The sequence below is a fragment of the Amycolatopsis sacchari genome, assembly GCF_900114035.1.
In the GTDB taxonomy this organism is placed as follows: domain Bacteria; phylum Actinomycetota; class Actinomycetes; order Mycobacteriales; family Pseudonocardiaceae; genus Amycolatopsis_E; species Amycolatopsis_E sacchari.
On sequence record NZ_FORP01000019.1, the window covers coordinates 1 to 57,093 of the forward strand.

The window sequence follows — 57,093 nt, forward strand, 5'->3', positions numbered from 1 at the left end:
AAAAGCCGCCATCCGCGCCCTCAAACGCCACCTCTCCGACGTCCTCTACCACGCACTCCACACCGACCACCACCACTTGACATAGAAGCTTCCTGACGGCGTCGCTTCGCGATGGCTTCGCCACCCTTGACCCGCCACGGTGACCGCCAAGACGGCTGGGGATCGGGGCGGGGGAGGGCGGGCGGTGGCGCCACCCCTGTTGCGTTGCCCGGTTCCGGTCGGGACGTGGTCCTCAAACCGGCCGCACCGGGGCGACGACGAGGTCGCCCCGGGTGGCGGTCAGGACGTCCGCCGTGGCGCCGTAGTGGCGCTGGAGTGCTTGCGGCGTCAGGACTTCCGCAGGTGTTCCCGACGCCACTACCGCGCCGTCCGACAGCAGGAGCACGTGGTCGGCGTACTGCGCCGCGAACGTCAGATCGTGCAATGTGGACACCACCGTGGTGCCGTCCTCGCGGCGCAGCCGGTCGATCAGCTCCAGCAGCGCCTGCGCGTGCCCGAGGTCGAGCCCGGTCGTCGGCTCGTCGAGCAGCAACAAACCCGCCCGCTGCGCCAGCACGCGCGCGAGCACGGCGCGTTGCCGTTCACCGCCGGACAGCTTGCCGAGGCGGCGTCCCGCCAGCGCGGACAGGTCGAGCCTGGCGAGCACTTCGTCCACAACGGACAGATCGGCCGCGCCCTCGCGCGCGAGCGGGCGCAGGTGCGGGGTGCGGCCGAGCAGGGCGTAGTCGGTCACCGTCAGCCCGTCCGGCAGCACCGGGTCCTGCGGCGCGTAACCGAGCTGCCGCGCCTTTTCCTTGCGGGACAACGAGTGCACCGGCCGCCCGTCGACGAGGATCCGGCCGGCGCCGGGCAGCAGCCCCGCCATCGCCTTGAGCAGGGTCGACTTCCCGGCGCCGTTCGGCCCGACGACGGCCAGCCAGCCGCCACCGCGCACCGACACGGACACGTCGCGCACGACCGGGTCCCGTTCGTACCCCGCGGACACCTTTTCCAGCCGTAGCGCGGTCATGACACCTTCCCCCGCGAAGAACGCAGCACCGCCACGAAGAACGGCGCCCCGGCGAACGCGGTCACCACGCCCAGCGGCAGCTCGCCCGGCATGATCGTGCGCGCCACCTGGTCCGCCGCGATCAGGAACACCGCTCCGCCCAGCAGCGAAAGCGGGACCACCACGCGGTAACTGGCCCCGGCGAGCAGCCGCACCACGTGGGGCACCACGATGCCGACGAACCCGATCAGCCCGCTCACCGACACCGCCGCCGCCGTCGCCAGCGAGGCCGCCGCGAGCAGCAGCAGCCGGACGCGCGCGGGGTGGACGCCGAGCGACTCGGCTTCGGCGTCGCCGAGGGACAGCACGTCGAGCAGGCGCGCCGAAACGCACAGGATCACCGCCGCCACCGCGATGTAGGGCAGCGCGATGAGCACCTCCCGCCAGCCACTGACGTTCAGCCCGCCCAGCAGCCACGTGTACACCTGCCGGATCGTCTCCGTGTTGAGCTGCTGCGCGAACGTCTGCACCGCGGACAGGAACGACCCCACCGCGACCCCGGCGAGCAGCAGCGTCCCCGTGCCACGCCCGGCCGAACGGCCGAGCAGCCACGACAGCCCCACACCGCCGAGCGCGCCCGCGAAGGCGGCGGGCGGCACCCAGCCGCCGGGATCCGGCGTGACGACGACCACGATCGTCGCCGCCATCCCCGCCCCCGCCGCCGCGCCCAGCAGGTACGGGTCGGCCAGCGGGTTGCGGAACACGCCCTGGAACGTCGCGCCCGACATGGCGAGCGCGGCGCCGACGAGCCCCGCGAGCAGCACCCTGGGCACGCGCAGCTGCCAGACGATCGCCGCTTCCCTTGCCGTCAACGGAGAACGGCCGCCCGTGACCTCCGCCACGAGCTCGCCCAGCACCCTTCGCCAGCCCAGGTCCGCGGCTCCGATGAGGACCGCGAGCGCGAGCACCACCAGCAGGACGAGGACCGCGACGACCACGACCCACGGGCGCAGCCGGGTGACGTGCGTCCTACTTGCCCGCATCGGTCACGGCGGCCGAGACCGCCCGGACGAGTTCGACGACCCGCGGGCTCCACCGGGACGCGATGTCGTCGTCGAGCGGGAACACGTGCCCCTCCTTCACGGCGGTCAGCGTGTTCCACCCCGGGCGCGCGCCGACGGTCTGCGCGTTCTGCCCGCAGCACCTCGTGTCGGCGAGGAAAACGAGATCCGGGTCGGCCTGCAAAATGCGTTCTGCAGAAAGCTGGGGATAGCCGCCGGAAATCGACGGGTCGTTCCCGTCCGCGATGTTCGTCAGCCCGAAGCGCGCGAGCACCTGGCCGATGAAGGTCTTCGACGTCGCGCTGTAGTAGGTCTGGTCCAGCTCGTAGTAGAAGCTCAAGGGCCGCACCGGTTTCGGCGTGTCGGCCACGATCCGGTCGACGTCGGCGCGGGTCTGCCTGGCCAGGCTCTCGCCCTCGGCCTGGTGCCCGGTCGCGCGCCCGAGCTGCACGAACTCGTCGTACGCCTCGTCGAGGGTCTTCGCGTCGGGCATGACCAGCGTCTTCGTGCCGGTCTTGGCCAGCGCCGCGGCGAGGCCCGTCGTGTCGGCGGACGCGACGACCAGGTCGGGCCGGTAGCTCGCGATCGCCTCCGGATCGGGGCTGAGCGCGGAAAGCGACGTGTGCGGCGCCTGTGCCGGGTAGTCGGACTGCGAGTCGACGGCGACCACCTGCGGGCCCGCACCCAGCGCGAACAGGGTTTCGGTCGCGGACGGGGACAGCGACACGATCCGGGTGGGCCGGGCCGGGATGGTCACCTGGCCGATCGTCACCGGGAAGCTCGCCTCGGTGTCGGGTGCGGCGTTCGACGCCTCGTCCTGCGGGTGCGAAGCGCAAGCGGAGAGTACGAGCAACAGCACGAGCAGTAGCGGGAACCTGCGCGTCATGAGACCTCTGTCAAGCGGGGGTTGGTGCGCGGCAGGCGGACCCGGCCGGACCGGACACAGCGTGTCGAAGTGATCACCCCGCGCGTTGTCGCCTTCCGCGCGTCCCTGGTCGGCAAGCCGCTGACCAGCGTGAGGAACGCTACCACCGCGAGAACTGGCCGGTTCCGGCAATGCTCACGTAATCTTGACGGGATCCGCGTGACCTACCCTGGAGCCGTTCCTCCCCGGAACGAGCGCATCAAGAACGAAGTCGTTCGCCGCAGCCAGATCGTTACCTCTCCGAGAAGAAAATCTCCTCTGCGAGAGGGTGCTGTCGTGTTTCCTGGGTGTTAAGGTCGCGCTAATCAGCGGGCCATCGTCGTCCCGAGCACAGCAGGACCGGGGGAACTTTCCGAACTGAGCACGACGACGACGAAGGAGGTCCCCGCATGATCTTCTCCGCCAACCCGGGCAAGCAGGGTCTGTACGACCCGGCCATGGAACAGGACTCCTGCGGTGTCGCCATGGTGGCCGACATCCGCGGGCGGAGTTCGCACAGCATCGTCACCGACGGCTTGACGGCGTTGATGAACCTCGACCACCGCGGCGCCGCGGGGGCAGAGCCGACCTCGGGTGACGGTGCCGGGATCCTGGTGCAGCTGCCGGACGGGCTGCTGCGCGAGGTGACCGGTTTCGCCTTGCCCGAGCCGGATGCCCAGGGGCGGCACCGGTACGCGGCGGGGATCGCGTTCCTGCCCGCGGAGGTGGAGCAGCGGGCCAAGGCCGTGTCGCTGATCGAGCGGCTGGCCGAGGAGGAGGGCCTGGACGTGCTCGGCTGGCGCGAGGTGCCCGCCGACGCGGACGCCGCGGACATCGGGCCGACCGCGCGCTCGGTGATGCCGCACTTCTCGATGCTCTTCGTGGCGGGCAAGGCGGACGCCGACGGTGTCCGTCCCGCCGGGATCGACCTGGACCGGCTCGCGTTCTGCCTGCGCAAGCGCGTGGAGCACGAGAGCGTCGTCGCGGAGTGCGGCACGTACTTCCCGTCGCTGTCGGCGCGAACGCTGGTGTACAAGGGAATGGTGACGCCGGAGCAGCTGCCGGCGTTCTTCGCCGACCTGCGTGACGAGCGGCTCACGTCCGCGATCGCCTTGGTGCACAGCCGGTTCTCCACCAACACCTTCCCGTCGTGGCCGCTGGCGCACCCCTTCCGCTACGTCGCGCACAACGGCGAGATCAACACCGTCCGCGGCAACCGCAACCGCATGCGGGCCCGCGAGGCGCTGCTGGAGTCCGACCTGATCCCCGGCGACCTTTCGCGCCTGTACCCGATCTGCTCGCCGGAGGCCTCGGACTCCGCCTCCTTCGACGAGGTGCTGGAGCTGCTGCACCTGGGCGGCCGCAGCCTGCCGCACGCGGTGCTGATGATGATCCCGGAGGCGTGGGAGAACCACGCGACGATGGATCCGGAGCGCCGCGCGTTCTACCAGTTCCACTCGAACCTGATGGAGCCGTGGGACGGCCCGGCGTGCGTCACCTTCACCGACGGCACGCTCGTCGGCGCGGTGCTCGACCGCAACGGGCTGCGTCCCGCGCGCTGGTGGCGCACCGCCGACGACCGCGTGGTGCTGGCCAGCGAGGCCGGTGTCCTGGACGTACCGCCGGACAAGGTGGTCGCGAAGGGACGGCTCAAGCCGGGCCGGATGTTCCTCGTGGACACCGGCGAGGGCAAGCTCGTCGCCGACGACGAGATCAAGTCGGCGCTCGCCCGGCAGCAGCCGTACGGCGAGTGGGTGCACGCGGGCCTGCTGCAGCTGGCGGACCTGCCCGACCGCGATCACGTGACGCAGAGCCATGATTCGGTGCTGCGGCGCCAGCTTTCCTTCGGCTACAGCGAGGAGGAGCTGAAGATCCTGCTCGCGCCGATGGCGCAGAAGGGCGCGGAGCCGATCGGCTCGATGGGCACCGACACCCCGCCCGCGGTGCTGTCCAAGCGGTCCCGCCAGCTCTACGACTACTTCAAGCAGAACTTCGCGCAGGTGACCAACCCGCCGCTGGACGCGATCCGCGAGGAGCTGGTCACCTCCATGAGCCGGATCATGGGCCCCGAGCGCAACCTGCTCGACCCGGGACCGGCGTCGTGCCGGCACATCGAGCTGCCGTACCCGGTCATCGACAACGACGAGCTCGCCAAGCTCATCCACATCAACGACGACGGCGACCTGCCGGGCTTCGCCTGCACCGTCCTGTCCGGACTGTTCGAAGTGGACGGTGGCGGCAAGGCGCTGGCGGAGGCGGTCGAGCGCGTGCGCCGCGAGGCGTCCGAGGCGATCGCGGCCGGTGCGCGCACGCTCGTGCTGTCCGACCGCGACTCCGACCACCGGATGGCGCCGATCCCGTCGCTGCTGCTGGTCTCCGCCGTGCACCACCACCTGGTGCGCACCAAGGAGCGGCTGCGCGTCGCGCTCGTCGTGGAGTCCGGTGACGCCCGCGAGGTGCACCACATCGCGCTGCTGCTCGGTTACGGCGCGGCGGCGGTGAACCCGTACCTGGCGTTCGAGACCATCGAGGACCTGATCAACCAGGGCATGCTCACCGGCATCGAGCCGCGGCAGGCCGTGCGCAACTACGTCAAGGCGCTCGTCAAGGGCGTGCAGAAGATCATGTCCAAGATGGGCATCTCGACGGTGTCCGCCTACACGGCGGCGCAGGTGTTCGAGTGCCTCGGGCTGTCGCAGGACGTGCTGGACGAGTACTTCACCGGCACCGTGTCGAAGCTCGGCGGCGTCGGGCTGGACGTGCTGGCCGAAGAGGTCGCGATGCGGCACCGCCGCGCGTACCCGGACAACCCGACCGACCGCGTGCACCGCAGGCTGGACACCGGCGGCGAGTACGCCTACCGCCGCGAGGGCGAGCTGCACCTGTTCACGCCGGAGACGGTGTTCCTGCTGCAGCACGCCTCCAAGACCCGGCGAGACGAGGCGTACCGCGCGTACACCGAGGAGGTGCACCGCCTCGCCCGCGAAGGCGGCGCGCTGCGCGGGATGTTCAAGTTCAAGCAGGGCGACCGTGAACCGGTCCCCATCGACGAGGTCGAGTCCATCGAGTCGATCTGCAAGCGCTTCAACACCGGTGCCATGTCGTACGGCTCGATCTCGGCCGAGGCGCACCAGACGCTCGCGATCGCGATGAACCGCATCGGCGGCCGGTCCAACACCGGTGAGGGTGGCGAGGACCCCGAGCGCCTGTACGACCCGGAGCGCCGCAGCGCGATCAAGCAGGTCGCGAGTGGACGGTTCGGTGTGACGAGCGAGTACCTGGTCAACGCCGACGACATCCAGATCAAGATGGCGCAGGGCGCGAAGCCCGGCGAGGGCGGCCAGCTGCCGCCGAACAAGGTGTACCCGTGGATCGCGCGCACCCGGCATTCGACGCCGGGCGTCGGCCTCATCTCGCCGCCGCCGCACCACGACATCTACTCCATCGAGGACCTGGCGCAGCTGATCCACGACCTGAAGAACGCCAACGAGAAGGCCCGCATCCACGTGAAGCTGGTGTCCTCGCTCGGCGTCGGCACGGTCGCGGCCGGTGTGTCCAAGGCGCACGCGGACGTCGTGCTGATCTCCGGGCACGACGGCGGCACCGGTGCCTCCCCGATGAACTCGCTCAAGCACGCGGGCACGCCGTGGGAGATCGGCCTGGCCGAGACGCAGCAGACGCTGATGCTCAACGGCCTGCGTGACCGCATCACCGTGCAGGTGGACGGCGCGATGAAGACCGGGCGCGACGTGGTGGTCGCGGCGCTGCTCGGGGCCGAGGAGTACGGCTTCGCGACCGCGCCGCTCATCGTCGCGGGCTGCATCATGATGCGCGTGTGCCACCTGGACACCTGCCCGGTCGGCGTCGCGACGCAGAACCCGGACCTGCGCAAGCGGTACACCGGGCAGGCCGAGCACGTCGTGAACTACTTCCGGTTCGTGGCGCAGGAAGTGCGGGAAACCCTTGCCGCACTGGGCTTCCGCACGCTCGACGAGGCGATCGGCCGGGCCGACGTGCTCGACGTCGACGAGGCCGTGGAGCACTGGAAGGCCAAGGGCCTCGACCTGAAGCCGATCTTCGAGGTCCCGACCGAGACCCCGTACGGCGGAGCGCGGCGCAAGGTCCGCGAGCAGGACCACGGCCTGGAGCACGCGCTGGACCGCACGCTCATCCAGCTCGCCGAGGCGGCGCTGGAGGACGCGCACCCGGTGCGCCTGGAACTGCCGGTGCGCAACGTGAACCGGACGGTCGGCACACTGCTCGGGTCGGAGATCACGCGCCGCTACGGCGGCGAGGGCCTGCCCGACGGCACGATCCACGTGCGGCTCCTGGGGTCGGCCGGGCAGTCGCTCGGCGCGTTCCTGCCGCGTGGCGTGACGCTGGAAATGGTGGGCGACGCCAACGACTACGTCGGCAAGGGACTGTCGGGCGGGCGGATCATCGTGCGCCCGCACCCGGACGCGACCTTCGCCGCGGAGCGGCAGGTGATCGCGGGCAACACGCTCGCCTACGGCGCGACCGGCGGCGAGATGTTCCTGCGCGGCCAGGTCGGCGAGCGGTTCTGCGTCCGCAACTCCGGTGCCACGGTCGTCGCCGAGGGCGTGGGCGACCACGCGTTCGAGTACATGACCGGCGGCCGGGCCGTGGTGCTCGGGCCGACGGGGCGGAACGTGGCGGCCGGTATGTCGGGCGGGATCGCCTACGTGCTGGACCTCGACCACGCGCGGGTCAACGACGAGATGGTCGACCTGCTCCCGCTGGAGCCGGAGGACCTGAGCTGGCTCAAGGAAATCGTGACGCGGCACCACGAGCTGACCCGCTCGACCGTCGCCGCGTCGCTGCTCGGCGACTGGCCACGGCGGTCGGCGTCGTTCACGAAGGTCATGCCGCGCGACTACGCGCGCGTGCTGCAGGCGATGAAGACGGCGAAGGCAACGGGGCGCGACGTCGACGAGGCAGTGATGGAGGCTGCTAATGGCTGACCCCCGCGGTTTTCTCAAGTTCGAGCGCGAGGAGCCGAAGAAGCGCCCGCGTGACGAGCGCGTGCACGACTGGCGCGAGGTCTACGCGTACACCTCCTCGGAGGAGCGCAACAAGAAGGTGCGCACGCAGGCCACGCGCTGCATGGACTGCGGCATCCCGTTCTGCCACTCCGGTAGTTCCGGCTGCCCGCTGGGCAACCTGATCCCGGAGTGGAACGACCTCGTGCGCCAGGGCCACTGGGCCGCGGCGAGCGACCGGCTGCACGCGACCAACAACTTCCCCGAGTTCACCGGGAAGCTGTGCCCCGCGCCGTGCGAGGCGGGCTGCACGCTGTCGATCTCGCCGCTGTCGGGCGGGCCCGTCGCGATCAAGCAGGTCGAGGCGACGATCGCCGACCAGTCCTGGGAAATGGGCATCGTGGAGCCGCAGGTCGCCGAGGTGTCCTCGGGGCAGCGGGTCGCGGTCGTCGGTTCCGGGCCGGCGGGTCTCGCGGCGGCGCAGCAGCTGACGCGCGCCGGGCACGAGGTGACCGTGTACGAGCGGGACGACCGGCTCGGCGGGCTGCTGCGTTACGGCATCCCCGAGTTCAAGATGGAGAAGAAGCACCTCGACCGCCGTCTGGCGCAGTTGCGCAAGGAGGGCACGAAGTTCGTCACCGGCTGCGAGGTCGGCGTGGACCTGACGGTCGAGGAGCTGCAGGCCCGGCACGACGCGGTGGTGCTGGCGGTCGGCGCGCTGCGAGGCCGTGACGACACGACGACGCCGGGGCGCGAGCTCAAGGGTGTCCACCTCGCGATGGAGCACCTCGTGCAGGCGAACAAGCAGTGCGAGGGCGACGGGCCGCCGGAGATCGACGCGAAGGGCAAGCACGTCATCGTGATCGGCGGCGGTGACACCGGCGCCGACTGCTACGGCACCGCGACCCGGCAGGGCGCGCTGTCGGTGACGCAGCTGGACCAGTACCCGATGCCGCCCACCACGCGTGACGACGAGCGTTCGCCGTGGCCGACGTGGCCGTACATCCTGCGCACCTACCCGGCGCACGAGGAGGGTGGCGAGCGCCTGTTCGGGGTCGCCGTGAAGCGGTTCGTGGGCGACGAGAACGGGCACGTGCGGGCGATCGAGCTGCAGAAGGTGCGCGTCTCGCGCGACGAGTCGGGGCGGCGGCAGGTCCTCCCGGTGAGCGACGAGGTCGAGGAGATCCCGGCGGACCTGGTGCTGCTGGCGATCGGGTTCGAGGGCGTCGAGGAGATGCGCCTGCTGGACGACCTGGGCATCGAGCTGAACCGGCAGGGCCGCATCACGTGTGGCGCGGACTGGCAGACCGACGCCCCCGGCGTCTTCGTCTGCGGTGACGCCCACCGCGGCGCTTCCCTCGTCGTGTGGGCGATCGCGGAGGGCCGCTCGGTGGCGAACGCCGTCGACGCGTACCTGACGGGCGCCTCGGACCTCCCCGCACCCGTGCACCCCACGGCGCTGCCGCTCGCGGTGGTCTAGCGCCAACCCCCGATCCGACGGGCACCCGGCAATGGCGCCGGGTGCCCGTTTTTCGTGTCTCAGCGAACTCTCAGCAGTGAGCGCGCACACGTGGCGGCGCGTCATGAACGCCGGTTCACTGGCGTCGTTCACAGGGGCGTTCTTCTCAGGGGTGAAAATGGACAAAGGGGTGTTCGCGAGACTCGGGCGGCTGGTCGTGCACCGGCCGTGGTGGGTGATCGGCGCGTGGGTGCTGCTGGCGGTCGTCGTGATCGCGACGGCGCCGGCGTTGCCGAAGAGCACCGACGAGAGCGACGCGCTGCCACGGGACTACGAGTCGATCCAGGCGGCGACCCTGGGGCAGCAGGCTTTTCCGAGCGCCTTCACCCCGTCCATGATCATTGTGTTCGAGCGCTCCGACGGCGCCGCACTGACCACACAGGACTCGGCGAAGGTCAACCAGGTCGTCACCGATCTCGGCAACAAGCACCTGCCCGACGTCGAGGCCGTGCTGCCCGCGCAGCCTTCGCCCAACAACCTCGTGCAGCTGTCCGCGGTGAAGATGCCGCAGCTGTCGGGCCCCAACGCGCAGGAGCTGACGAAGTCGGCGAAGACGTTGCGCACCGAGCTGCAGACGCTCGTCGCGGGCAGCGACCTCAAGGCGGGCACGACGGGAACCGTTGCGCAGCAACTGGATTCGCAGGAGTCGTCGAGCGACTCGGACGCCATCGTCGGTATCGCGACCGTGTTGCTGATCCTCGTGCTGCTGCTGGTGATCTTCCGCAGCCCGATCATCGCGTTGCTGCCGATCGTGCTCATCGGCGTCGTCTCGCAGGTCGCGAACGGGCTCATCAGCTGGATCGTGAAGCTGTTCGGGATGCAGGCCGACAGCTCCATCTCGTCGATCCTCATCGTCGTGTTGTTCGGCGTCGGCACCGACTACATCCTGTTCCTGATGTTCCGCTACCGCGAACGGCTGCGGGCCGGGGACGAACCGAAGCAGGCGATGGTGACGGCGGTCAGCCGCGTCGGCGAGGCGATCACGTCGGCGGCCGCGGTGGTGGTCATCGCGTTCCTCACGATGGCGCTGTCGTCGTTCGGGTTCTTCCGCTCGATGGGTCCCTCGCTCGCGATCGCCGTCGCCGTGACACTGCTGGCCGGGCTCACCCTGGTGCCCGCCGTGGTTTCGCTGCTGGGCACGAAGGTGTTCTGGCCGTCCAAGGCGTGGCGCCGTGAACCGGAAGCCGCGCGGTTCGCCGCGGTCGGCCGTGCGGTGGGGCGCCGGCCCGCGTTGTTCGCGGGCGTGTCCGGCGTGGTCATGGTGGCGCTGGCGATCGGGCTGGTGAACTTCAACCCGACGTTCGACCTCGCGTCCGGCTCGATGCCCGACACCGCCGAGTCTCAGGTCGCGATGAAGTCGCTGGAGAAGGGCCTGCCGCCGGGCGCCACGTCGCCGACCAACGTGTACGTGCACAGCGAGAACGGCGCCCCGCTGAACCGGGCTTCGCTCGCCGGGTTCGGTAACGACCTCAAGGGCGTGCCCGGTGTGGGGCAGGTCGGGCAGCCGCAGCTGAGCAAGGACGGCCTGACGGCGAACTACTCGGTCACCCTCACGGCGGACCCGGCCTCCGACGCCGCGATCGGCACCGTGTCGGGCCCGCTGCGGGACACCGCGCACGCGTCCGCGCCGCCCGGTACCAAGGCGCTCGTCGGCGGCGTCACGGCCGTGTACGTGGACATCCAGGCCACGATGAACCGCGACTACCGGGTGGTGTTCCCGGTGGCGGCGGTGCTGATCATGCTCGTGCTGGGGCTGATGCTGCGCAGCGTCGTGTCGCCGTGGTACGTGATGGCCTCGGTCGGGCTGGGCTTCGCGGCCACGCTGGGCGCGACGACGTGGCTGTTCCAGGGGATCGTCGGCGAGTCCGGGCTGATCTTCATGATCCCGCTGATCATCTACATGTTCGTGGTGGCGCTCGGCACGGACTACAACATCCTGATGATGGCGCGGCTGCGTGAGGAGGCGAAGGACGGCAAGTCGCCCCGGGAGGCGGCGGCGCTGGCCATCCGGCACACCGGGCCCACGATCGCGGCGGCCGGCGTCATCCTGGCCGGCTCGCTGGGCGCGCTGATGCTCGCGGGCAACGCCCTGCTCGCCGAGATGGGCTTCGCGCTGGCGTTCGGCATCCTCGTGGCCGCGTTCGTGATGGCGATGTTCTTCGTGCCGAGCCTCACGGCGCTCGTCGGCAGGGCCGCCTGGTGGCCCGGCCACGGCGACCGCGCGGAGGCACCGGCCGAGCCGCGTGAGCCGGTCCACAGCGGACTGGGCTGATCCGCCCAGCCGCCTCCCCGGTGACCCGGACCAGATCACGGCCCACGCGACGACGTGGCAGAACATCGCGACCGGACTCGGCGGCGGATCTCGCTGCCGCGATGCCGGCCGACGTCCGGTGGTGGACCGATCCCGGGGCGGACGCCCACCCCCAGTTCGTGAACGACCCGGCCGGCTGCCGGTCGCCGTGCCCGATCCGCCGGGCGCGGAGGCACCGGCCGAGCCGCGTGAGCCGGTGTACACCGGACGCGGCTGACCGGGGCGGGAGCGGGCGAATATCCTGGGTGTCGTGAACTGGACCGTGGACGTCCCCGTCGACACCCTTCCCGAACTGCCCCCGCTCCCGCCCGAGCTGCGCGAACGCCTCGACGACGCGCTGTCCCGCCCGGCCGCGCAGCAGCCGGAGTGGCCCGACCCGGACGCCACGCGGCGGGTGCGTGCCGTGCTGGAGAGCGTGCCGCCGATCACGGTGCCGGTCGAGATCGACCGGCTGCGGGAGCGCCTCGCGATGGTCGCGCGCGGCGAGGCGTTCCTGCTCCAGGGCGGCGACTGCGCGGAGACGTTCGAGTCCAACACCGAGCCGCACATCCGGGCGAACCTGCGCACGCTGCTGCAGATGGCCGTCGTGCTCACCTACGGCGCCAGCCTGCCCGTCGTGAAGGTCGGCCGCATCGCCGGGCAGTACGCCAAGCCGCGGTCCAACGCCACGGACGCGCTGGGCCTGCCGGTCTACCGCGGCGACATCGTGAACTCGCTGGTCGCCAAGCCCGAGCTGCGGGTGCCGGACCCGGGCCGGATGATCCGCGCGTACGCCAACGCGGGCGCGGCGATGAACCTGGTGCGCGCGCTGACCGCGTCCGGGCTCGCCGACCTGACCAAGGTCCACGACTGGAACAAGGACTTCGTCCGCACCTCGCCCGCCGGTGAGCGGTACGAGGCGCTGGCCGGGGAGATCGACCGCGGCCTGCGGTTCATGTCGGCGTGCGGGGTGACCGACACCTCCCTGCACTCCACGGAGATCTTCGCCAGCCACGAGGCGCTGCTGCTCGACTACGAGCGCGCCCTGCTGCGGCTGGACAACGCCGACGCCGCGAACCCGAAGCTGTACAACCTGTCCTCGCACTTCCTGTGGATCGGGGAGCGCACGCGCCAGCTCGACGGGGCGCACATCGCGTTCGCGGAGCTGCTGGCCAACCCGATCGGCGTCAAGATCGGCCCGACGACCACCCCCGAGCAGGCGGTCGAGTACGTCGAGCGGCTCGACCCGCGCAACGAGGCAGGCCGCCTGACGCTCATCGCGCGCATGGGCAACGGCAAGGTGCGGGAGGTGCTGCCCGCGATCGTGGAGAAGGTCGAGGCCACCGGGCACAAGGTCATCTGGCAGTGCGACCCGATGCACGGCAACACGCACGAGTCGTCCACCGGGTACAAGACGCGGCATTTCGACCGCATCATCGACGAGGTGCAGGGCTTCTTCGAGGTGCACCACAAGCTGGGCAGCTACCCCGGCGGCATCCACGTCGAGCTGACCGGCGAGGACGTCACCGAGTGCCTCGGCGGTGCGCAGGAGATCTCCGACACCGACCTCGCCGGCCGCTACGAGACGGCCTGCGACCCGCGGCTGAACACCCAGCAGTCGCTCGAGCTGGCGTTCCTGGTCGCGGAGATGCTCCGCGGCTGAGGCGTCAGCGGCTGGTGTCGATGACGCAGAACAGGTTGCCCTCGGTGTCGGCGAGCACGATGAAGTCCGGGTCCTCGGGGTAGCTGTCCCAGTCGACGCGCCGCGCCCCGAGCGACACCAGCCGCTCGACCTCGGCGGCCTGTTCGGCCGCGTTCCCGGCGTAGAGGTCCAGGTGTACGCGCGGGTGGTCCTGCACGGGTGACTCGCTCACGCCCAGCGCGAGCCCCGGGCCGCCCTCGGGCGGCACCAGCACGGCGAACCGGGCGCCGGGCTCCGGTTCGCCGTCACGCGGGACGAAGCCCAGCGCCTGCCGCCAGAAGGCGAGCGCGCGCGGCAGGTCGTCGACGCCGAGGACGGTGGTGCCCAGTCGCAGCATCGTCGGATGCTCTCACACCCGTCCGGACAGGCGGAACTCCGTGATCGTGCGCCACGGGCCGTGCTCGTCCTCGCCCGCGACGAGGCGGACGCGGTCGATGCGGGCGTGCACCGGCAGGTCCGCGACGATGTCCGTGGCGATGCGGCGCTTGCCCGCGGTGTCGCCGCTGCGGCCGTCGGCCACCGTCAGGTGCGGCACCGTGTCCGGGTGCTCGCCCGCGTAGGGCAGGTGCGCCGGAAAGCGCTTGCAGACCGCCGCGGTGAGCGCGCGGAAGTGCTCGTCCGGCTTGGGCTGCAACCACACCACGTCGTCGTCGAACCAGCGGACCTCGGTGAACGCGCAGTCGAACGCGGTCATCGCGCCCAGCGTCGCCGCCAGCACGTCGAGCGTCGCCGCGTCGATGCGGCTCGGGTGGACGAAGGGGTAGAGCACGGTCACGTGGGCGGGCACCGACGACGGGTGCGCGTCGGCCAGCCTGCGGCGGTGCGTGCTGACGAGCCGCTCGGTCTCGGGCACCGGGACGATGAGCGCGCTCCTCGTGGCGCGCGCAAGCCAAGCGGCAGTGGGGACCGGCATGCCTGCAGATTCTGCCCCACCAAGGTCACGAAAACGTCAGAGCGACCTCTCGCACAACTCCGCGGCCGACTTCAGCACCGCGTCCCGCAGGGACCCGGTGTCCGCCACGGCGGCTCCGTTCGCCTGGAGTCCGATGTGGACGGACTCGCCGAACAACGCCGCCGCGATGCCCACCGCGTGCCGCGACGCGAGCGGCACCAGCGGGTACACCTCGCGCAGCGGCGCGCCGTCGAGCGTGAGGTCGAGCTTGGGCAGCGGCACGTTCGTCACCACCGTGTCGAACAGCAACCCCGCGGCCTGCCCGGCGAACCGCGTGGCCAGGCGGTGCACGGGTGCCGGGAGGCGGCCGGCCAGCACGGGCACCGCGCCCGCACCCGCCAGCGGGCCCGCGGCCTTGTTCCGGTTCATCGACCGGCGGACCGCGTGCAGCCGCTCCACCGGGTCCTCCAGGTGCACCGGCAGCTCGCACAGGTAACCGGACAGCTGGTTCCCCGCCGTGCCACCGTCCCGGCCGCGGGTGCTGACCGGGACGAGCGCACGCAGCGGGCGGACGGTCGGACGGCGCCCCTGGTCGGCCAGCCACCGGCGCAGCGCACCCGCGAGCACCGCGAGCAGCACGTCGTTGGCCGTGCCGCCGTGCGCCGCGCGGATGGTGCGGAAGTCGGCAAGGTCCAGCCGCACGAGGCCCAGCCGCCGAGTGGCCGACTCGGGCGCGGCCAGCGGCGACACCGGGTACGGCCGCGCCGCCCGCAGGACGGCCGACGCGATGCCCAGGTTCTCACCCGCCTCGCCGATCGTGTCCTTCAGCAGCGTCAACGGTGACCTCGGCGGCGCCGGGCGCCCGGTGGCGGCGAGCAGGGTGGCGGTCACGGGCAGCTCGTCCAGCAGCCCGGCGGCGACGGCGAACGCGCCCGCCCCGTCGGTGAACGCGTGGTGCAGCTTCACCAGCAGCGCGAACCGGCCGTCGGGCAGGCCGGTGACGAGCCGCAGCTGCCACGGCGGGCGGCGCAGGTCGAGGGGTTCCTCCAGCCAGTGCGCCGCGTGCTCGGCCAGCGCGTCCTCGGTGCACCGGCCGTCCAGTTCGCGCACCTGCACGTGGCGCCTCGCGTCGAACCGCGGGTCCTCGCTCCAGTACGCGCTTCCGGGTGGCAGCAGCGACGGTGTCACCCGTTCGCGCAGCCGCGGGAGCTTCGCCGCCCGGTCCGCGAGCAGTGCCGCCAGCCGGTCCGGTGCGATCGTGCGGGCGGGGGCGAACACCGCCACCGCTCCCATGTGCATCGGGGACTTTTCCCCGTCTAGGCAGAGAAAGGCGACATCGAGCCCGCTGAGCTGACGGCCGGCCATAGGCGACCCTTCTGTGGGATTGCTCCGGATGTGGGGCCACCACTGCAGCCCACGGACATGACGAGAGGGTGGTCGTCGTGTTTCCGTGGCGCTAACACCAACATCCTTCACTCGAAAGGAGGATGCACCGTCCACAGTGGATCTTCGTGGCGCCGGAAAAGGTTCGCCGGCAGAACCGATCGAGTTACGGGAACGTGCGCAGTTCCACCTTGCTGCCCTGCTTCACCAGGTCACCGGCGTCCGGGTGCTGCTGCACCACGAAACCGAAGCCGCGGTTGCGGCCCCCACCCTTGAGGTCGGCCTGGAGACCGGCCTGCTGCAGAGCCTCCACCGCGTCCTGGATCGGCCTGCCCACCACCGACGGCACCTCGACCGCGTTGTTGGTGAACACACCCACCCGCTTGTTGTCGGTGAGCTGGCTGTTCGCCGCGGGGCTGGTCCTCGTCACCGCGCCGGCCGGCACGTCGTCGGAGGCCTCCTGGCCCGCGTCGAACGGCTCGAACCCGGCCGCCTGCAGCCGCTGGAACGCCTGGTCGCGCGACAGCCCCACGACGTTGGGCACCGGCTGCGGCGGCGGGCCCTTCGACACGATGATCGTCACCGGCGCGTTCACGTCGAGCTGCGTGCCGGGCTGCGGGTTCACGCTGATGACGTTCCCGCTGACGACCGTGGTGCTGAACTGGTCGGCGTTCGCGTCGTGCTGGGGCACCAGCTCGGCGGCGATGATGGCGGCTTCGGCCTGCGTGAGGGACGTGTTCGTGCTGATGTCGGGCACGGTCGGGCGGCCGGAGGACAGCACGACGGTGACTTCGCTGCCCTTCGCGGCGCCGGAGCCCGCGGCCGGGTCGGTGCGCACGACGAGCCCGGCGGCGATCGTGTTGTTGCGCTGCTGGGTGAACTTCGGGGTGAACCCGGCGTCGGTCAGCGTCTTCTCGGCGCTCGCCCGGTCCAGCCCGGCGACCTGCGGGATGGCCGTGCTGCTCTTGCCCGTCGGCCCCTGCGCGACGAACCAGAGCCCGGCCACGATCAACAGCAGCGCGGCCGCGGCGATGGACCAGATCAGCGCGGTCCGCCGATTTCCGCCGGATTCCGTTGCTCCGGACGGCGGAACGGGCGGCGGCGTGTGGTGGACGGGTGCCGCGGCGCGGGGCATCGCACGCGTGCCCTGCGGTCCGGTGATCGGCGAAGTTCTCCCCACGGGGGCGAAGGCGGGGACGGTGCGTTCCGCATCCGGCAACGGAGCGGGCTGGTCACCGGGCACCGGGATGGCGACCGGGCCGATGCCGAGCGAGGCCCTGATCCGGCGCAGCTCGTGCAGGAAGGCCCCGGCGTCGGCGGGCCGGGCCTCGGGGTCGCGGCGGGTGGCGCGCAGCACGAGGTCGTCCAGCGCGGGCGGCAGGCCCGGCACGACCGTGCTGGGCGCGGGCACGTCGTCGTTCACGTGCCGGTAAGCCACCGAAATCGCGGTGTCGCCGCTGTAGGGCGCCTGGCCGGTGAGCATCTCGTACAGCACGATGCCCGCCGAGTACACGTCGCCGCGCTCCCCGGCGAGGCCCGTGGTGACCTGCTCCGGCGCGAGGTAGGCGACGGTGCCGAGGATGACGCTGGAGCTGGTCGTCCCGGCGCTCGCGACGGCGCGGACGAGACCGAAGTCGGCGACCTTCACAACCCCGGTCGGCGGGGTGCCGGTGCGGCCGATCAGGACGTTCTCGGGCTTGACGTCCCGGTGCACCAGCCCCGCCTGGTGCGCGGCGGCGAGCGCGGCGAGCATCTGCTCGGCGACGGCGATCGCCAGCGGCACCTCCAGCCGGCCGCGCTCGTCCAGCAGGTCGCGCAGCGTGCCGCCGTCGACGAGCTCCATCACGAGGAACACGTGGTCCCCGTCGAAGCCCTGGTCGTGCACGGTGACCACGTTGGGGTGGTGCAGGCGGGCGGCGGAGCGGGCTTCGCGTTCGAACCGCTCGACGAAGGACCGGTCGTCGGCGAACCGGGGGTCCATGACCTTGATCGCCACCGGCCGATCGAGCCGGGTGTCGGCACCCCGGTACACCGACGACATCCCGCCCCTGGCGATCGGGGAGTCGACCCGGTAACGCCGTTCGAGGAGCGTCCCGGCCAGGCCGGTGTCGGTGGTTGTCACGCACGCGATCGTACGGACTCCCCAGGCCGGGGCGAGGGGAGGATTGAGGTTTCGTCACGCCCGGGATGCGATATTGCGCTGGGTGATACCCGATATGGCACAGTGTCAGCTGTGAGTGCGATTCCAGTCGCTGATGACGTGCTCGGACCGGACGTCGCCGTGCTCTCGCTGGCGCAGGTCAGTGAAGCGCTGGGACTGTCCGTGAACAAGGTGCGGCAGCTGCTGCGGGACGGGCAGCTGCTCGCCGTGCGCAGGGACGGCGAACTGCGCGTGCCCGCCGACTGCATCGCCGGGAACGCGCCGGTCAAGGGGCTGAGCGGGCTGCTGACGGTGCTCGCGGACGCCGGGTTCAGCCGCACGGAGATGCTGCGGTGGCTGTACTCGGAGGACGAGTCGCTGCCCGGCACCACGCCGATCAACGCCCTGCGCACCAACCACGGGACCGAGGTCAAGCGCCGCGCACAGGCGATGGCGTTCTGACGGCCGCGTAGGCCGCCGCCGCGGCCAGCTGCACCGCGGCGACCGCGAGCAGGCAGGTGGTCGGTGAGCCCGCCAGCGCGCCGCCGAGTGCCGTGCCCGCGGCGAACCCGGTGATCTTCACGCTCGCCCCGATCGTGAAGACCTGTGCCCGCAGGTGTTCCGGTGCTTCCCGGTGCCGCACGGCGAACAACGCGGTCAGCTGCGGTCCTTCGGCGAGACCGGCGAGCACGGCGGACAGGACGAGCAGGACGGGCCCGCCCAGCGCGGTCCCCACGGCGCTCGTGGCCAGGACGACCGTGCTGGCGAACACGAGCGTGTCCGGCCGCCCGCGCCACGGCCGCCGGGCGAGCACGGCGTCGGTCAGCAGCGCGGCGCCCGCGACGACGGCGAGCAGCAGAGCGCCCCGGCTCGCCCCGCCGAGACGGCTCGCGCCGACCAGCGGGTAGCAGACCACCACCATGCCCAGGCCGCCGTAGGAGATCGTCGAGGTGACGGTGGCGCGCAGGAGTGCCCGGCGCCGGACGAGCACGGTCAGCCCGGCTGTCCAGTGCGCCCTCCCGCGACTGGTGCGCCGCGCGGGCAGCGACCACGCGGCGGGCATGGCCAGTGCCATCATCGCGGCGGCGACCGCGACCGCCGTCGCCGCACCGAACCGGTCCGCGACGACGGCCGCCAGCGCGGGCCCGGCCAGGCTCGCGACGTTGAACGTCGCCGCGTCCAGCGCGGTCGCGCGGGGCAGGTCGCCCGGCGCGGCGGGCAGCTGGGAGGTCCAGCCGCCGGAGACCGCGGGGTTGCCGAGCCCGGTGACCACCGCGAGCGTGACGACGGCGGGCAGCGGCAGGTGGCCGAGCGCGAGCAGCACCAGCGCCAGCCCCAGCGCGTACCAGGCGAGCGTCGCGGCCAGCAGCAGGCCCGGCCGTGCCACGCGGTCGAGGAACGCGCCGAACACCGGCCCGCCGAGCGCCGAGGAGGCGGTGAGCCCGGTCAACAGCGCGGACGCGGCCCCCGGCGTGCCCGTGACGGAGATCCCCAGCAGCAGGACCGCCGGTCCGGACAGCTCGTCACCCGTCCGCGCGAGCGCGGCCCCTGCCAAGTAACGGCCTAGCACGCAAAGCACGTTACACTGCGGTGGTGGAACTGCAGCGAGCCGCGGATCTGGTGAACCTGCTGGTGCCGGGGGAGCCGTCACCGGCCGAGGTCGCCGACGTCCTGCGTGCGCACGGTGAACCGGAGCCGATCGAACTGACCGAGGCTGACGTGCGTGAACTGCGTGAAGCGGCGTTCGTGCTGCGGGAGATCTTCGCGGCGGAGGACGTGGACCAGGCCGCGGCACGGCTGAACGCGGCGCTGGCCCGGCACGCCCGCCCGCCGCGGCTGACCACGCACGGCGGCACCTCGGGCTGGCACCTGCACGTCGATTCGAGCGACGACGCGCCGTGGGGGGAGTGGCTGCTGACGTCGTCGTGCCTGGCGCTGGCCGTGGCACTGGCGCAGCGCCAGGCGCCGCCGGGCGGGGTGTGCGCCGCGGCGGGGTGCGGGAGGTCCTTTGTGGACAGCGGGCGCGGCGGCCCGCGCCGCTACTGCTCGGCGCGGTGCGCGACCAGGGAGCGGGTCGCCGCGCACCGGGTCAGGAGTTCTGGGCGTCCCGCCACTTGAGCCACCTTTCCAGCAGCGTCAGGTCGTAGTCTGGGCCGTTCGCCTCGGCGATGAACAACGAGACGCCACGCTCGCGCAGCCGCGGGCCCACCTCGTCCGGTTCGGCCGTGACACCGGTCGAGATCTCGATCTCCGCCGGGTCGCGGCCCACGTCCGCGCAGTGCTGCCGGAGGATCCCGACCTTGCGCTCGATCACGTCGGCGTCGCCGAAGCCGTGCCAGATGTCCGCGTGCCGCGCGACCAGCTTCAGCGTCTTCTTCTCCCCGCCGCCGCCGATGAGCACCGGGATGTCCCGCGTGGGCGCGGGGTTCAGCTTCCCGAGGCGGTTTTCGATGCGGGGCAACGCTTCCGCGAGGTCCGCCAGCCGCGAGCCCGCGGTGCCGAACTCGTAGCCGTACTCGGTGTAGTCCTTTTCGAACCAGCCGGCGCCGAGACCGAGGACGAGCCTGCCGCCGCTGATGTGGTCCACGGTCCGCGCCATGTCGGCCAGCAGCTCGGGGTTGCGGTAGCTGTTGCACGTCACCAGCGCGCCGATTTCGACGCGTGACGTCTGTTCCGCCCAGGCGGCGAGCATCGTCCAGCACTCGAAGTGCTGCCCGTCGGGATCGCCGTGCAGAGGGAAGAAGTGGTCCCAGTTGAAGAGCACGTCGACCCCGAGGTCCTCCGCCCTCGCGGCGGTCTCGCGGATCGTGCGGTAGTCGGCGTGCTCGGGCTGCAGTTGCAGGCCCACGCGCACGGGCCTGGTCGAAGCGGAACTCATACCGCCAACCCTAAGCGGCGCCGGTGATCCTCGCCGCCGCGAGGCGGCCCGAGATCAACACCGGCGGGATGCCGACGCCCGGTGTCGTCCCGCAGCCGGCCAGCACGACGTTTTCCAGGCCCCGCACCAGGTTTCCCGGCCGGAACGGACCCGTCTGGGCGAACGTGTGCGCGAGCGAAAACGGGGTGCCCGCCGCCAGGCCGCGCTCCGCCCACGTCTGGGGCGTGACGACCTCCGCGACCCGGTACTCGTCCTCGAAACCCGTGAGCCCGCGATGCGTCAGCACACGCAGCAGCTCCTGCCGGTACGCCGGACCGACGCGGGGCCAGTCGATCCGGCCGGTCCGCAGGTTCGGCGCCGGGGCGAGCACCGACACGACCTGACCGTCTGCCGCGAGCGTGGGATCGGTCGCGGTCGGGCGGGTCACCAGCAGCGACGGGTCCGACATCAGCCGTCCCTCGCGGATGATCTCCGCGAACGTCCGCGACCACGCGCCGCCGAAGAAGATGGTGTGGTGGTCCAGTTCCGGCCAGCTGCGGCGGGTGCTGCCGTGCAGCACGACGGCGGAGGGCGAGTACCGCAACGGCAGCGGGCGCTTCGGGCGCGTGCCCAGCAGGCGGTACGCGGTCGTCAGCTCGGTCGCCAGTACCACGGCGTCACAAGGAATCCGCTCGCCCGCGCGCGTGCGCACCGCCCGCACCCGCGAGGAAACCCTTTCCAGCCAAGCGGCTTCGGTCTTGAACCGCACGTCCGCCCCGGCGCGCTCCGCCGCGTCCGCGAGCACCTGCCCGACGCGGCCCATCCCGCCGAGCGGGTAGTACACCCCGGCGATCGTGTCCATGTACGGGATGACGCCGTACGCGGCGAGCGCGGTGCGCGGGTCGAGCCCGGCGTAGAGCGACTGGAACGAGAACACCCGGCGCAGCCGGTCGTCGGCCAGGAAACGGCCGATGCGGGGGCCGAGCCGCCCGAAACCGCCCAGCGCCAGCAGTTTCAGCATCTCCGGGCGCGCGAGGTCCAGCGGGGAATCGAAGTTCGCGCCGATGAACCGGTCCTTTTCGACCTCGTACAGCTCGCTGAACCACCGGCGCAGCCTGCGGTAGCCGTCAGCCTCCCGCGGTCCTGCGAACTCCCGGATCTCCGCCTCCATCGCGTCACCATCGGTGCACACGGCCAGCGAGCTGCCGTCGGCGAACCTCGCCCGGTAGGCGGGATCGAGCCGCACCAGGCGCAGCGGGTTCGGTTGGCCCGCGGCCGCGAGGGCTTCGTCAAGCAGCTCCGGCATGGTCAGCACCGTGGCGCCCGTGTCGGCCTTGTACCCGTCGTACTCCTGGCCGCTCACGCGCCCGCCCGGCCGGTCGTCCCGCTCCAGCAGCGTGACGCGCCGGCCCGTGCCGAGCAGGTGCAGCGCCGCGGACAGCCCGGCCAGCCCGGCTCCGATCACGACCACGTGGTCCCCGCGCATCTAGAACGTCCTCTGCGTCGCCCTGGCCGCCAGGTCCGCGAGCGCGGCCGCGGCGGGTTCGGTCAGGCCGGCCTCGTCGAGCGCGTGGAGCGCCGCGCCGGTCAGGTGCTCGATCCGCTCCTCCACCGCGGGCACCGCACCCACCTCGCGCAGCACCGCGCGCACGTCGTCGATGTCCTTTTCGGACAGCAGCGGGTTGCCCAGCGCGTGGGTGATCACGTCGGCCCTCGGCGGGTCCGCCCGCCGCAGGCCGAGCGCGATGAGCAGGGTCCGCTTGCCCTCGCGGAGGTCGTCCCCCGCCGGTTTGCCCGTGACCGACGGGTCGCCGAACACGCCGAGCAGGTCGTCACGCAGCTGGAAGGCGATGCCGAGGTCGCGGCCGAACCGCCGCAGCGCGGCGACCTGCGCATCCCCCGCGCCCGCCAGCGCGGCACCGAGGTGCAGCGGCCGTTCCACTGTGTACGCCGCGGTCTTGAGGCGGCTGACGCGCAACGCGGCCTCGGGCGAGGCGTCACCGGTGACCTGCGTGTGCACGTCGAGGTACTGCCCCGCCAGCACTTCCGTGCGCATCGCGCGCCACACCGGGCGCGCGGCGTCGAGCGTCGCGGGCGGGAGCGGGGACGCGCCGAACATGTCATCGGCCCACGCCAGCGCCAGGTCGCCGACCAGCACCGCGGCGGCGAGCCCGAACCCGGCCGCGGTGCCCGCCCACTGCTGGGAGGTGTGCAGGTCCGCGAACGCCACGTGCACGGTGGGCCTGCCGCGCCGGGAGTCGGAGGAGTCGATGAGGTCGTCGTGGATCAGTGCGCACGCCTGCACGAGTTCCAGGCTCGCGACGGCCTGCAGCACGCCGTCGGCGTCCGCCGTACCGCCGCCGGTACCGCGCCAGGCCCACCACGCGAACGTCGGACGGAGACGCTTCCCGCCGCGCAGCACGAACTCCGTGAGCGCGTCGACGCCGGAGGCGAACACCGGCTCCGCCCCCACGATGTCCGCGCCGGCTTCGCGGAGGAACCGGGTCAGCACGCGCTCCACGTTGCCCGGAAGGTCGGCGTCGTAGTCCATGCCCCTATGGTCGTGCCTGGGGGGCACTTTCGCCGCGCGGGGTGGTCACGGTGTGAGCATTTCCGTAATCTCGCCTGGTGGCGACCTTCGTGACCTTCCATGCCCATCCCGACGACGAGTGCATCTCCTGCGGCGGGGTGATGCGCAAGGCCCACGAGGACGGCCACCGCGTCGTCCTCGTCGTGGCGACCCGCGGCGAGCAGGGCGAGATCCCGCCCGGTCTGCTGTCCGACGGCGAGTCGCTGGCCGAGCGCCGCGCGGCCGAAACCCTTGCCGCGGCCGAGATCCTGGGCGTGTCCAGGGTGGAGTTCCTCGGCTACGCGGACTCCGGGATGATGGGCGAGCCGACCAACGACGAGCCCGGCACGTTCTGGACCGCGCCGGTCGAGGAGGCCGCGGCGAAGCTCGCGGCGATCCTGCGCGAGGAGAACGCCGAGGTCCTGACGTGCTACGACGACAACGGCGGCTACGGCCACCCCGACCACATCCAGGTGCACCGCGTCGGCATGCGGGCCGCGGAGCTCGCCGGCACCCCGCGGGTCTTCCAGTCGACCGTGAACCGCGACCACATGCGCCGGGGCGTCGCCGAGATGGCCGACGCGGGTCTGCCGCTGCCCTCGCTCGAGGAGATCGAGGGGATCGGCAAGCCGGAGAGCGAAATCACGACGGTGGTGGACGTCACGCCGTGGCTGGAGTACAAGCGCCAGGCGATGCGTGCGCACCCGAGCCAGATCAGCGAGGACTCGTTCTTCCTCGGCACGCCCGACGACGTGTTCCGCTACACCTTCGGCACGGAATGCTTCATCCGCGTCGGCGCCGAGCCGGGCGAGCTCACCGACGACCTGTTCAAGTGAGGCTGCGCCTGCCGAAGACGACGTCGGCGACGTCGCCCGAACGCAGGTAGGCGCCCGGGGTCTGGAACTCCCACATGCCCGCGGCGATCGACAGGTCCTCGTCGACGCCCTTGAACTCCCGGGAGATGCCGCGCACGGGGACCGCGACGATGTCGTCGAGGTCCGCGATGTTCACCCACCGCCGCACGAGCGGCGGCCGGGTGCGGTTCTCCGGCGGCCGCAGCCGGTCGAGCACGACCGGCTGCGCGAGCGGGCTGCCCAGCGTCACGAGCAGGTCGACGTCGTGTTCCTGGTGCGCCCACAGCGCTTCGTAGGCCACGACGCTGCCGAGCGAGTGGGCCACCACGACCTGGGGCCGCTGTTCGTCGATCGCCTCGGCGACGGACCGCGTGGCGGCCTGCCTCGCCTCTTCGGCGTCGAGGTAGGCGTGCAGCTCCCGGCAGAACGTCAGCGCGAACAGGCGGGTGCCGGGGCCGTGCGCGCGGAGGAGCCAGTCGTTCGCGAGCGCGAGGCGGTCCTCCGGTGGTGCCGCGGTCATGCCGGGGCGCAGGAGCGCGATCCACTCGGTCAGCAGGTGCTGTTCGGTCGGGGAGAGCGAATCCGGGTCCTCGTCGAGGCTGTGCCCGGACTCGGGGTGCAGGTGGTGGGCGTAGTAGGCGACCTCGAGGTCCACGGAGGAGTTCGACGGCATCGCCGTGCCCAGGTGCTGGAACCAGTCCGCGGCAAGCGCTTTCGCCGCCTCCGGGGCGGAGCCCTTCCGGCGGTGGTAACGATGGGTACCGATTCCGTGCACGCCGAGTACCCGGAGCATCCGCATCCCTTCGCCGCCATCCGGACAGGGGAGAAGTCGTCCTGCCGCTGTCCGCCGTTACCTGCCGCGGCCATACTCGCACTCGTGTCCACCTATCGAGCGAGGCCCGGGTCCGGAGTCGTGCGCTGCTGGTGGGAGCAGCGGGCCGGTGCGGACGGGCGGGTGCAGCGGGTCGTGCCGGACGGCTGTTCGGACCTCGTCGTGTTCGACGACGGGGAGGCGATTTTCGTCGGGCCGGCGCTGGACGTGGCGCTCGTCCCGCTCCCGCCGGGCGCGCACCTGCGGGGGCTGAGGTTGCGCACGGAAGCGCTCGGACCCGTGCTGCGGCTGCCCGCGCACGAGCTGGCGGGAGCGACCGTGCCGGTGTCGGAGGTCCTGCCGGAGCGGCTGGCGCGCCTCGCCGTCGAGCAGGTGTGGGAGGGCGTGCTGCCCGAGCCGCTGCGGAAGTCCTCGGCGGACCCCCGCGTGACCCACGCCGTGCGGAGGCTGTGGTCCGGTGGCACCACGGTCGCGGCGGTCGCCGACGAACTGGGTGTGGCGGACCGCCACCTCCGGCGGCTGTTCCTCGACCACACGGGGATGACGCCGAAGGCGGTGCACCGGGTGGGACGGTTCCAGCGGTTCCTGCACGCGGCGGACACCACGCGGGTTTCACTGGCGGACCTGGCAGCGGACGCGGGCTTCGCCGACCAGGCACACCTGGCCCGCGAAGTCCGCGCCCTGGCCGGGCTCCCGCCCCGCGACCTGCTGAGGGAACGGCGGGGGGACTAACCCGGCGCCACCGCCCGGCCGGTCTGCGGCGAGATCATCCCGGCGCACAGCCCCTTGCTCGCCAGCGTCTGCGCGATGCGCGGGATCGCGGCGACGGTGTTCGCCGGCCAGTCGTGCATGAGGATGATCTGCCCGTTCGTCAGCCGCGCGTTGGCCTGGACGATCGCGTCGGTGCTCGCGCCGTTCCAGTCCTGCGAGTCGACGTCCCAGATGATCTGCGTGAGGCCGTAGCGTGCCGCGACCGACTGCACCGTCGAGTTCGTTTCCCCGTAGGGCGGGCGGAACAACCTCGGCGTGCCGCCGCCCGCGTTCGCGATCGCCTGCTGCGTACGGGAAATCTCCGAATCGACCTGTGCCTGGCTCAGCTGCGTCAGGTGCGGGTGCGTGTAGGTGTGGTTGCCCACCCACATCCCCGCACTGACCTGCGCGGCGACCTGAGCGGGGTAGGCGGCCGCGTACTGGCCCTCGTTGAACATCGTGGCCCGCAAACCGTTCTGCCGCAGTGCGTTGAGCAGCGCCGGGGTGTTGCCGGAAGGACCGTCGTCGAACGTGAGCCCGACGTAGCCGCTGCACGAAGCGGCCTGTGCGGGAGCGGCGGCGACGGTCAGGGCGGTGGCTCCCGCCGCTGCCACCGCGGCGGCCGCGAGCCCACGGCGGAAACGCGATTTCCTGGACATGACAATTCCTTTTTTATTGTGCGCGCGTCGGGGAGCGGTCTCCCGCGACTGGGCTGCGCGGGAGACCGCTGATCGGAGTGTTTTTTCAGCCCACCGTGATGTTCGAGTTACCGCTGCTCTGGTATCCCTCGGTCGCCAGGATCATGTAGTAATTGAAACTGCCGAGCGGCATACCGGCCCGCGCCCACGCGTCGAAATGGTTTCCGGTCGTGATCGTGCCACCGGTCCGCTTCGACTGCCGGACGCTCCAGTACTGGTTGAACGTCTTGGTGCCTTCGACGGACGGCGCGTTGTACCGCGTCGTCTGGTAGATGTCGTACGTGCCGCCGTCGGACGTGACCGTGCCCTTGTACGTGCCGGTGGGCCGGTACGTACCCCAGTTGTCGACGATGTAGTACTCCACCAGCGGGTTCGAGGTCCACCCGTACAACGCGAGGTAGGCGTTGCCGGACGGGTTGAAGCTGCCCGAGTAGCTCACGGTCCGGCGGCTGCCGTTGCTCCATCCCTTGCCCGCGACGAAGTTCCCGCAGTTGGTCCAGTTGGTGCGGTAGTTGCCGCCCGAGGACAACGTCATCGAGACCTGGCCGCCGCCGTCGGTCCAGAACGAGTAGTAGTACCCGTTGTTCGTCCCGGTCTGGTTGGTGGTGATGGTGGTGTCCGCGCTCGCGGTACCGGGTGCGAAAACCGTGGTCACGGCCAGCAGTGCGGCGCAGATCGTGCCGAAAAGCACTTTCCTCCGACCGTTTCCGGGGGATCTGAAGGCGTGTTTCATGGGTCGATTTCCTCCTCATCGACGCTGACTGGTGGCGAGGAAGTACCGATCGGTGGACCGAGTATGCCCCTGATTTTCCAACGGTGTCAACCACGGATTTCGAAAGTTTTCGAATGCCTGGAATGGGGCTGCGCCGGAGGGGTGACCATTCCGGAAATCATGATCGCGACGATTTCCGAAAATTTTCGGAATGGTTCAGGGGGTGCCGTGCAGCCGGCTCGCGCCCGCGCGGATGGCGTCCGACAGCGCCGCCGTCGGACCGTGCAGCGCCGCGCGGCGCGCGGTGAGCACGAACTCGACCTCACCGGGATCGGGCAGACCGTGGCCGGCGGGCAGTTCGACGAGCCCCGCGGGCACCAGGCTGCGCGCGAACACCGCGACCCCGAGCCCGGCGAGCGCGGCGGCGCGCAACCCGTTGAGGCTGCCGCTCGTGCACACACCGCGCCACTGCCGTCCCGCGCGCCGCAGGGCGTCGAGCGCGCGGGCACGCGTGATGCTCGGCGGCGGGTAGGCGATCAGCGGCACGGGTTCGCCGGGGTCGAGTTCGAAGCCCTCACGGCCCACCCACACCAGCGGCTCCGTCCACAGTGCACCGACGCCGTCCTCGCCCGCGGCCCGCTTGCCCAGCACCAGATCCAGTTCGCCCGCACGCAGCTGCTCGTGCAGCACACCGGACAACGCCACCGTCAGCTCCAGGTCCACGCGCGGGTGCGTGCGCCGGAACTCGCCGAGGATCTCCGGCAGCGGGCCGGCCACGAAGTCCTCCGAGGCGCCGAAGCGGACCCGTCCCCGCAGTTCGCCGCCTGTGAAATAGTTCATAGCCGTCTCGATCGTGTCGAGCACGTTGGCGGCGAACCCGATCATCGCCTCGCCGTCGGCCGTGAGCTCCACGGAGTGCGTGTCCCGCACGAACAGCTGCTGCGTGCTCGCCCGCTCCAGCTTGCGAACGTGCTGGCTGACGGTGGACTGCCGCAGCCCGAGCCGCTGCGCGGCCCGCGTGAAGCTGCGCGTCTCCGCGACCACGAGGAACGTCCTCAGCCACACCGGGTCCAGCACGCGTCCGAGCGTATATCACCGTTCGCGATAACAGTTAGAGCAGCGATCATACTTCACAATCGGTTCGTTCCGGCCCAAGATCGGAGGATCCCAGCGAAAGGACCGGATTCATGCGTGGGGCGGCGTTGCTCGCGAAAACCCGGATCGACCCGTTCATCCTCGGCATCCTCGCCGCGGTGGGGGTCGCCGCCCTGCTCCCCGCGCGCGGCCAGGGCGCGGACGTCGCATCGGCCGTCAGTTCGGTCGGCGTCGGCGCGCTGTTCTTCCTCTACGGCGCACGACTGTCCACAGCGGAGGCGATGGCCGGGCTCCGGCACTGGCGGCTGCACCTGACGATCCTCGTCTCGACCTTCGTCCTGTTCCCGCTGCTGGGTCTGGCGGCGAAACTGCTCGAACCCTCGGTGCTGAGCCCGGAACTGGTGGCGGGCGTGATCTTCCTGTGCGCGCTGCCGTCCACAGTGAACTCCTCGATCGCGTTCACGTCGATCGCCCGCGGCAACGTGGCGGCCGCGATCTGCGCCGCGTCGTTCTCCAGCCTCATCGGCATCGTGCTCACCCCGCTGCTGGTGGGCCTGCTGCTGAACACCACGGGCAACGGCTTCTCGCTGCACTCGGTGACCGACATCGTGCTGCAGCTGCTCGTGCCGTTCGTCGCCGGGCAGCTCCTCCGCCGGTGGATCGGCGGCTGGATCACCGCGCACAAGAAGGTGCTGGGCCGGGCCGACCGCGGGGTCATCCTCATCGTCGTCTACACGGCGTTCAGCGAGGGCGTGGTCGCCGGGATCTGGCACCGGCTCAGCTGGGTCTCGCTCGTCGTGCTGCTGGTCGTGAACCTGGTGCTGTTCTTCGTCGTGCTGGGCGTGCTGCGGTTCCTCACCCCGCGCCTTGGCTTCGCCCGCGAGGACCGGATCGCGATCGTCTTCTGCGGGTCGAAGAAGAGCCTGGCCAGCGGGCTGCCGATGGCCACCGTGTTGTTCCCCGCGCACAGCGTCGGGCTGATCGTGCTGCCGCTGATGCTGTTCCACCAGGCCCAGCTGATGATCTGCGCGGTGCTCGCCCGCCGGTGGGGCGCGCGGCAGCCCGAACTCGCTTCCTGAACGAGACATATGTCGCACGCGCCTCAGGCCATTAGTATGAGCCGCATGAAGACGGTCGTCGAACGGTTGCGGGGCACGTCCCCGGTGTTCTCCGTGGAGTTCTTCCCGCCCCGCGACGCCGCCGACGAGGCCGTGCTGTGGCGCTCCATCCGCGAGCTGGAGGGCTTCGACCCGGCGTACATGTCCATCACCTACGGCGCGGGCGGGTCGAGCCGTGACGGCACGATCCGCAACATCGCGAGGGTGGCCACCGAGACCACGCTGGTCCCGATGGCCCACCTGACCGCGGTGGACCACTCGGTCGCCGAGCTGCGCAACGTCATCGGCTGGTATGCCGCCGTCGGCGTGCGCAACATCCTCGCGCTCCGTGGTGACCCGCCGGGCGACCCGTACGGCGAATGGGTGCCGCACCCCGAGGGGCTCACCTACGCGGAGGAGCTGGTCGAACTCGTCCGTTCGCTCGGTGACTTCTGCGTGGGCGTGTCGGCCTTCCCGTACGGCCACCCGCGTTCGGCCGATCTCGACACCGACACCAAGTACCTCGTGCGCAAGTTCAAGGCCGGTGCCGAGTTCGGCATCGCGCAGCTGTTCTTCGAGGCCGAGGACTTCCTGCGGCTGCGGGACAGGGTCGCCGCCGCGGGCTGTGACGCGCTGCTCATCCCCGGCGTCATGCCGCTGACCACGCCACGCACGCTCAAGACCACGATCAAGCTGTCCGGCGCGGCGTGCCCGCAGTGGCTGCTCGACCGGCTGGGGCCGCTGGAGAGCGACCCGAAGGCGTTCCGCGCCGAGGGGCTGGACGTGGTGACCGAGCTGTGCGAGCGGCTGATCGCCGAGGGCGTGCCGGACCTGCACTTCTACACGTTCAACCGCTCGAAGGCGACGCGCGAGGTCGTGCAGCGCCTCGGGCTGGTGCCCGTACGGGCCTGAAAAACCGGCTTGCCGTGGGCAGGTAAGTTGCCCCCATGGCGTCTGTGCACGAAATCTCCGACCGGTTCGTGACCGAGTTCGCGGCGGCCCACCCCGTCGCCGCGACGGAGCTGGGGATTCCCGGCTACGACGACCAGCTCACCGACTACTCGCCGGAGGGCCACGCGGCCCGCGCCGCCCTGTCCCGCCGCGCGCTCGCGGAGATCGAAGCCACCGAACCCGCCGACGCCGGTGAGCGTGCCGCGAAGGCGGTCTTCACCGAGCGCGTCGGGCTGGACCTGGAGATCCACGAAGCGGGCCTGGACGCCGCCTCGCTGAACGTGATCGCCAGCCCGGTGCAGGACCTCCGCATGGTCTTCGACCTCATGCCGACCGACACCGAGGAGCAGTGGGCGAACATCGCCGCCCGCCTGCACAAGGTCCCCGTGGCCGTCGACGGCATCCGCGCCTCCCTGCTCGCCGCCGCCGAGGCGGGCAACGCGCCCGCGTTGCGGCAGGTCACGAAGGTCGCCGAGCAGGCCGAGACGTGGGCGGGTCTGGGCGGTGAGAAGGGCTTCTTCGACAGCCTCGTCGCGAACGGCCCGGAGGCCCTGCGCAAGGACCTCGAACACGGCGCGCGGTCGGCGCAGGAGGCGTACGCCGAGCTGGCCGGGTTCCTGCGCGCGGAACTGGCGCCCAAGGCCCGCGTCAAGGACGCCGTCGGCGAGGACGCGTACCGCCTGTGGTCGCGCTACTTCACCGGCGCCGCGCTCGACCCGCGTGAGGCCTACGAGTGGGGCTGGGGCGAGTTCGCCCGCCTCGAAGGCGAAATGCGCGAGGTGGCCGCCCGCATCAAGCCGGGCGCGACGCTGCACGAGGTGGCCGAAGCGCTCGACGCCGACCCGAAGTACCGGGTGCACGGCCGCAAGCAGTTCGAACAGTGGATGCAGCGGCTGTCCGACACCGCGCTGCGCGAGCTGCGCGGCAAGCACTTCGACATCCCCGACGAGCTGATGGCGCTGGAGTGCCGGATCGCGCCTCCCGGTGGCGGCGCGGGTGCGTACTACACCGGTCCCAGCGAGGACTTCTCCCGTCCCGGCCGCATGTGGTGGTCGCTGCCGCCGGGCCGTGACGAGTTCTCCACGTGGCGCGAGGTCAGCACCGTCTACCACGAGGGCGTGCCGGGCCACCACCTGCAGATCGCGACCGCGGTCGCGCAGCCCTCGCTCAACCGGTTCCAGCGGATGCTGGCGTTCGTCTCGGGGCACGGCGAGGGCTGGGCGCTCTACGCCGAGCGGCTGATGCAGGACCTCGGTTACCTCTCCGACGACGGCGAGCTGTTCGGCATGCTCTCCGAGCAGCTGTTCCGCGCCGGCCGCGTGCTCGTCGACTTCGGCATGCACCTGGAGCTGGAGATCCCGAAGGGCACGGGTTTCCACGAGGGCGAGCGCTGGACCCCGGAGCTGGGCCTGGAGTTCATGCTCACCCGCACCATCACCGACCCGCCGCTGGTGCACGACGAGATCGACCGCTACCTCGGCTGGCCGGGGCAGGCGCCCGCGTACAAGCTCGGTGAGCGGCTGTGGCTCGAAGCCCGCGAGGACGCCCGCCGCAGGCAGGGATCTTCCTTCGACATCAAGGAGTTCCACACCAAGGCCCTCCGCCTCGGCGGCATGGGTCTCGACACCCTCCGCACCCAACTGGCCGAACTGGACTGACATGCACCGCATCTACCGCGTCACCCCACCGCCCCGCGCCTAGCGGGGCGGAACACTCGCACGTCTTTCGCCCCGCGTCGGTGTCCTCGAAAACCTCGACGCTGGAGCGTTTCCCATGTCTTCCTCCGTTGCCGCGCCCGCGCGCGGCCGTTCGGCGTTCGCGCTGGTCCTCGCCGGCATCCTCTGGGGTACCGGCGGCCTGTCCGGCAACCTGCTGGCCGAAAAGGCCGGCCTGCACCCGTTGTCCGTTGCGGCCTTCCGGCTGCTGCTGGGCGGCGGCTGCACGGTGCTGTTCCTCGTCGTCACGCGCCGTCGTCCACAATGGACGGTGCCGGTGGTGCGGCGGCTGCTCGTGGCCGGGGTGCTGCTCGGCCAGTTCCAGGCGTGCTACTTCGGTGCGGTGTCGCTGACGTCGGTCAGCCTCGCGACGATGGTGACGATCGGCAGCGTGCCGGTGTTCGTCACGCTGGCCACGACCGCGGTCCGGCGCCGCCGTCCCGCCACGACGACGCTCGTCTCGACGGCGGCCGCGGTGGCCGGGCTGGCGCTGCTCACGTGGTCGCCTGCCGGGCTGTCCGGCGGCGGCCGGCTGCTCGGCGGGGTCGCGCTCGCGCTGACCGCCGGTGCCGGGTTCGCACTGCTGACCCTGGTGACCCGGCGCCCGGTCGAGGGCCTCGACTCGTTCGGCACCACCGCGTTCGGGCTGCTCATCGGCGGGGTGCTGCTGCTGCCGCTCGGGCTGGCGTCGGGCATGGCACTGCCGCTGCGGCCCGACGTGGTCGCGGTCGCGCTGTACCTCGGCCTCGTGCCGACGGGTGTGGCCTACGGCGCGTACTTCCTGGCGCTGCGCACGGCGGCCCCCGTCGTCGCCGCGTTGTCCGCGCTGCTGGAACCGCTGACGGCGGCCGTGCTGTCGGCGTTCCTCCTGCACGACGAACTGGGCGTGACCGGGTGGACCGGCGCCGCCCTGCTCGTCACCGCACTCGCGGTCAGCTACCTGCGGGAGTGACGGAGGCCCCGCCCGGGGGCTCGAGCGGCAGGGCGCGGCCGAGGATCGCGAACGGCCGCGGGTCGCCGGCGAAGTGGTAGTCGCGCAGGACGTCGACGAACCCCACCCGCCGGTAGAGCTTCCAGGCCCGGCTCGGGCCCTCGGGCGTGGACAGCAGCACGTGCCGGTTCGGCACGCCGTCGAGCAGCCGCCGCAGCAGGTTCTCGCCGATGCCGTGGGCCTGGCTGCGCGGGTGCACGTGGATCTCGGTCAGCTCGAAGTAGTCGGCGAGCCAGTGGTCGGCCGCCGCCTCACCGCCGCTCCGCACCAGCCCCCGCCGCACCTGCTCGTGCCACCACTGGCCGGGGTTGCCGCGGTAGCCGTAGGCGATGCCCAGCAGCCGCCCGTCGGCGTCGAGCGCGGCGAACCCACGCCAGCCGTCGCGCAACGCGTGCGTCAGCCACATCGGGGCCCGCTGCTCCGCCGTGCCCGGCGGGTAGCGCATCGCCTCGACGTAGATGGCCAGCGCCTCGCGCAGGCGCGCGCGGAAGTCGTCCGCGGTCAGTGGCACGAACTGGGTGGACACCGTGGTCATGTACCCACTCCCGCGGCCTGCCCGCCGGTGAGCGCCAGCAGATCGGCGAAAGTCGTGGGGAACACCGACTTCGCGTGCCCCGCGGCGGCCCACACGACGTCGTACTGCTCGAGCGCGGTGTCCACGATCGTGGGAATGCGGGCCGGGTGGCCGACCGGGGCGACCCCGCCGATGACCTGACCCGTGTGCTCCTTGACGAACGCGGGGTCGGCCTTCTCGACGGAGACGGCGCCGACGAGCTCGGCGAGCCTGCCGGTGTCCGCCCGGTGCGCGCCGGAGGTCAGCGACAACAGCGGGCCGGTGTGGTCGGCGTACACGGCCCGGAAGATCAGGCTGTTCGCGATCGCGCCCACCGTCACGCCGAGCGCTTCGGCGGCCTGTGCCGCCGTGCGCACCTCGGCGGGCAGGATGCGGATGCCGCGGGCGGCGTCGTGCTGGCCCGCTTCCGCCAGTGCGGCGGCGACCTTGGCGACGGCCGGGTGGTCGAGGCTGCTCATACCGATATGAGATCACGGACCGCCCGTGCGGGCGACGCTCGGTTCCGTTCCCGCCCGGGTGAGCACCAGGCCGACGGCGAGCCCCGCCGCGACGACCGCGATCCCGGTCCAGACCAGCGGCCCCGGCAGGTCACCGCCGGTGAGCGCGGCGGCGACGGGCGCGATCCCGGTGAGCAGCCCGCTGCGCCCCGGCCCGAGCCGGGCGACGGTCGAGTACCACAGCAGGAAGGCCGCCGCCGTGACCAGGACCGCGAGGTAGGCGATCGCGGCCCATTCCGTCCCCGTGGCGGGGAGCGTGTCTTCTTCGGCTGCTCCGAGCAGCGCGAACATGACCGCGCCGAGCCACACCGAGTGCAGCGACACGCCCCACGCGCCGTGCCTGCCGAGCACCGGCACGGCGAGCAGCGTGAACCCGGCCTCGCACAGCAGCGCCACCGCGGCCCACGCGACGCCGGCCGCGTCGGTCCGGCCGGTCCCTTCGACGAGGACGCTGCCGACCGTGACGACCACCGCCGCGAGCAGGATCCGCCGGTGCGGCCGCTGTCCCTGCAGCAACGGTCCGACGAGCCCGAGCAGCACCGGTACGCACGCGACGGCCACCGCGATGACGGCGGGTTCGGCGTGCTCGCCGCCCCGCACGAGCGCGACGTTGAACAACACCAGCCCGCTCGCCGCGACCCCGGCCAGCCACAGCCATTCGCGGCCTCGCGGGAGGAGGATCCGGTGCCCCGTGGCCCTGGCCAGCGCCAGCAGGATGACGAACGCGATGGCGTAGCGGATCGCCTGCGTCGTGAACAGGGGAGCGTCGCCGAGCGAGCCCGAAACCGTGACGCTGCCGCCGACGAACGCCATCGCGGCGGCGCCGGGCAAGGCCGTGCGGATGCTGTGCATGCGGCCAGCCTGTCGTCAGAATGGTCCGATGGACAGGGCCAAAGAAGGGGCGGACGACTGGTCCAAAGCCACGGACTTCCTGCAGCTCGACGTGCGTGAGGCCCCGCCGGGCGGGCTGTCGGACTGGCTCGCCGGACGGCTGCGGCACGCCATCACCGACGGGCGGCTGCCCGTCGGCGCCCGGCTGCCGCCGACCCGCGTGCTGGCGGGGGAACTGGGCGTCTCGCGGGGCGTCGTCACCGAGGCGTACCGGCGGTTGGCGGAAAGCGGGCAGATCGCGGGCCGCGGACGCACCGGGACCGTTGTGGTCGCCGTGCCTGCCGCGTCCCCGAGCCCGGTTGTGCGTGCGCCGTCAGGGTTTCCGGTCGAAGCCGGACCGGACGTGTTCGAGTCCCTGCGCGCCGCCCCGGCTCGCATCGACCTTTCGCCCGGCGTGCCCGACCTGGCCGCGTTCCCGCGCGCGGCGTGGCTGCGGGCCGAACGCCGCGTGCTGGACCGCTTGTCCCCGGCGGACTTCGGGTACGGCGACCCCCGGGGCGCCCCGCGCTTCCGCGCCGCGGTCGCGCAGTGGCTGGCCCGCAACCGCGGGATCGCGGTGGACCCGGACGAGGTCGTGGTCGTCGCCGGGGTCGCGCAGGCGCTCGTCCTGCTCGCGCGCGTGCTCGCCGCCGAGGGGATTTCCACGGTGGCGGTGGAGGATCCGGGCTCGCTGGGCGCGCGGCGGCAGTTCCAGGGCTGGGGGTTCGCGACCCCGCCGGTCCCGGTGGACGGTGACGGGGTGCGGGTCGCGGACCTCCGTGCGAGCGGCGCGCCGGTGGCGCTGCTGACGCCCGCGCACCAGTTCCCGACGGGAGTGGTCCTCGACGGCGGTCGCCGGCGGGAGCTGCTGCGCTGGCTGGACGAAGGCGGCCTGGTCATCGAGGACGACTACGACGCCGAGCACCGTTACGACCGGCCGCCGGTGCCCGCGCTGCGCTCGATGCGGGCCGATGGGATCTGCTACGCGGGCAGCGTGTCGAAGCTGCTGGCGCCCGCGCTGCGGGTGGGCTGGCTGCTCGTGCCGGGGGAATACCGTTCTGCCGTGGTCGCCGCCAAACGCGAGGCGGATCTCGGAAATTCCGTCCTGCCCCAACTCGTGCTCGCGGAATTGGTGGAAACGGGCGAACTGGAGCGCCAGTTGCGGTTGCTGCGGCGACGGCACCGCCGGAGGCGGGACGTGATGATCGCCGCACTCGCCGAGCACCTGCCGGGCGCCCGTGTGCACGGCGCCTCGGCCGGGCTGCACCTGACGATCACCTTCGACGGCGAGTTCTCCGACGTCGAGCTGGCGGCGACCGCACTGGAGCGGGGCGTGAAGGTGCAGCCGCTGTCGTGGCACCGGCAGCGGCCGGGGCCGCCGGGGCTCGTGCTGGGCTACGCAGCGAGCGCCACGGGTGACCTGGCGGAGGGAATAGCGGTGCTCGGTTCGGCGCTGAACGAAAGGGAGTTCGATCACCGGATCGAGGCTTGAACGAACACGTGTTCGAAGTTAGGCTGGAAGTCGCTCGAACACAGGTTCGACACCCGGTGGAGCGCTCGCCGGTGCGGTGCCCGGCGTGGGAGCGGGGGAAGCGCCTCCGCGCCGGGCACCGTGGCCACCAGCAAGAACAGGGAGGGGCAATGTCCATTGCCACCGTCGCGTCCCGTGCCGGTTCGGGGCAGCACGCGCTGCCGTTGCCGGTGCGGCCGCCCACCGCGCCTGCCGCCGTGGCTCTGCTGAACGAGGCCCGGCAGGGGCTCGCCGAGGCGGAGCACGCCACGGACCCGGTCACGAAGTTCGTCACGTCCTACCTGGCGGCGTTGCGGGGTGGCGCCGCCGTGCTCGCCGCCCGTGGCCGCCCGCACCGCGGGCGCGCCCGGCCCGCGAGCGTGTGGGTGCTGCTGGAGTCGGCGGCGCCCGAGCTGGCCGAGTGGTCGGCGTACTTCGCGGCGAACTCGGCCGCGCGGGCCGCCGCGCAGGCGGGGATCACGCGGCGGATCACCGAGGCCTCGGCGGCGGAGCTGTGCCGTCAGGCCGGGTTGTTCCTCGAGCTGGCCGACCGGGTGGTGCACCCTCGTGCCGAGGCCGTCCGGCAGTGCGCCGAGCCGCCGGGGCGGAGGAAGGCCCAGCGCCCGTAATGGCCGGTCAAGCCCTGATCGACCACGGTCGTTTTCTCGACGCGCTCGGTATCGAGGTGGAGTTGCTGATCGACGCTTCGCACGCGGCGCCCGCCGGCACGCCGGTGCCCTCCTGCCCGGGGTTCACCGTGGGCGAGGTGGTCCGGCACATCGGCGGGGTGTACCGCGTGGCGAAGCTGTGGATGACGGAGGGACGCGCACCGAAGGACTGGCAACGGTATCCGGCGCCGGGACAGTCCCTTGAGGACTATCTGCGGCAGGGTTTCGACGCGCTGCTGGGCGAGTTCGCCGCGCACGAGCCCGATGCGTACGCGGCGAGCTGGTGGCCGGCGGATCGCACGTACGGCTTCTGGTGGCGCCGGATGGCCCACGAGACCACGGTGCACCGTTACGACCTGGAGGACGCCACGGCCGAGCCCATCACCGATGTGGCGGACGATTTCGCGGTGGACGGCATCGATGAGGTGCTGTCGGCGTGGTTCGCCCAGCGGCTGCCGATGCTGGGCCTGTCGGGCACGATCACCAGGACGGTGGCGGTCCACAGCGGAGGCCACCACTGGATCGCGAGGGCGGGGCCTGGCGTGACGGAGGCCTGGCACTGCTCAGCGGAGGAAGCCGCCACGGCGGACGGCTCCGTCACCGCCGATCCGATGGCCATGTACCTGTGGACGTGGGGCCGCCTCCCACTACGCAACGTGAACTGGTCCGGCGACGATGACGCCATCGCCCAGTTCTGGTCACTACTCCGCCTGGCCACGAAGTAACCCGCCCAGACCCGGCACGTGGGGAAGCGCAGCCGGGAGAGGACGGGAGCGGTGGCGGCGGTGGTTGTGGTGGCTTGGGCTGCGGTGGCTTGGGCTGCGGTGGTTTTGGAGGCAGCGGCGCTCTGGCTGCGGTGGTTTTAGCCGCAGTGGCGCTTGGGCTGCGGTGGTTTTGGCCACAGCGGCGCTCTGGCTGCGGTAGTGCTGCCCCGGCGGTGGCTATGGCCACTGCGGTGGCTGTCGGCTGCAGCGGTGCCGCGGCAGCGGCTGGGGCACGGGCTACGGCTGCGATGATGGCTGCGGCCGTGCCGCATGGTGGCTTTGGCCGCAGCGGTGGCTGCGGTGAGGGGATCGCCATCCCCTCACCGCACCCACAGCACCACCACCGTTGGCGGCTTCGGGCTGCGATGGCGCCGGGCAGCCGCGGTTGCGGCGACGGTGTGGATCTCCTCCCGCCACCGCAGCCACGTCGTGCCACGTCCTGGTTCCTGGTAGTGGCCTCGCCCGCCGCTGACGGCCCAACTCGACCGCCTGCCCACCCACGCCATGGGCCCGCTGCCTGCCGCCCTCCCGCCTGCCGCCCTCCCGCCTGCCGCCCTCCGCCGTCCCGCGCGTCGGCCCACCTCCTTCGCCGCTCCCCGCCATTGGCCCGCCGCCCTCCGCCTGCCCACCCACGCCATGGACCTGCCGCCCGCCGTCGCCGCTGCCTCCCGCCTGCCGCCCTCCCGCCTGCCGCCCTCCGCCGTCCCGCGCGTCGGCCCACCTCCTTCGCCGCTGCCCTCCCGCGCGTGGTCCACCTCCTCCGCCGCCCGCCTCCGTTGCTGCTCCGCCCGCCTCCACTGCCGCTCCGCCCGCCTCCGCCCTCGGTCTGTCCACCCTCCGCCGTCGGCCTGTTCACGCCACCCGGTCAGGCGTGCCGAGTCCCTCCTGCCCCGCAGTCACCGCCCACGCACCTCCCCCACCGCGGCAGCGGCGCCCACAACCACCCCAAACACCAAAAACCCCCGCCGTCACCCGGTACGGTGCTGCCCATGTCGACAAGGCTTGTCGCCCTGTGGGTTGATGCCGTGCGGCCCGCGGGGCTCGCCCGGTTCTGGGCCGCGCTCCTCGGGTGGGAGGTCGTCGACGATCATGTCGTGCGGGCACCGGTCACCGACGGGTGCGAACTGGATTTCGTGTTCGTCCCCGAGCGGGCCCCGAAAACCGGCAAGAACCGCGTCCACCTCGACCTGGCTAGTTACTCCGCCTCGGATCAGCGCGCGAAGGTCGAGCGGGCGCTTTCCCTTGGCGCGCAACGCAAGGACGTCGGCCAGGGCGAGGTTCCGTGGGAGGTCCTGGCCGACCCCGAGGGCAACGAGTTCTGCGTCCTCGAACCGCGCCCCGGCTACACCACCACCGAAACCGTCGCCGCGATCGTCGTCGACGTGCATGACCCGTTGGCGCTCGCATCGTTCTGGAGCGGGCAGAGCGGGTGGCGCATCGGAGCGCGGCAGGAAGTCGTCGTCGGCTTGCGGGCACCCACCGGACGCGGCCCGTGGCTCGAGTTCCTCCACACCCCGGACCCCCTCGACCGGCCCACTCGCCTCCGCCTCGCGCTCGCCGGGGCCCCGGACGCACCCGAAAGGGTCAAGACCGATCCCGAAGGAACCGAGTTCGTCCTGCTCAACCAGGGTTGAACACCTGTGTTTCGCCGACGTTGCGGAAGCCCTCGCAGGCCTGACATGCGCGAAACACCGGTGTCCTCGGAGCGCAACAAGCATCGGCGATCGTTATGGAATGGAAATTCGCCGAGTCAGACCCATGCAGGTCGTCGATGTGCCGGAGACGTGGCCGACCCCGGTCGAGCAAGAGGTCGAAGTCACCGACGCCACCACCTGGCGCCTGCGCATCCGGATGGACGACCGCCCGGGCATGCTCGCCCGGATCGCTATCCGGATGGCCGACCTGGAGTGCAACATCCTCGGCCTGACTGTCCTGCCTGTGCCGGGAGGCGTGCTCGACGAGATCGTCATCCGGCCTGCCACCGGTCTGACGAAGGAACAGCTGGTCCGCGCTATCCAGGACGAGGGCTGCGAGTGCTCGGCCATCGCCGACGCCGACGTGCGTGAACTCGTCGACGCATCCGCTGCCACCCTCACCGCCGCCAGCCGCGCCGTCGATGACCCCTCCCGGTACGCCGACGTCCTGCGTGAGGTGCTGGCCGCCGACCTCGTGACGGTGGTCCCGCTCGCCGAGGCGAATCCCGGCCGCTCCGAAGGCGGTCACCGCGCGGCCTTCGCCGTGGACGGCACCACCGCGCTCGTCGCCCGCCGCCGTTGGGCACCGTTCGTGCAGCTGGAACTGGCGCGGGCGGAAGCGCTGCTCGGCCTGCTCGACGCCGTCCGCGCCGACGTCTCCCGGCCCGCCGTCGCGACCTGTTCGAACGGTGCGGCGCTCGTGCTGCGGCAAGGACTTCCCGGCGACACTGACGCCGTCGCCGCCCTGCATGAACGCTGCTCCGCGCAAACACTGTTCCAGCGCTACCACACCGGAATGCGCACCATGCCGCGTCGCTGGTTGCACCGCCTCCTGATGCCGCCACGCGGGATGAGCCTTCTCGCCGTGTGCGGGCACGAAGTCGTCGGGCTCGGTCAGCTCATCCCCGGCAGCGGCGAACTCGCCGAGATCTCGCTGCTGGTGGACGACGCCTGGCAGCGCAAAGGCGTCGGCACGGCGCTCATGGCACGACTCGCCGTCATCGCCGCGGCCCGCGGGCACCGCAGGCTGATGGCAGTCTCGCTTCCCGGACGAGACGGCATTTTCCGTACCGCCGTGCGAGCCGGGCTGGCGCCGCAACAACCCGAGGAGGAGGGCCTGCTGCGGATCGACATCCCGGCACACCTGACCCCGCGCGTACCCGGCCGGATCTGATTCCCCGTGTACAGGGCACACCCAGGCAGCACTTCGGGAGCCCGGTGAACCCGGTCAGCGCCGCCAGAACCAGTCCTTCTCCCGGGCCTGGCGCAACGCCTCGCGCTTGGTCTCCTTGCTCAGGCGGTCGAGGTAGAGCATCCCGTTGAGGTGGTCGGTCTCGTGTTGCAGGCACTGCGCCAGCACGTCCTTGCCTTCCACCACAACGGGTTCGTTGTTCACGTCGACCCCGCGCACCACGGCACGGACGGCACGCGTGACCGGGAACCACAACTCGGGCACGGACAGGCAGCCTTCGTCGATCTCGTGCGTCGCCTCGGAGAGTTCGGCGATCTCCGGGTTGATCACGTATCCGGTCAGCCCGTCGACGTCGTAGCTGAACACCCGCAGCGACACCCCGATCTGCGGCGCGGCGAGCCCCGCGCGGCCCGCGGGTTTGACCGAGTCCAGCAGGTCGGTCACCAGCTGCCGCAGCCCCTTGTCGAAACGGGTCACCGGATCGCACACCGTCTTCAGCACCGGATCACCGAAGTACCGCAGTTCCCGCAACGCCATCCTGGGCACCCGTCCTTTCTGCCGGGCGGGAGTCTAATGCCGGTCAGGCCCGGAGCCGGAGCCCCTTCGGCGTCGCGCGGAAGCCGGCGTCACGAAGGACGTCGGCCAGTGCCGAGGTCAGCGCCTGCTCACCGTCCGCCCGCTGCACCGCCAACTGGCCCAGCCAGCCCTCCCGCACCGCACGCGACAACGCCTGCGCCGCCGAGCGCAACGCCGCGTCATCGTCGGTGAAGGACAGCAACGACTTGCCGCCTCGCTCGACGTACAGCACCGGCAGCCCGTCGACCAGCACGACGAGCGCGCCCGCCTTGCGCGCGGGCCGATGCTTGGTCTCCCCCGTCGGAGGAGGCCACGCCAGCGCCGCGCCGTACGGCTGAGCCGGGTCCGTCGCCGCGAGCACCACGGCGTCGACTGGTTTACGGCCTCCCGCAGTGTCCGACAACGCGCGCAACCGGTCCACCGCGCCCCTGGCCGCGAACTGCGCGGCGCCGAGGCCTTCGATCACATATCCCCTGATGACCTGTCCAGAGTCCTCCATTCCCCGAAGTACCTTGTAGATCCCCGAAAAGCCGCCGGTGACGCGTTCCGTTTCGAGTGCGCCGCGGGTGAGCACCCCGTGCCGTTCCAGGAACGCCTCGGTGCGCGCATGCGTGCGTCTCGTCGGATCGCTTTCCCGCAACGGCGTAAGCCCCCACCGCCCCGCGACCGTGGGCGGCCCCGTCCGGGAGGGCATCGCCGGCCGGCCGGCCCGCATCCGCGCGTACCGGCCGCGCGGCGCCGACTGCCGGGGTTTGTGCGTCGCGCCCCGGCCGGACACCAGTGCCCGCAACGGACCGAGCGTGTCACCCGTGACGTGCCCCGCCCACACGAGATCCCACAGCGCCGCGACGACCTCGCCGTCGGCGGGCGCCTTGTCGACCAGCAGCGTCACGCGGTCCACCAGCTGCCGGAAGAACAACGCGCCACCCTCCAAAGTGGACAGTATCGCGGCGTGCAGCGGACTGGCCGGCGCGTTCTCTTCGATCTCCGGCAGCAGCAGGTCGGCGACGTCGGCCGGCGCCAGCGCCACCCAGCCGTCACCACCGGCCAGCGCCCCGCACCCGGCCCACGTCACCTCACCCGCCGTGGTGAGCTCGTCCAGCAGCGCGGGGTAGTACCCCGGCAGCCGGCTCGGCAGGATCAGCGACTCGACGGCGCTCGCCGGCAACGGTGCACCCGCGAGCTGTTCGATCACCGACAGCACGTCATCCGCCGTCGGCGCCGCCCGCATCCGGGCCCCGATGCCGTGCCACGAGGGCAGGAACCGGCCCAGCGCGGCGGGTTCCACGGGTTCCACCTCGGCCCGCAACCTCGCCAGCGAGGCCCGGCGGAGCCGCCGCAACACCGCGGCGTCGCAGTACTCCACCCCGGCGCCGTGCGTGTCCGGATGGCCGACGGGACTGAGCTCGCCACGCACGAGCCGCCCTTCGGCGGTGAGCCTGTCGAGTACGCCCGCCACGACGGCCGTGCCGAGCCCGAACCGCTCCGCCGCCTGCCGCGCCGGGAACGGGCCGTGTGTCCGTGCGTACCGGGCCAGCAGATCACCCAGCGGATCGGCGACGGGCTCGGTGAACGCCTCCGGCACGCCGATAGGCAACGCGACTCCGAGCGCGTCCCGCACCCGGCCCGCGTCCTCGATCGCCAGGTACCGTTCCTCGCCCGCGATCCGCACCGGGATGGCGCGCCGCTGGCCCACCAGGTCCGTCAGCCACGACTGCTCGATACCCCGCGCCGCGGCCTCCTCGGCGGAGAGGTCCCCGAGGAACCGCAACAGGTCCGCCGCGTCCTCGGCGTTGCGTGCGTGCCTGTCCGGCTCCAGGCGCTGCAGCGAGCGCTCGACCTCCGCGACCACCTCCGGGTCGAGCAGCTCCCGGATCGCCTCGGTGCCCAGCAACTCGGCCAGCAGCGCGGAATCCAGCGCCAGCGCCGCCGCCCGCCGCTCGGCCAGCGGCGCGTCGGTCTCGTACAGGAACATCCCGACGTAGCCGAACATCAGGCTGCGCGCGAACGGCGAGGCGGCCGGCGTCTCCACCTCGACGACGCGGACCCGCCGCGAGCGCACGTCCATCATCAGCTCCCGCAGCCCGCCCACGTCGTAGACGTCCTGCAGGCACTCGCGCATCGCCTCGAGCACGACCGGGAAGCGCTCGTACTTCGCCGCGACCGCGAGCAGTTGCGACGCCCGTTGCCGTTGCTGCCACAAGGGTGTCCGCCTGCGCGGGTCCCGGCGCGGCAGCAGGAGCGAGCGGGCGGCGCACTCCCGGAACCGGGCGGCGAACAACGCCGAGCCGCCGACCTCGGCGACGATCAGCTGCTCGACCTCCTCCGGATCGATCAGCACGTCCTCGGCGGTGATCGTGACCTCACCGCCGTCGTCGTCCAGCGCGTCGGGCAGGCGCAGCACGATGCCGTCGTCGGAGTGCATGACCTGGGCGTCGACCCCGCGGTTCTCGCGGAGCCGGGCCGCGATCGCCAGCGCCCACGGGGCGTTCACCTGCGCGCCGAAGGGGGAGTGCAGCACGATCCGCCAGTCACCCAGCTCGTCACGGAAGCGTTCGAGCAGGATCGTCCTGTCGTTGGGCACGTGCCGCGTCGCGGCGCGCTGCTCCTCCAGGTACGTCAGCAGGTTGTCACACGCACGCTCGTCCAGCCCCGCGGCTTCGGCCCGCGCCCTGGCCTTCTCGCTGTCCACACTGGACACTTCACGCACGAACGCGCCCAGCGCGCGCCCCAGTTCCAGCGGCCGCCCCGGTGCGTCCCCCTTCCAGAACGGCATGCGCGCCGGTTCCCCCGGCGCGGGCACGACGATCACGCGGTCGTGCGTGATGTCGGTGATGCGCCACGACGAGGTGCCCAGCAGGATGGTGTCCCCGACCCGGGACTCGTACACCATCTCCTCGTCCAGCTCGCCGACGCGCGAGCCGGCCTGCCCCTCGCCGCCCGGGGTCATCACGGTGAACAACCCGCGGTCGGGGATCGTGCCGCCCGAGGTGACGGCCAGCCGCTGCGAGCCCGGTCGCCCCCGCAGCTCACCCGTCACCCTGTCCCACGTGATCCGGGGCCGCAGCTCGCCGAACTCCTCGCTCGGATACCGGCCGGCGAGCATGTCCAGCACCGCGAGCAGCGCGTCGTCGGGCAGCGCGGCGAACGGGGCGGCCCGGCGGACGAGGGCGCCCAGCTCCTCCACCGTCCACGGTTCGAGTGCGACCATGGACACGACGTGCTGGGCCAGCACGTCGAGCGGGTTGCGGGGATACCGGACCGCTTCGATGGCCCCGCTCGTCATGCGCTCGGACACCACCGCGCACGACACGAGATCTCCCCGGAACTTGGGGAACATCACGCCGGTGGACACCGCGCCGACGTGGTGCCCGGCCCGGCCGACGCGCTGCAGCCCGGACGCGACCGTGGGCGGCGCCTCGATCTGCACCACGAGGTCGACCGCGCCCATGTCGATGCCGAGCTCCAGCGAGGACGTCGCGACGACGCACGGCAGCCGCCCCGACTTCAGCTCCTCCTCGACGTGGGTGCGCTGCTCGCGCGACATGGAGCCGTGGTGCGCCCGCGCGACGGTGACCTCGGCGCCCGTGGTGTGCCCCGAGCCGCCGATCGCCTCGGCCGGGAACTGTTGCCCCGGCTCGAGTTCCGTCTGCTCGGCCGCCAGCTCGTTGAGCCTCGCGGTGAGCCGTTCGGTGAGCCGCCGGGAGTTCGCGAAGACGATCGTGGACCGGTGCTCGCGGATCAGTTCGAGCACCCGTTCCTCGACTGCCGGCCAGATCGAGGGCCTGCGCACGGCCGCGCCCGCGATCTCCTCGTTGGTCCCGATCCCGCCCTCCGACGGCAACGGCAGCGCGTCGAGCGGAGTGGGCGGGGGAGCGTCCAGGTTCGCCATGTCCTCGACCGGGACCTCGACCCGCACCTCGATCGTCTTCAGCGGTTTCGGCTGCACCACCCGCACCGGGCGCCCGCCGCCGAGGAACGCGCTCACCTCGTCGACCGGGCGGACCGTCGCGGACAGGCCGATGCGCTGAGCCGGGCGGGGCAGCAGCGCGTCCAGCCTTTCCAGTGACAGCGCGAGGTGCGCGCCGCGTTTCGAGCCGGCGACCGCGTGCACCTCGTCGACGATCACCGTCTCCACGCCCCGCAGCGACTCGCGCGCCGACGAGGTGAGGATGAGGAACAGCGATTCCGGCGTGGTGACCAGGATGTCCGGCGGGGTGCGGGCGAAGGACCGCCGGTCGGCGGCCGGCGTGTCCCCCGTGCGCATGCCCACCGTGATCTCCGGTGGCTCCTGCCCCAGCCTGCGCGCGGCCTGCGACATGCCGGCGAGCGGAGCACGGAGGTTCCGCTGCACGTCGACGGCCAGCGCCTTGAGCGGGGACACGTACAGCACCCGACAGCGCTTCGCCGGGGTCTCCGGCGGCGGACCCACGGCGAGCCGGTCCAGCGCCCAGAGGAACGCCGCGAGGGTCTTGCCGGACCCCGTCGGCGCCACGACCAGCGCGTGCTCACCCGCCTGCGCCGCCTCCCACGCCCCGGCCTGGGCTTCGGTGGGCGCGGCGAACGCCCCCGCGAACCAGTCCCTGGTCGCGGGGGAGAACGAGTCGAGCACTCCGGTCACGTTCTCCATCATGACCCGACCCACCGACAATTTTTCGCGGGTCCGCGTCCGCGACCCCCCTTCCGCATGACAGCATCAGGTCCCGACCTGGGCGGATGGCGAGGGGGAGAGCGTGCGGATCCTGTCGGTGGACCTGGGGACGTCCAACACGGTCGCCGTCCTGTCGGCCCACGGCATGCCGCCCCGCGTGGTCGAGGTGGACGGTTCGGCGACCATGCCCTCCGCGGTGTTCGCGGCGGAGGACGGCACCCTCGTCGTCGGCCGGGACGCCGAGCGCCGCGCCCGCCTCGACCCGGCGAGGTTCGAGCCCAACCCGAAGCGTCGCGTCGACGAGCAGACCCTGTTGCTGGGGCAGGACGTCGTGCCGGTCAACGAAGCGCTCGCCGCCGTGCTGCGCCGGGTGCTGGACGAGACCACACGCCAGCTCGGCGGAGAACAACTCGATGAGCTGCGCTTGACTCACCCGGCCGAGTGGGGGCAGCCGCGACGCACCGTGCTGATGACCGCGGTCCGCCTCGCGGGGTACGCCGGACCGGTACACCTCGTACCCGAACCGGTGGCCGCGGCCGCGCACTTCGCGTCCTTCCCGGGCCGCGGGCTCGCGCCCGGCCAGGCCCTCGCCGTGTACGACTTGGGGGCGGGCACGTTCGACGTCGCGGTCGTCGGCGCGGGCCCGAACGGGTTCGCCGTGCTGGCCGAAAACGGCCTTCCCGACCTCGGCGGGCTCGACGTCGACCAGGCGCTGATGGTGCACGTCGGCAGGGAGGTGTCCCACCGCGACCCGCAGCGCTGGCAGCGGCTGCTCCGCCCGGAGTCCACCGCGGACCGGCGCACCCGCCGTGCGCTCCAGGAGGACGTGAAGGCGGCGAAGGAGGCGCTGTCCCGGCTGCCGCAGACCGAGGTGCCGATGCCGGAACCGTTCACGGACGTGCTGGTCACCCGCGGCGAGCTGGAGGCGCTGGTCCGCCCGGCGCTGCTGCGCAGCGTCGAACTGCTGTCCAGGACCGTGGCCGCGGCGGGCCTGACCCCCGACCGGCTGGCCGGCATCTACCTCGTCGGCGGCGCGAGCAGGTTGCCGCTGGTCGGGTCGATGATCGCCGAGCACCTCGGGGTGGTGCCCGTCAGCCTGGACCAGCCGGAGACCGCCGTGGCCTTCGGCGCGCACCACGTCCACGGCGAGGGCATCGGCGGCCGGACGCAGCAGGTTCCACCCCCGCCCGTCGCCCCGCCGCCCGTTCCCCCGATGGTGTTCCCGACGGGTTTTCCCAGCTACCCGGCACCGGTGAAGCGGAGCAGGAAGAAGCCGGTGCTCGCGGCCGTCGCGGTGGTCGCGGTCCTGGTCGCGGCCGGGCTGACGTACCTGTTGTGGCCGTCGGGTGCCTCGGTGACCACGTACAGCGCGCAGGAGTGCGCCCGGCCGGGCGCGCCCGACGGACAGGGCTTCACCGGCTGCCTGCGCCAGCTGGCGGGCACCATCGCGGACACGTCGCAGTGCACGCCCGGCGCGGGCAGCGGCGACATCGCGCCGCCGGCGAGCCAGCGGCTCGGCGTGCTCGTCACGTGCTCGGCCCCCGCGCTCGCCGGGGCGCAGGTCACCTACGTGCACGGCAGTTCGGCGGCCGATGTGAAGGAGTACACCGACCGGCTGCTCACCTCGGTGGGCGGCGACCAGGTCCAGGCGCGGTGGCAGGGCAACGCGCTGACCGGCACGTACTCCGCCGCGGGTGGGAAGTCGGCGTCGGTGCTGGTCTTCACGGTCGCCGACCGGCCGCTGGCCGGGGTGGTCTACCAGAAGGCGGGCAGCGGGCAGCAGGCGTCGAGCGCGTCCCAGCTGGCCGACTACTTCGAACGGACGGTCCAGCCGGGCACGTGATCACTTGCGCCGCATGCCCCACAGCGCGCGCAGCGCGACCACGAGGGCCCCGAGGAGCACGGCGATCGAGGCGATGGTGAGCGCGGTCTGGCTCATGTGCCCACGGTAGCCTGGGCACGATGCGAATTACCGTCTTCCGAAGGCTGATGGCCGACGAGTTCGGGCCCGGCCGGGCCGAGGTGCTGGCGAAGGACCACGTGTTCAGCGCGCTGGGCGGGCGGACCGTCGAGCAGGCGCTGGCCGCCGGGATCCCCGCCAAGGAGATCTGGCGCGAGGTGTGCGTGGCGTTCGACGTGCCCGCCGAGCGCCGGTGAGCCCGCGACCGGGAAAAACCGTGCCGAAGGTGTGTCAGTCCTTGCCTCGAACACGTGTTCGGCTATCGTGTTGTCCACAGAGGGGTCAGCTGTCCACAGATCGGCCGTCGCGATCAGGAATTGTCGGACCCCGCCCGTAGTGTCGGGCCCAACAGCTCAAAACCCGAGACAAGCCCTACCGGCTTCCGACCGACGAGGTGGATTTCAATGCCCGCAGCAGCCCCCGACAAGGACAAGGCCCTCGAGCTCGCGCTCGCGCAGATCGACAAGCAGTACGGCAAGGGGTCGGTGATGCGCCTCGGTGACGAGGGGCGCGCGCCGATCGAGGTCATCCCCACCGGCGCGATCGCGCTGGACATCGCGCTCGGCATCGGGGGCCTGCCCCGCGGCCGGATCGTGGAGATCTACGGCCCGGAGTCCTCCGGTAAGACCACCGTGGCCCTGCACGCCGTGGCCAACGCGCAGAAGGCGGGCGGCATCGCGGCGTTCATCGACGCCGAGCACGCGCTCGACCCGGAGTACGCCAAGGCGCTGGGCGTGGACACCGACGCGCTGCTGGTCTCCCAGCCCGACACCGGTGAGCAGGCGCTGGAGATCGCCGACATGCTGATCCGCTCCGGCGCGCTGGACATCCTGGTCATCGACTCGGTGGCCGCGCTCGTGCCCCGCGCCGAGATCGAGGGCGAGATGGGTGACTCGCACGTGGGTCTGCAGGCCCGGCTGATGAGCCAGGCGCTGCGGAAGATCACCGGTGCGCTGTCCAACTCCGGCACCACGGCGATCTTCATCAACCAGCTGCGTGAGAAGGTCGGCGTGATGTTCGGGTCCCCCGAGACCACGACCGGTGGTAAGGCGCTGAAGTTCTACGCCTCCGTGCGGCTCGACGTCCGCCGCATCGAGACGCTGAAGGACAGCGGCGAGGCCGTCGGTAACCGGACCCGCGTGAAGGTCGTCAAGAACAAGGTCGCGCCGCCGTTCAAGCAGGCCGAGTTCGACATCCTGTACGGCCAGGGTGTGTCCCGCGAGGGCTCGCTCATCGACATGGGTGTGGATCAGGGCATCCTGCGCAAGTCGGGCGCCTGGTACACCTACGAGGGCGACCAGCTGGGCCAGGGCAAGGAGAACGCGCGGAAGTTCCTGCGCGACAACCCGGACATCGCGAACGAGATCGAGAAGCGGATCAAGGAGAAGCTCGGTATCGGCGCCCAGGTCGACGCGGAGGACGCCGCCCCGGCTCCCGTGGAGTTCTGAGCCGCGAGGGCTGCCGGTTTGCCGGTGGCTCCCGTTCGCCGAGGGCGGCAGGTGCCCGCGAGCCCGGGTTTCGCGAGCAGCGGTTGTCGGCCGCGGTGTTCGGGGCCATGGGTCTCGGGGGTGAGCTGCGCGCTGGGCCAGTCCGGGGAACAGCGGGTGCTGTCTTCCGGACGGCCTGGCACGGCGGGGGAGGTGCCGCAGACTGAGGGAGGGGTATGCCGAAGATCGATCCTGCCGAGCTGTCGCCGGAAGAGGCGTGGAAGAAGGCGAAGGAGATCTGCTTCGACCTGCTCGCCATCCGCGCCCGGACCAAGGACGAGCTTCGGCAGGCGCTGCGCCGCAAGGGTTTCGACGAGGAGCTCAGGGAGCGCCTGCTCGGCAAGCTCGACAGCTCGGGCCTGGTGGACGACGCCGCGTTCGCCGAGCAGTGGGTGCGGTCACGGCACACCTACCAGGGGCTGGCCCGCACCGCGCTCGTCGCCGAACTCAAGCGCAAGGGGGTCGACGGGGAGGTCGCCGCGCAGGCTGCCGGGGAGATCGACCGCGAGTCCGAGGAGCAAAAGGCCCGTGAGCTGGTCCGCAAACGCCTGCGCTCGATGACGGCGGTCGACGAGCAGACGGCCATCCGGCGCCTGCTGGGCACGTTGGCGCGCAAGGGTTACCCGCAGGGGCTGGCGTACTCGGTGGTCCGTGACGAGTTGCGGAAGGCCGGTGCCGAATCCACGCCGCTTGACGACGCCATCCCGGACTGAGCCTGCTCCGGCTTGAGGCGCGGCTGCGGATGGCTCTGGCGCGAGGAGCCGCGGGGTGTCCCCGCTGTTTCTGGCCGTGAGCTACTCGGCCGCGACGGCGGTGCCGTCGGGGCCGAGGCGTCCGGCTTTGAGTGCGCGGCCGACGGGTTCGCGCACCCACCAGTCGCCGGTCTCGCGGTGCTCCTGGGGTGTGGTGAACCGGTAGCGGAACAGGCGTGCGCGCAGGTACGTGGGGCGCCGGCCGTCGAACGGATCGCGTCGGAGGAGTTTGAGCGTGGCCCGGTCGGCGGCGAGCAGTTTCTCGGCGAGCGGTTGCAGCCAGGAATCGGAGTACTGGGAGGACAACGAAGCGAACCACATCAGCCAGTCGAGTCGCAGGTGGTACGGCGCGAACTGGCGCGGCCAGCGGCGGAGGTTCCCGGGCTTGCCCTTGAACTCGTACTCGTGCCACACCGTGTCCGGCGTGAGTTCGGGTTCCTCGGTGGCCTCGATGATCACCTCGTGCCGGGTTTTCGTGATGCTGCCGAAGGCGCCGTAGGTGTTGACCAGGTGGAGCCGGTCGAAGCTGTAGTTCATCAGCTGGCTTCGGGAGATCAGGTTGCGCGCCGGCCGGTAGCTGAGCACGAGCACGAGTGCGGTCACGGCGAGCACGAGTACCCGGAACCACAAGGGCGGTTCTGTCAGTGGTGGCGGGGTGAACGGCAGCAGGTGACTGTCCAAAGCGGACACCGCGATGGTGATCGTGAGGAAGTTCAGCCACGAGAAGTTCCCGCTGATCACCAGCCACAGCTGCGTCACGATCATGATCAGTGCCGCGATGCCTGCCGCCGGTTGCGGAGCGAACAGTGCGAACGGGACGATCAGCTGGGTGAAGTGGCTCGCCAGCACCTCGGCTTTGTGCAGCGGTTTGGGCAGGTGGTGGAAGTACCAGCTCAGTGGGCCGGGCATGGGCTGGGTTTCGTGGTGGTAGTACAGGCACGTCAGGTCCCGCCAGCACCGGTCGCCGCGTAGCTTGATCATCCCGGCGCCGAACTCCAGCCGGAACAACACCCACAGCAGCAACCACAGCACGGGGACCGGCGCCGCCATGTCCGCCGGTCCGAGGAAGATCGCGAGAAACCCGGTCTCCAGCAACAGGGATTCCCAGCCGAAGGAGTACCAGATCTGTCCGACGTTGACGATCGACTGGTACAGCACCCACGGCACGGCCCACACGACGAGCGACACCCACAGCGACGCCGAATCGGTCAGCCCGAGCACGAGGACCGCGGAAACCGCGACGCCGATCCAGGCGACGGACGCGAAGAACGTGTCGGAGTAGTAGAGCTGGAAGATGCTGGGCGCCCGCCGGAACGGCACCCGCGCGACGAACTTCGGTATCGGCAACAACCCGCGCGCGCCGAGCAACGCCCGGAACTGGTTGGCGGCCACCAAGAAGGCGACGAGGTACAGGGCGGCGAGCATCCGCTGGAACGCCAGTTTCGACGCCCAGTAGTCGGGGTCGGTGAACCAAGCCCATCCCACGGCGGCCAGGCTAGTGCCCCGCCGCCCGCCCCGCCGGGTTCCACCGCCTCGCCTCGGAACACCGTCTGCTTGCAGACATGTCGACTTGCGGCTCTGCCTAGGCCTTGGGTGGGGTGAGCCACCGGCGCCACGTCGCCGACGCCGCCCGGCTGCTGCGCCAATCCCGGGAAGCACCCGGGGATGGTGCGGTCGGAGCCGCGCCAGGCGGCCCGGATCGCAGTAGAAATGGCGCGGCCGTATCAACCGCGTCCGGTTAGTCGTGGCCGCCCGGCCAGCCGTGCCCTTACCCGGCCAACTGGGCGGGCCCCGGCCAGTCGCGGCCGTACCGGGCCAACCGGACGGGCTCGTGTCCGGCCAGCCGCGGCCGCCTGGCCCAGGCCGCGCGGGGCCGCGGCCGCCTAGCCAGCCGTGCCCGTACCCGGCCAACCGGGCGGGTCCGTGTCTGGCCAGCCGTGGCCGCCCGGCCAACCGGGCGGGCTCGTGTCCGGCCAGCCGTGACCTCCCGGCCAGCCCGCGCGGGGCCGCGTCCGCCCAGTCAGCCGTGCCCGTACCGGGCCCGCCGCGCGTGCCACCGCCCGGCCAGCCGCGCTTCGACTTACCGCACCGCCCGTGCCCCGACGGGCACTCCGAAGCCCCGCCCGCCCCGCCCCGCCGATCACCCCAAACCCCGCCCGCCCCGCCGCACGGGCGAGACGGCCGGAGGCGCCCCGGCAACCTCCCGCAACAGTCACCGCAGTGCGGCGGCCTCCCGGGCCAGCGCCGTGACCCGGTCGAAGTCCTTCGCCGCGAGGGCGTCCTTCGGGGTCAGCCACGAACCGCCGACGCAGCCGACCGAGGGGAGGGCCAGGTACGCGGGCGCGGTCTCCGGAGTGATGCCGCCCGTCGGACAGAAGCGCAGGCCCGGGAGCGGCCCCGCGATCGCCTTCAGGAACGGCACCCCGCCGCTCGGCTCGGCCGGGAAGAACTTCAGCGCCGTCAGCCCCTGCTCGGCCAGGCGCATCGCCTCCGAGACCGTGCCCGCGCCCGGCAGGAACGGCAGCCCCGTCCCCACCACGGCCTCCAGCACCCTGTCCGTGCACCCGGGCGTCACCAGGAACTTCGCGCCCGCGTCGGCCGCCTGCTTCGCCTGCTCGGGCGTCGTCACGGTGCCGGCCCCCACCACGATCTCCGGCACCTCCGCCGCCACGCGCTCGATCGCCGCCAGCGCGACCGGCGTCCGCAGCGTCAGCTCGATCACCCGGATCCCACCCGCCAGCAACGCCCGCGCCACCGGCACCGCGTCCGCCACCTCGTCCAGCACCACGACCGGCATCACCGGCGACAGGTCCAGCAGCTCGTTGCCCACCAGCGTCCTCCTCAAACCAGGGTCCACCACCATTGTCCCGGACGCCTCAGACCCGCGCCGCCGCCGCGCCGAAGTGCCCCGGCGTCATCGGGCCGAACACGCTCGCCCCCTGGTCCGCCGGGCCCACCGCCCGCCGCAACGCCGTGAACAGCTCCCGGCCCGTGCCCACCCATGACGCCTCGTCCGGCGCCGAGTCACGCACTGGGCGCGCGGCCAGCTCTGCCTCGTCGACCAGCACGTCCAGCGTGCCCGCCTCCGCGTCGAGCACCACCACGTCCCCGTCCTCGACGCGGGCGAGCGCGCCGCCCGCCGCGGCCTCCGGGGTGACCTGGATGGCCGACGGGATCTTGCCCGAGGCACCCGACATGCGTCCGTCGGTGATCAACGCGACCTGGAAACCCCGGTCCATCAACGCGCCCAGCGCGGGCGTCAGGCCGTGCAGCTCCGGCATGCCGTTCGCCTGCGGACCCTGGTTGCGGATCACCACCGCCACGTCGCGGTCCAGCTCACCCGCGCGGAACGCCTCGTCGAACGCCCGCTGCGACGTGAACACCCGCGCCGGCGCCCGCACCACCCGGTGCTCGGGCGCGACGGCCGACACCTTGATCACCGCGCGGCCCAGGTTGCCGCTCAGCATCCGCAGCCCGCCGTCCTCGGCGAACGGGTCGGACACCGGGCGCAGCACGTCCGTGTCGAGGCTCCGCGTCGGCACCTCGCGCCACACCAGGCCTTCGCCGGTCAGCACCGGTTCCGACCGGTACCGCGACAACCCGTCCCCGGCGACCGTGCGAACGTCGTCGTGCAGCAACCCCGCGTCGAGCAGCGTGCCGACCAGGAACTGGACCCCGCCCGCCGCGTGGAAGTGGTTGATGTCGGCGCTGCCGTTCGGGTACACGTTCGCCAGCAGCGGCACCACCGCGGACAGGTCCGAGAAGTCGTCCCACGTCAGCTCGATCCCGGCCGCCGCGGCGATCGCCACCAGGTGCATCGTGTGGTTCGTCGAACCGCCCGTGGCCAGCAGCGACACGACACCGTTGACCACCGACCGCTCGCTGACCACCTCCGCCAGCGGGGTGTACTCGTCGCGTGCCAGCGCCACGATCCGGCGGCCCGCCTCCTCGGTCAGCGCTCGGCGCAACGGCGTGCCCGGCGGCACGAAGCTCGCGCCCGGCAGGTGCAGGCCCATCACCTCGACGACCAGCTGGTTCGAGTTGGCCGTGCCGTAGAACGTGCAGGTGCCGGGCGAGTGGTACGACGCCGACTCCGCCTCCAGCAGGTCTTCCCGGCTCGCGCGGCCCTCGGCGTACAGCTGCCGCACGCGCGCCTTCTCCTTGTTCGGCAGCCCCGAGGGCATCGGCCCGGCGGGCACGAGGATCGCGGGCAGGTGCCCGAACGCGAGTGCGCCGATCAGCAGCCCCGGCACGATCTTGTCGCACACGCCCAGCAGCAGCGCCCCGTCGAACATCTCGTGCGACAGCGCGACGCCCGTCGCCATCGCGATCACCTCGCGGCTGAACAGCGACAGCTCCATCCCGGCGCGGCCCTGCGTGATGCCGTCGCACATCGCGGGCACGCCGCCCGCGAACTGCGCCACGCCACCGGCCTCCCGCGTCGCGGCCTTGATCCACTCCGGGTACTCGCCGAGCGGCTGGTGCGCCGAGAGCAGGTCGTTGTAGGCCGACACGATGGCGACGCCGGGCTTGCGGAGCCCGCGGATGGCGAGCCGGTCCGAGCCCCCGCACGCGGCGAAACCGTGCGCCAGGTTGCTGCACGCCAAACCCGCCCGCACGGGTCCTTCGGACCGGGCCGCTGCGACACGTTCCAGGTACGCGGCACGGCTCGTGGCGCTGCGTGCCTCGATACGCCGGGTGACTTCCTCGACGACTGGGTGCATTACCGCCTCACGGGGTTCGGGATGGGGCCTGGAGACGGCAACGCTGGCGTCGCAGGTTCGTGACAGTGCCCACACTAACGAGAGAAATCGCCGGATCAAAATCGATTAAGAAGATCGTTTAAGGTGACGCCGATCACAACGATGAGTCACGATGTGCTACTTGTCACATTGCTACCCGACCGGCAGAGTCGCTACTGACGGCTCCGCCGCCGACCCACTCGGAGGTACACCGATGTCCAGCACCGAACTCGCGGAGATCCGCCGGGCCCTCGGCCAGTTGCGGCAGTGCGTGGGCGCGCTGCGTTCCCGCTACGGCGACGCCGCCGCTGTGCGGCGCCTGGCCAACGACGTGGACCGGCTCGACATCGACGTGTGCGAGCTGGAGAACCCGATCCCCGTGCAGGCCAAGCCCTCCACGCCCGTGCAGGTGGTCAAGATCCCCGACGCCCCGTACGACCCGTCGCTCTGGCAGGGCGCCGACGACGAAGGGGTCGGCGGTTACCACCGTGACCAGCCGTGACCGGACGACCCAGCACCGCGCCACGCGGTGAGGAGGAGGTTGAGTGAGCGCGCCCGCTGACAACGAGGTCGGCACCGGCGTGCGGGCGCCCCGGCGCGCCCGCATCGCCGAGCGCACCCTGCGGACGGACCGCTGGTGGCTGCCGCCCCTGCTCACCACGCTCGGTCTCGCGACGTTCATCGTGTACGCGACCGTCCGCTCCTTCGTCCGGACCGCCTACTGGGTGCCGGAATACCACTACCTGACGCCGTTCTACTCCCCGTGCGTCTCGGCTTCGTGCGTCCCGGGCTCGAGCCATTTCGGGCACTGGTTCGGCGAATTCCCGAGCTGGATCCCGCTGGGTGCCCTCGTGTTGCCCTTTTTGCTCGGATTCCGCCTGACCTGCTATTACTACCGGAAGGCCTATTACCGTTCGGTGTGGTTCTCGCCGCCCGCTTGTGCGGTGGCGGAACCGCACCGAAAGTACACCGGGGAAACGCGGCTTCCGCTGATCGTGCAGAACGTGCACCGCTACTTCTTCTACGTCGCGATGCTCGTGTCCGTGATCAACACCTACGACGCGGTCCTCGCCTTCCACGGCAGGACAGGCGGTTTCGGCTTCGGGCTGGGCAACCTCATCCTGCTCGGCAACGTCGTGCTGCTGTGGGCTTACACGCTTTCCTGCCATTCGTGCAGGCACATCACGGGCGGGCGGCTGAAACACTTCTCGAAACACCCGGTGCGGTACTGGATGTGGACACAGGTGACCAAACTCAACAACCGGCACATGCTGCTCGCCTGGACCACGCTCGGAACCCTCGTGCTCACCGATCTCTATGTGATGCTCGTGGCCAGTGGTGCGATTTCCGATCCCCGTTTCGTGAACTAAAAGGTGGCTGAATGACCGAGGTCGAGCGGCTCGACTACGACGTGGTGGTGATCGGTGCGGGTGGTGCCGGTCTGCGAGCCGTCATCGAGGCCCGCCAGCGCGGGCTGTCCGTCGCGGTGGTGTGCAAATCCCTGTTCGGCAAGGCGCACACGGTGATGGCCGAGGGCGGGTGCGCCGCGTCGATGGGCAACGCGAACTCCAACGACAACTGGCAGGTGCACTTCCGCGACACCATGCGGGGCGGGAAGTTCCTCAACAACTGGCGCATGGCGGAGCTGCACGCCAAGGAGGCGCCGGACCGCGTGTGGGAGCTGGAGACCTACGGCGCGTTGTTCGACCGCACCGCCGACGGCCGGATCAGCCAGCGGAACTTCGGCGGTCACACGTACCCGCGGCTGGCGCACGTCGGCGACCGCACGGGCCTCGAGCTGATCCGCACCATGCAGCAGAAGATCGTTTCGCTGCAACAGGAGGACAAGCGCAAGTACGGCGACTACGAGGCCAAGGTCAAGGTGTTCGCCGAGTGCACGATCACCGAGCTGCTCAAGGACGGCGGCCGGATCGCGGGCGCGTTCGGTTACTGGCGCGAGAGCGGGCGGTTCATCCTGTTCCAGGCGCCGGCGGTGGTGCTCGCGACGGGCGGGATCGGCAAGTCGTTCAAGGTCACGTCGAACTCGTGGGAGTACACCGGCGACGGGCACGCGCTGGCGATGCGCGCCGGCGCGACGCTGATCAACATGGAGTTCGTCCAGTTCCACCCCACCGGCATGGTCTGGCCGCCCAGCG

Annotated in this window: 47 protein-coding genes (1 of these 47 only partly in view); 24 read left to right on the forward strand and 23 right to left on the reverse strand. The window is 71.7% G+C overall.

Translation table 11 applies throughout. The annotated features are described in order from the left end of the window. Positions 1-232 precede the first annotated feature (232 nt). From BMZ92_RS26180 to BMZ92_RS26190, 3 genes are read right to left on the reverse strand one after another with little or no spacing between them, the layout of a single operon-like run. Positions 233-1,009, reverse strand: a complete 777-nt coding sequence (locus BMZ92_RS26180) for an ABC transporter ATP-binding protein (RefSeq protein WP_091512721.1) — start codon at positions 1,007-1,009, stop codon at positions 233-235. Further along, complete coding sequence (locus tag BMZ92_RS26185) at positions 1,006-2,031, reverse strand: FecCD family ABC transporter permease (RefSeq protein ID WP_091512723.1); 1,026 nt, start codon at positions 2,029-2,031, stop codon at positions 1,006-1,008. The genes BMZ92_RS26180 and BMZ92_RS26185 overlap by 4 nt, the downstream gene beginning before the upstream one ends. Further along, the gene (locus BMZ92_RS26190) at positions 2,018-2,935 is read right to left on the reverse strand and encodes an ABC transporter substrate-binding protein (RefSeq protein WP_177228873.1); all 918 of its coding nucleotides are present in this window, start codon (positions 2,933-2,935) and stop codon (positions 2,018-2,020) included. Before BMZ92_RS26190 ends, BMZ92_RS26185 begins: the two co-directional genes overlap by 14 nt. Before the next feature lie 428 nt (positions 2,936-3,363). On the opposite strand from BMZ92_RS26190, the gene gltB reads away from it, so the two are divergent. The 4 genes from gltB (at position 3,364) to BMZ92_RS26210 (ending at position 13,425) form a co-directional block, all read left to right on the forward strand. Beyond that, positions 3,364-7,935 carry a glutamate synthase large subunit gene (gene gltB, locus BMZ92_RS26195; RefSeq protein ID WP_091512726.1) on the forward strand — a complete coding sequence of 1,524 codons (4,572 nt, stop codon included), beginning with the start codon at positions 3,364-3,366 and terminating at the stop codon, positions 7,933-7,935. After that, on the forward strand, positions 7,928-9,433 hold the full coding sequence (locus tag BMZ92_RS26200; RefSeq protein WP_091512729.1) for a glutamate synthase subunit beta: 1,506 nt from the start codon (positions 7,928-7,930) through the stop codon (positions 9,431-9,433). The genes gltB and BMZ92_RS26200 overlap by 8 nt, the downstream gene beginning before the upstream one ends. 157 nt (positions 9,434-9,590) lie before the next feature. Further along, positions 9,591-11,744, forward strand: coding sequence for an MMPL family transporter (locus BMZ92_RS26205; RefSeq protein WP_091512974.1), 2,154 nt, complete (start codon positions 9,591-9,593; stop codon positions 11,742-11,744). Positions 11,745-12,033: 289 nt separating this feature from the next. Then, a complete protein-coding gene (locus BMZ92_RS26210; protein WP_177228874.1) occupies positions 12,034-13,425 on the forward strand; it encodes a class II 3-deoxy-7-phosphoheptulonate synthase in 1,392 nt (463 codons plus the stop codon). 4 nt (positions 13,426-13,429) lie between these two features. On the opposite strand, the gene BMZ92_RS26215 is transcribed toward BMZ92_RS26210, so the two are convergent. The 4 genes from BMZ92_RS26215 to pknB all read right to left on the reverse strand — a co-directional run bounded on the left by BMZ92_RS26215 (position 13,430) and on the right by pknB (position 17,861). Continuing rightward, a complete protein-coding gene (locus tag BMZ92_RS26215; protein WP_091512731.1) occupies positions 13,430-13,801 on the reverse strand; it encodes a VOC family protein in 372 nt (123 codons plus the stop codon). A gap of 12 nt (positions 13,802-13,813) precedes the next feature. Continuing rightward, positions 13,814-14,377, reverse strand: a complete 564-nt coding sequence (locus BMZ92_RS26220; protein ID WP_091512734.1) for a 2'-5' RNA ligase family protein — start codon at positions 14,375-14,377, stop codon at positions 13,814-13,816. Between the two features lie 36 nt (positions 14,378-14,413). Then, positions 14,414-15,721 (reverse strand): wax ester/triacylglycerol synthase family O-acyltransferase, encoded by a 1,308-nt coding sequence (locus BMZ92_RS26225; protein ID WP_091512737.1) that lies wholly within the window; start codon positions 15,719-15,721, stop codon positions 14,414-14,416. A gap of 184 nt (positions 15,722-15,905) precedes the next feature. Continuing rightward, complete coding sequence (pknB, locus tag BMZ92_RS26230) at positions 15,906-17,861, reverse strand: Stk1 family PASTA domain-containing Ser/Thr kinase (protein WP_091512740.1); 1,956 nt, start codon at positions 17,859-17,861, stop codon at positions 15,906-15,908. Positions 17,862-17,972: 111 nt separating this feature from the next. On the opposite strand from pknB, the gene BMZ92_RS26235 reads away from it, so the two are divergent. Then, positions 17,973-18,341, forward strand: coding sequence for an Rv2175c family DNA-binding protein (locus tag BMZ92_RS26235; RefSeq protein WP_091512742.1), 369 nt, complete (start codon positions 17,973-17,975; stop codon positions 18,339-18,341). Here BMZ92_RS26235 and BMZ92_RS26240 read toward each other — a convergent pair. Continuing rightward, a complete protein-coding gene (locus BMZ92_RS26240) occupies positions 18,310-19,449 on the reverse strand; it encodes an MFS transporter (protein WP_245783258.1) in 1,140 nt (379 codons plus the stop codon). The genes BMZ92_RS26235 and BMZ92_RS26240 overlap by 32 nt on opposite strands. Positions 19,450-19,472: 23 nt before the next feature. On the opposite strand from BMZ92_RS26240, the gene BMZ92_RS26245 reads away from it, so the two are divergent. Then, positions 19,473-19,997 carry a CGNR zinc finger domain-containing protein gene (locus BMZ92_RS26245; protein ID WP_245783259.1) on the forward strand — a complete coding sequence of 175 codons (525 nt, stop codon included), beginning with the start codon at positions 19,473-19,475 and terminating at the stop codon, positions 19,995-19,997. On the opposite strand, the gene BMZ92_RS26250 is transcribed toward BMZ92_RS26245, so the two are convergent. The 3 genes from BMZ92_RS26250 to BMZ92_RS26260 are packed head-to-tail and all read right to left on the reverse strand — an operon-like array spanning position 19,969 to position 23,287. After that, the gene (locus BMZ92_RS26250) at positions 19,969-20,757 is read right to left on the reverse strand and encodes an LLM class F420-dependent oxidoreductase (RefSeq protein WP_091512748.1); all 789 of its coding nucleotides are present in this window, start codon (positions 20,755-20,757) and stop codon (positions 19,969-19,971) included. The two genes, BMZ92_RS26245 and BMZ92_RS26250, sit on opposite strands and share 29 nt — an antisense overlap. Positions 20,758-20,767: 10 nt before the next feature. After that, entirely contained in the window at positions 20,768-22,222 is a 1,455-nt protein-coding gene (gene crtI / locus BMZ92_RS26255; protein WP_091512749.1) for a phytoene desaturase family protein, read from the reverse strand. Further along, a complete protein-coding gene (locus BMZ92_RS26260; protein ID WP_091512752.1) occupies positions 22,223-23,287 on the reverse strand; it encodes a polyprenyl synthetase family protein in 1,065 nt (354 codons plus the stop codon). 77 nt (positions 23,288-23,364) lie between these two features. Between BMZ92_RS26260 and BMZ92_RS26265 the strand changes: the two genes are divergently transcribed. Further along, on the forward strand, positions 23,365-24,141 hold the full coding sequence (locus BMZ92_RS26265) for a PIG-L family deacetylase (RefSeq protein WP_091512753.1): 777 nt from the start codon (positions 23,365-23,367) through the stop codon (positions 24,139-24,141). Here BMZ92_RS26265 and BMZ92_RS26270 read toward each other — a convergent pair. After that, positions 24,134-24,952, reverse strand: a complete 819-nt coding sequence (locus BMZ92_RS26270; protein WP_143249949.1) for a hypothetical protein — start codon at positions 24,950-24,952, stop codon at positions 24,134-24,136. The two genes, BMZ92_RS26265 and BMZ92_RS26270, sit on opposite strands and share 8 nt — an antisense overlap. A gap of 84 nt (positions 24,953-25,036) precedes the next feature. On the opposite strand from BMZ92_RS26270, the gene BMZ92_RS26275 reads away from it, so the two are divergent. Continuing rightward, complete coding sequence (locus BMZ92_RS26275; RefSeq protein ID WP_245783260.1) at positions 25,037-25,723, forward strand: helix-turn-helix transcriptional regulator; 687 nt, start codon at positions 25,037-25,039, stop codon at positions 25,721-25,723. Here BMZ92_RS26275 and BMZ92_RS26280 read toward each other — a convergent pair. From BMZ92_RS26280 to BMZ92_RS26290, 3 genes are all read right to left on the reverse strand, one after another. Beyond that, the gene (locus tag BMZ92_RS26280) at positions 25,720-26,400 is read right to left on the reverse strand and encodes a polysaccharide deacetylase family protein (RefSeq protein WP_091512759.1); all 681 of its coding nucleotides are present in this window, start codon (positions 26,398-26,400) and stop codon (positions 25,720-25,722) included. The genes BMZ92_RS26275 and BMZ92_RS26280 overlap by 4 nt on opposite strands. Positions 26,401-26,485: 85 nt before the next feature. Continuing rightward, the gene (locus BMZ92_RS26285; protein ID WP_091512761.1) at positions 26,486-27,130 is read right to left on the reverse strand and encodes a glycoside hydrolase family 11 protein; all 645 of its coding nucleotides are present in this window, start codon (positions 27,128-27,130) and stop codon (positions 26,486-26,488) included. Positions 27,131-27,367: 237 nt separating this feature from the next. Further along, on the reverse strand, positions 27,368-28,228 hold the full coding sequence (locus BMZ92_RS26290) for a LysR family transcriptional regulator (protein WP_091512764.1): 861 nt from the start codon (positions 28,226-28,228) through the stop codon (positions 27,368-27,370). Between the two features lie 110 nt (positions 28,229-28,338). Between BMZ92_RS26290 and BMZ92_RS26295 the strand changes: the two genes are divergently transcribed. The 4 genes from BMZ92_RS26295 to BMZ92_RS26310 all read left to right on the forward strand — a co-directional run bounded on the left by BMZ92_RS26295 (position 28,339) and on the right by BMZ92_RS26310 (position 32,961). Further along, entirely contained in the window at positions 28,339-29,325 is a 987-nt protein-coding gene (locus BMZ92_RS26295; RefSeq protein WP_091512766.1) for a bile acid:sodium symporter family protein, read from the forward strand. Positions 29,326-29,370: 45 nt separating this feature from the next. Beyond that, a complete protein-coding gene (locus BMZ92_RS26300; protein WP_091512978.1) occupies positions 29,371-30,255 on the forward strand; it encodes a methylenetetrahydrofolate reductase in 885 nt (294 codons plus the stop codon). A gap of 35 nt (positions 30,256-30,290) precedes the next feature. Continuing rightward, entirely contained in the window at positions 30,291-31,952 is a 1,662-nt protein-coding gene (locus BMZ92_RS26305; RefSeq protein WP_091512769.1) for a DUF885 domain-containing protein, read from the forward strand. 115 nt (positions 31,953-32,067) lie between these two features. Continuing rightward, positions 32,068-32,961 (forward strand): DMT family transporter, encoded by an 894-nt coding sequence (locus BMZ92_RS26310; protein WP_091512771.1) that lies wholly within the window; start codon positions 32,068-32,070, stop codon positions 32,959-32,961. Here the strand turns inward: BMZ92_RS26310 and BMZ92_RS26315 are convergent. Genes BMZ92_RS26315 through BMZ92_RS26325 form a run of 3 tightly spaced genes read right to left on the reverse strand, consistent with a single transcriptional unit; the run spans position 32,942 to position 34,923 of the window. Beyond that, positions 32,942-33,535 (reverse strand): GNAT family N-acetyltransferase, encoded by a 594-nt coding sequence (locus tag BMZ92_RS26315; protein ID WP_091512774.1) that lies wholly within the window; start codon positions 33,533-33,535, stop codon positions 32,942-32,944. The two genes, BMZ92_RS26310 and BMZ92_RS26315, sit on opposite strands and share 20 nt — an antisense overlap. Continuing rightward, positions 33,532-34,032 (reverse strand): YbaK/EbsC family protein, encoded by a 501-nt coding sequence (locus BMZ92_RS26320; protein ID WP_091512776.1) that lies wholly within the window; start codon positions 34,030-34,032, stop codon positions 33,532-33,534. The genes BMZ92_RS26315 and BMZ92_RS26320 overlap by 4 nt, the downstream gene beginning before the upstream one ends. 12 nt (positions 34,033-34,044) lie before the next feature. Beyond that, a complete protein-coding gene (locus BMZ92_RS26325) occupies positions 34,045-34,923 on the reverse strand; it encodes a DMT family transporter (protein WP_091512778.1) in 879 nt (292 codons plus the stop codon). Positions 34,924-34,951: 28 nt separating this feature from the next. On the opposite strand from BMZ92_RS26325, the gene pdxR reads away from it, so the two are divergent. From pdxR to BMZ92_RS26350, 5 genes are all read left to right on the forward strand, one after another. Next, positions 34,952-36,433: a MocR-like pyridoxine biosynthesis transcription factor PdxR gene (pdxR, locus tag BMZ92_RS26330; protein ID WP_091512979.1), complete on the forward strand. Its 1,482-nt coding sequence runs from the start codon at positions 34,952-34,954 to the stop codon at positions 36,431-36,433. Positions 36,434-36,582: 149 nt separating this feature from the next. Beyond that, positions 36,583-37,080: an SAV_6107 family HEPN domain-containing protein gene (locus tag BMZ92_RS26335; protein ID WP_091512781.1), complete on the forward strand. Its 498-nt coding sequence runs from the start codon at positions 36,583-36,585 to the stop codon at positions 37,078-37,080. Next, positions 37,080-37,844, forward strand: coding sequence for a maleylpyruvate isomerase family mycothiol-dependent enzyme (locus BMZ92_RS26340; RefSeq protein ID WP_091512783.1), 765 nt, complete (start codon positions 37,080-37,082; stop codon positions 37,842-37,844). The genes BMZ92_RS26335 and BMZ92_RS26340 overlap by 1 nt, the downstream gene beginning before the upstream one ends. Positions 37,845-38,872: 1,028 nt before the next feature. Then, positions 38,873-39,517, forward strand: coding sequence for a VOC family protein (locus tag BMZ92_RS26345; protein ID WP_091512785.1), 645 nt, complete (start codon positions 38,873-38,875; stop codon positions 39,515-39,517). Positions 39,518-39,641: 124 nt separating this feature from the next. Next, positions 39,642-40,751 carry a GNAT family N-acetyltransferase gene (locus BMZ92_RS26350; RefSeq protein ID WP_091512787.1) on the forward strand — a complete coding sequence of 370 codons (1,110 nt, stop codon included), beginning with the start codon at positions 39,642-39,644 and terminating at the stop codon, positions 40,749-40,751. Positions 40,752-40,805: 54 nt separating this feature from the next. Here the strand turns inward: BMZ92_RS26350 and def are convergent, their stop codons facing one another. Next, positions 40,806-41,306 carry a peptide deformylase gene (gene def, locus BMZ92_RS26355; protein ID WP_091512789.1) on the reverse strand — a complete coding sequence of 167 codons (501 nt, stop codon included), beginning with the start codon at positions 41,304-41,306 and terminating at the stop codon, positions 40,806-40,808. A gap of 43 nt (positions 41,307-41,349) precedes the next feature. Then, the gene (locus BMZ92_RS26360) at positions 41,350-45,978 is read right to left on the reverse strand and encodes an ATP-dependent helicase (RefSeq protein ID WP_091512791.1); all 4,629 of its coding nucleotides are present in this window, start codon (positions 45,976-45,978) and stop codon (positions 41,350-41,352) included. Between the two features lie 100 nt (positions 45,979-46,078). On the opposite strand from BMZ92_RS26360, the gene BMZ92_RS26365 reads away from it, so the two are divergent. The 4 genes from BMZ92_RS26365 to BMZ92_RS26380 all read left to right on the forward strand — a co-directional run bounded on the left by BMZ92_RS26365 (position 46,079) and on the right by BMZ92_RS26380 (position 50,156). Then, positions 46,079-47,839 (forward strand): Hsp70 family protein, encoded by a 1,761-nt coding sequence (locus BMZ92_RS26365; RefSeq protein WP_091512793.1) that lies wholly within the window; start codon positions 46,079-46,081, stop codon positions 47,837-47,839. Positions 47,840-47,958: 119 nt separating this feature from the next. After that, on the forward strand, positions 47,959-48,153 hold the full coding sequence (locus BMZ92_RS26370) for a DUF3046 domain-containing protein (RefSeq protein WP_091512796.1): 195 nt from the start codon (positions 47,959-47,961) through the stop codon (positions 48,151-48,153). A gap of 207 nt (positions 48,154-48,360) precedes the next feature. Next, positions 48,361-49,404, forward strand: a complete 1,044-nt coding sequence (gene recA / locus BMZ92_RS26375) for a recombinase RecA (protein WP_091512798.1) — start codon at positions 48,361-48,363, stop codon at positions 49,402-49,404. A gap of 224 nt (positions 49,405-49,628) precedes the next feature. Beyond that, positions 49,629-50,156, forward strand: a complete 528-nt coding sequence (locus BMZ92_RS26380) for a regulatory protein RecX (protein WP_091512982.1) — start codon at positions 49,629-49,631, stop codon at positions 50,154-50,156. 81 nt (positions 50,157-50,237) lie between these two features. On the opposite strand, the gene BMZ92_RS26385 is transcribed toward BMZ92_RS26380, so the two are convergent. The 3 genes from BMZ92_RS26385 to edd all read right to left on the reverse strand — a co-directional run bounded on the left by BMZ92_RS26385 (position 50,238) and on the right by edd (position 54,919). Beyond that, the gene (locus BMZ92_RS26385) at positions 50,238-51,680 is read right to left on the reverse strand and encodes a lipase maturation factor family protein (RefSeq protein WP_091512801.1); all 1,443 of its coding nucleotides are present in this window, start codon (positions 51,678-51,680) and stop codon (positions 50,238-50,240) included. A gap of 727 nt (positions 51,681-52,407) precedes the next feature. After that, positions 52,408-53,025: a bifunctional 4-hydroxy-2-oxoglutarate aldolase/2-dehydro-3-deoxy-phosphogluconate aldolase gene (gene eda, locus BMZ92_RS26390; protein WP_281245232.1), complete on the reverse strand. Its 618-nt coding sequence runs from the start codon at positions 53,023-53,025 to the stop codon at positions 52,408-52,410. Positions 53,026-53,071: 46 nt separating this feature from the next. Continuing rightward, the gene (gene edd, locus BMZ92_RS26395) at positions 53,072-54,919 is read right to left on the reverse strand and encodes a phosphogluconate dehydratase (protein ID WP_091512805.1); all 1,848 of its coding nucleotides are present in this window, start codon (positions 54,917-54,919) and stop codon (positions 53,072-53,074) included. A gap of 232 nt (positions 54,920-55,151) precedes the next feature. On the opposite strand from edd, the gene BMZ92_RS26400 reads away from it, so the two are divergent. The 3 genes in view from BMZ92_RS26400 to BMZ92_RS26410 are tightly spaced (at most 43 nt apart) and all read left to right on the forward strand, a layout consistent with a single transcriptional unit that may run on beyond the window. Then, on the forward strand, positions 55,152-55,439 hold the full coding sequence (locus tag BMZ92_RS26400) for a hypothetical protein (protein WP_091512808.1): 288 nt from the start codon (positions 55,152-55,154) through the stop codon (positions 55,437-55,439). A 43-nt stretch (positions 55,440-55,482) separates the two neighbouring features. Next, a complete protein-coding gene (locus tag BMZ92_RS26405) occupies positions 55,483-56,307 on the forward strand; it encodes a hypothetical protein (RefSeq protein ID WP_091512810.1) in 825 nt (274 codons plus the stop codon). Between the two features lie 11 nt (positions 56,308-56,318). Continuing rightward, positions 56,319-57,093: the start of a fumarate reductase/succinate dehydrogenase flavoprotein subunit gene (locus BMZ92_RS26410; protein ID WP_091512812.1), read on the forward strand. The gene runs 1,139 nt beyond the window's last position; 775 of the gene's 1,914 nt are visible here — the first part of the coding sequence; its start codon is at positions 56,319-56,321; its stop codon lies off the right edge, out of view.

Excerpts from the sequence above, each read along its gene's own strand:
- BMZ92_RS26310 (WP_091512771.1), top strand. The coding sequence starts at position 32,068 with ATGTCTTCCTCCGTTGCCGCGCCCGCGCGCGGCCGTTCGGCGTTCGCG.
- BMZ92_RS26335 (WP_091512781.1), top strand. The coding sequence starts at position 36,583 with ATGTCCATTGCCACCGTCGCGTCCCGTGCCGGTTCGGGGCAGCACGCG.
- BMZ92_RS26350 (WP_091512787.1), top strand. The coding sequence starts at position 39,642 with ATGCAGGTCGTCGATGTGCCGGAGACGTGGCCGACCCCGGTCGAGCAA.
- pdxR (WP_091512979.1), top strand. The coding sequence starts at position 34,952 with ATGGACAGGGCCAAAGAAGGGGCGGACGACTGGTCCAAAGCCACGGAC.
- def (WP_091512789.1), bottom strand. The coding sequence starts at position 41,306 with ATGGCGTTGCGGGAACTGCGGTACTTCGGTGATCCGGTGCTGAAGACG.
- BMZ92_RS26225 (WP_091512737.1), bottom strand. The coding sequence starts at position 15,721 with ATGGCCGGCCGTCAGCTCAGCGGGCTCGATGTCGCCTTTCTCTGCCTA.
- crtI (WP_091512749.1), bottom strand. The coding sequence starts at position 22,222 with ATGCGCGGGGACCACGTGGTCGTGATCGGAGCCGGGCTGGCCGGGCTG.
- BMZ92_RS26185 (WP_091512723.1), bottom strand. The coding sequence starts at position 2,031 with ATGCGGGCAAGTAGGACGCACGTCACCCGGCTGCGCCCGTGGGTCGTG.
- BMZ92_RS26260 (WP_091512752.1), bottom strand. The coding sequence starts at position 23,287 with ATGGACTACGACGCCGACCTTCCGGGCAACGTGGAGCGCGTGCTGACC.
- BMZ92_RS26345 (WP_091512785.1), top strand. The coding sequence starts at position 38,873 with ATGTCGACAAGGCTTGTCGCCCTGTGGGTTGATGCCGTGCGGCCCGCG.
- BMZ92_RS26280 (WP_091512759.1), bottom strand. The coding sequence starts at position 26,400 with ATGTCCAGGAAATCGCGTTTCCGCCGTGGGCTCGCGGCCGCCGCGGTG.
- gltB (WP_091512726.1), top strand. The coding sequence starts at position 3,364 with ATGATCTTCTCCGCCAACCCGGGCAAGCAGGGTCTGTACGACCCGGCC.
- BMZ92_RS26320 (WP_091512776.1), bottom strand. The coding sequence starts at position 34,032 with ATGAGCAGCCTCGACCACCCGGCCGTCGCCAAGGTCGCCGCCGCACTG.
- BMZ92_RS26180 (WP_091512721.1), bottom strand. The coding sequence starts at position 1,009 with ATGACCGCGCTACGGCTGGAAAAGGTGTCCGCGGGGTACGAACGGGAC.
- BMZ92_RS26215 (WP_091512731.1), bottom strand. The coding sequence starts at position 13,801 with ATGCTGCGACTGGGCACCACCGTCCTCGGCGTCGACGACCTGCCGCGC.
- BMZ92_RS26360 (WP_091512791.1), bottom strand. The coding sequence starts at position 45,978 with ATGATGGAGAACGTGACCGGAGTGCTCGACTCGTTCTCCCCCGCGACC.
- BMZ92_RS26200 (WP_091512729.1), top strand. The coding sequence starts at position 7,928 with ATGGCTGACCCCCGCGGTTTTCTCAAGTTCGAGCGCGAGGAGCCGAAG.
- BMZ92_RS26340 (WP_091512783.1), top strand. The coding sequence starts at position 37,080 with ATGGCCGGTCAAGCCCTGATCGACCACGGTCGTTTTCTCGACGCGCTC.
- recA (WP_091512798.1), top strand. The coding sequence starts at position 48,361 with ATGCCCGCAGCAGCCCCCGACAAGGACAAGGCCCTCGAGCTCGCGCTC.
- BMZ92_RS26205 (WP_091512974.1), top strand. The coding sequence starts at position 9,591 with ATGGACAAAGGGGTGTTCGCGAGACTCGGGCGGCTGGTCGTGCACCGG.
- BMZ92_RS26400 (WP_091512808.1), top strand. The coding sequence starts at position 55,152 with ATGTCCAGCACCGAACTCGCGGAGATCCGCCGGGCCCTCGGCCAGTTG.
- BMZ92_RS26295 (WP_091512766.1), top strand. The coding sequence starts at position 28,339 with ATGCGTGGGGCGGCGTTGCTCGCGAAAACCCGGATCGACCCGTTCATC.
- BMZ92_RS26270 (WP_143249949.1), bottom strand. The coding sequence starts at position 24,952 with ATGCTCCGGGTACTCGGCGTGCACGGAATCGGTACCCATCGTTACCAC.
- BMZ92_RS26190 (WP_177228873.1), bottom strand. The coding sequence starts at position 2,935 with ATGACGCGCAGGTTCCCGCTACTGCTCGTGCTGTTGCTCGTACTCTCC.
- BMZ92_RS26220 (WP_091512734.1), bottom strand. The coding sequence starts at position 14,377 with ATGCCGGTCCCCACTGCCGCTTGGCTTGCGCGCGCCACGAGGAGCGCG.
- BMZ92_RS26305 (WP_091512769.1), top strand. The coding sequence starts at position 30,291 with ATGGCGTCTGTGCACGAAATCTCCGACCGGTTCGTGACCGAGTTCGCG.
- BMZ92_RS26370 (WP_091512796.1), top strand. The coding sequence starts at position 47,959 with ATGCGAATTACCGTCTTCCGAAGGCTGATGGCCGACGAGTTCGGGCCC.
- BMZ92_RS26325 (WP_091512778.1), bottom strand. The coding sequence starts at position 34,923 with ATGCACAGCATCCGCACGGCCTTGCCCGGCGCCGCCGCGATGGCGTTC.
- BMZ92_RS26300 (WP_091512978.1), top strand. The coding sequence starts at position 29,371 with ATGAAGACGGTCGTCGAACGGTTGCGGGGCACGTCCCCGGTGTTCTCC.
- edd (WP_091512805.1), bottom strand. The coding sequence starts at position 54,919 with ATGCACCCAGTCGTCGAGGAAGTCACCCGGCGTATCGAGGCACGCAGC.
- BMZ92_RS26250 (WP_091512748.1), bottom strand. The coding sequence starts at position 20,757 with ATGAGTTCCGCTTCGACCAGGCCCGTGCGCGTGGGCCTGCAACTGCAG.
- BMZ92_RS26315 (WP_091512774.1), bottom strand. The coding sequence starts at position 33,535 with ATGACCACGGTGTCCACCCAGTTCGTGCCACTGACCGCGGACGACTTC.